Annotated in this window: 47 protein-coding genes and 1 tRNA gene (1 of these 48 running past the window's edge); 25 read left to right on the top strand and 23 right to left on the bottom strand. The window is 35.5% G+C overall.

The window, feature by feature from the left end:
* Positions 1-1063, bottom strand: partial view of a GTP cyclohydrolase gene (locus JET18_RS20845; RefSeq protein WP_202094451.1) — the 5' portion only. Its footprint begins 71 nt before the window's first position; the window shows 1063 of its 1134 coding nt (coding positions 1-1063); its start codon is at positions 1061-1063; its stop codon lies off the left edge, out of view.
* A 105-nt stretch (positions 1064-1168) separates the two neighbouring features.
* On the opposite strand from JET18_RS20845, the gene JET18_RS20840 reads away from it, so the two are divergent.
* A complete protein-coding gene (locus tag JET18_RS20840; protein WP_202094449.1) occupies positions 1169-1879 on the top strand; it encodes a zinc metallopeptidase in 711 nt (236 codons plus the stop codon).
* On the opposite strand, the gene JET18_RS20835 is transcribed toward JET18_RS20840, so the two are convergent.
* The 9 genes from JET18_RS20835 to rbfA all read right to left on the bottom strand — a co-directional run bounded on the left by JET18_RS20835 (position 1876) and on the right by rbfA (position 11299).
* Positions 1876-2478 (bottom strand): IMPACT family protein, encoded by a 603-nt coding sequence (locus JET18_RS20835; RefSeq protein WP_202094447.1) that lies wholly within the window; start codon positions 2476-2478, stop codon positions 1876-1878. The genes JET18_RS20840 and JET18_RS20835 overlap by 4 nt on opposite strands.
* Positions 2479-2489: 11 nt before the next feature.
* On the bottom strand, positions 2490-3344 hold the full coding sequence (locus tag JET18_RS20830) for a hypothetical protein (RefSeq protein ID WP_202094445.1): 855 nt from the start codon (positions 3342-3344) through the stop codon (positions 2490-2492).
* Positions 3345-3558: 214 nt separating this feature from the next.
* Complete coding sequence (locus tag JET18_RS20825) at positions 3559-3735, bottom strand: bacteriocin-like protein (RefSeq protein WP_202094443.1); 177 nt, start codon at positions 3733-3735, stop codon at positions 3559-3561.
* A gap of 377 nt (positions 3736-4112) precedes the next feature.
* Positions 4113-5141 (bottom strand): bifunctional diaminohydroxyphosphoribosylaminopyrimidine deaminase/5-amino-6-(5-phosphoribosylamino)uracil reductase RibD, encoded by a 1029-nt coding sequence (ribD, locus tag JET18_RS20820; RefSeq protein WP_202094442.1) that lies wholly within the window; start codon positions 5139-5141, stop codon positions 4113-4115.
* Positions 5142-5204: 63 nt separating this feature from the next.
* Positions 5205-7010, bottom strand: a complete 1806-nt coding sequence (locus tag JET18_RS20815; RefSeq protein WP_202094441.1) for a DUF349 domain-containing protein — start codon at positions 7008-7010, stop codon at positions 5205-5207.
* 75 nt (positions 7011-7085) lie between these two features.
* Positions 7086-7823, bottom strand: coding sequence for a shikimate dehydrogenase family protein (locus JET18_RS20810; protein ID WP_202094440.1), 738 nt, complete (start codon positions 7821-7823; stop codon positions 7086-7088).
* A 61-nt stretch (positions 7824-7884) separates the two neighbouring features.
* Positions 7885-9660 carry an endonuclease gene (locus tag JET18_RS20805; protein WP_202094439.1) on the bottom strand — a complete coding sequence of 592 codons (1776 nt, stop codon included), beginning with the start codon at positions 9658-9660 and terminating at the stop codon, positions 7885-7887.
* A 69-nt stretch (positions 9661-9729) separates the two neighbouring features.
* On the bottom strand, positions 9730-10935 hold the full coding sequence (locus JET18_RS20800; protein ID WP_202094436.1) for an ABC transporter permease: 1206 nt from the start codon (positions 10933-10935) through the stop codon (positions 9730-9732).
* A gap of 4 nt (positions 10936-10939) precedes the next feature.
* The gene (gene rbfA / locus JET18_RS20795) at positions 10940-11299 is read right to left on the bottom strand and encodes a 30S ribosome-binding factor RbfA (RefSeq protein WP_202094435.1); all 360 of its coding nucleotides are present in this window, start codon (positions 11297-11299) and stop codon (positions 10940-10942) included.
* A gap of 94 nt (positions 11300-11393) precedes the next feature.
* Between rbfA and mce the strand changes: the two genes are divergently transcribed.
* From mce to JET18_RS20780, 3 genes are all read left to right on the top strand, one after another.
* Entirely contained in the window at positions 11394-11792 is a 399-nt protein-coding gene (gene mce, locus JET18_RS20790) for a methylmalonyl-CoA epimerase (protein WP_034730671.1), read from the top strand.
* A 62-nt stretch (positions 11793-11854) separates the two neighbouring features.
* Positions 11855-11928 (top strand) — tRNA-Ile (locus JET18_RS20785).
* Between the two features lie 187 nt (positions 11929-12115).
* Positions 12116-13315, top strand: a complete 1200-nt coding sequence (locus JET18_RS20780) for a site-specific integrase (RefSeq protein ID WP_202094434.1) — start codon at positions 12116-12118, stop codon at positions 13313-13315.
* A gap of 14 nt (positions 13316-13329) precedes the next feature.
* Here the strand turns inward: JET18_RS20780 and JET18_RS20775 are convergent, their stop codons facing one another.
* On the bottom strand, positions 13330-14754 hold the full coding sequence (locus tag JET18_RS20775) for a hypothetical protein (protein ID WP_202094433.1): 1425 nt from the start codon (positions 14752-14754) through the stop codon (positions 13330-13332).
* 192 nt (positions 14755-14946) lie between these two features.
* On the opposite strand from JET18_RS20775, the gene JET18_RS20770 reads away from it, so the two are divergent.
* Positions 14947-15927: an AAA family ATPase gene (locus JET18_RS20770; protein ID WP_202094431.1), complete on the top strand. Its 981-nt coding sequence runs from the start codon at positions 14947-14949 to the stop codon at positions 15925-15927.
* Positions 15905-17179: a DUF3871 family protein gene (locus tag JET18_RS20765; RefSeq protein WP_202094430.1), complete on the top strand. Its 1275-nt coding sequence runs from the start codon at positions 15905-15907 to the stop codon at positions 17177-17179. Before JET18_RS20770 ends, JET18_RS20765 begins: the two co-directional genes overlap by 23 nt.
* Before the next feature lie 54 nt (positions 17180-17233).
* Here the strand turns inward: JET18_RS20765 and JET18_RS20760 are convergent, their stop codons facing one another.
* Positions 17234-18094 carry a hypothetical protein gene (locus JET18_RS20760; protein WP_202094428.1) on the bottom strand — a complete coding sequence of 287 codons (861 nt, stop codon included), beginning with the start codon at positions 18092-18094 and terminating at the stop codon, positions 17234-17236.
* A 73-nt stretch (positions 18095-18167) separates the two neighbouring features.
* On the opposite strand from JET18_RS20760, the gene JET18_RS20755 reads away from it, so the two are divergent.
* Positions 18168-19862, top strand: a complete 1695-nt coding sequence (locus JET18_RS20755) for an NERD domain-containing protein (RefSeq protein ID WP_202094427.1) — start codon at positions 18168-18170, stop codon at positions 19860-19862.
* A gap of 101 nt (positions 19863-19963) precedes the next feature.
* Here the strand turns inward: JET18_RS20755 and JET18_RS20750 are convergent, their stop codons facing one another.
* The 3 genes from JET18_RS20750 to JET18_RS20740 form a co-directional block, all read right to left on the bottom strand.
* Entirely contained in the window at positions 19964-21931 is a 1968-nt protein-coding gene (locus tag JET18_RS20750; protein WP_202094425.1) for a DUF262 domain-containing protein, read from the bottom strand.
* Position 21932: 1 nt separating this feature from the next.
* Positions 21933-23612: a DUF262 domain-containing protein gene (locus JET18_RS20745; RefSeq protein ID WP_202094423.1), complete on the bottom strand. Its 1680-nt coding sequence runs from the start codon at positions 23610-23612 to the stop codon at positions 21933-21935.
* 102 nt (positions 23613-23714) lie between these two features.
* Positions 23715-25553, bottom strand: coding sequence for a UvrD-helicase domain-containing protein (locus tag JET18_RS20740; RefSeq protein ID WP_202094421.1), 1839 nt, complete (start codon positions 25551-25553; stop codon positions 23715-23717).
* A 351-nt stretch (positions 25554-25904) separates the two neighbouring features.
* Between JET18_RS20740 and JET18_RS20735 the strand changes: the two genes are divergently transcribed.
* Positions 25905-26255 (top strand): hypothetical protein, encoded by a 351-nt coding sequence (locus JET18_RS20735; protein WP_202094419.1) that lies wholly within the window; start codon positions 25905-25907, stop codon positions 26253-26255.
* A 190-nt stretch (positions 26256-26445) separates the two neighbouring features.
* Positions 26446-26892 (top strand): JAB domain-containing protein, encoded by a 447-nt coding sequence (locus tag JET18_RS20730; protein ID WP_202094417.1) that lies wholly within the window; start codon positions 26446-26448, stop codon positions 26890-26892.
* Positions 26893-27182: 290 nt separating this feature from the next.
* Here the strand turns inward: JET18_RS20730 and JET18_RS20725 are convergent, their stop codons facing one another.
* Positions 27183-27419 carry a helix-turn-helix domain-containing protein gene (locus JET18_RS20725; protein WP_202094415.1) on the bottom strand — a complete coding sequence of 79 codons (237 nt, stop codon included), beginning with the start codon at positions 27417-27419 and terminating at the stop codon, positions 27183-27185.
* Between the two features lie 149 nt (positions 27420-27568).
* Between JET18_RS20725 and JET18_RS20720 the strand changes: the two genes are divergently transcribed.
* The 9 genes from JET18_RS20720 to JET18_RS20680 all read left to right on the top strand — a co-directional run bounded on the left by JET18_RS20720 (position 27569) and on the right by JET18_RS20680 (position 41371).
* Positions 27569-28033 carry a hypothetical protein gene (locus JET18_RS20720; RefSeq protein WP_202094413.1) on the top strand — a complete coding sequence of 155 codons (465 nt, stop codon included), beginning with the start codon at positions 27569-27571 and terminating at the stop codon, positions 28031-28033.
* 6 nt (positions 28034-28039) lie between these two features.
* Complete coding sequence (locus tag JET18_RS20715; protein WP_202094411.1) at positions 28040-28453, top strand: hypothetical protein; 414 nt, start codon at positions 28040-28042, stop codon at positions 28451-28453.
* A gap of 65 nt (positions 28454-28518) precedes the next feature.
* On the top strand, positions 28519-28941 hold the full coding sequence (locus JET18_RS20710) for a hypothetical protein (RefSeq protein WP_202094409.1): 423 nt from the start codon (positions 28519-28521) through the stop codon (positions 28939-28941).
* A gap of 40 nt (positions 28942-28981) precedes the next feature.
* On the top strand, positions 28982-29692 hold the full coding sequence (locus tag JET18_RS20705; RefSeq protein WP_202094406.1) for a metallophosphoesterase: 711 nt from the start codon (positions 28982-28984) through the stop codon (positions 29690-29692).
* 1002 nt (positions 29693-30694) lie between these two features.
* Complete coding sequence (locus tag JET18_RS20700) at positions 30695-32209, top strand: T9SS type A sorting domain-containing protein (protein ID WP_202094405.1); 1515 nt, start codon at positions 30695-30697, stop codon at positions 32207-32209.
* A gap of 114 nt (positions 32210-32323) precedes the next feature.
* Complete coding sequence (locus JET18_RS20695) at positions 32324-35833, top strand: DUF5977 domain-containing protein (RefSeq protein ID WP_202094403.1); 3510 nt, start codon at positions 32324-32326, stop codon at positions 35831-35833.
* 117 nt (positions 35834-35950) lie between these two features.
* Positions 35951-39670 (top strand): DUF6443 domain-containing protein, encoded by a 3720-nt coding sequence (locus JET18_RS20690; RefSeq protein ID WP_202094401.1) that lies wholly within the window; start codon positions 35951-35953, stop codon positions 39668-39670.
* A 9-nt stretch (positions 39671-39679) separates the two neighbouring features.
* A complete protein-coding gene (locus JET18_RS20685) occupies positions 39680-40264 on the top strand; it encodes a hypothetical protein (RefSeq protein WP_202094398.1) in 585 nt (194 codons plus the stop codon).
* Between the two features lie 513 nt (positions 40265-40777).
* Complete coding sequence (locus JET18_RS20680; RefSeq protein WP_317193284.1) at positions 40778-41371, top strand: hypothetical protein; 594 nt, start codon at positions 40778-40780, stop codon at positions 41369-41371.
* 107 nt (positions 41372-41478) lie between these two features.
* Here JET18_RS20680 and JET18_RS20675 read toward each other — a convergent pair whose 3' ends face one another.
* The 5 genes from JET18_RS20675 to JET18_RS20655 all read right to left on the bottom strand — a co-directional run bounded on the left by JET18_RS20675 (position 41479) and on the right by JET18_RS20655 (position 49636).
* Positions 41479-42945 (bottom strand): T9SS type A sorting domain-containing protein, encoded by a 1467-nt coding sequence (locus JET18_RS20675; protein ID WP_202094396.1) that lies wholly within the window; start codon positions 42943-42945, stop codon positions 41479-41481.
* Between the two features lie 168 nt (positions 42946-43113).
* Positions 43114-43260 carry a bacteriocin-like protein gene (locus JET18_RS20670; protein ID WP_157884435.1) on the bottom strand — a complete coding sequence of 49 codons (147 nt, stop codon included), beginning with the start codon at positions 43258-43260 and terminating at the stop codon, positions 43114-43116.
* A gap of 87 nt (positions 43261-43347) precedes the next feature.
* Entirely contained in the window at positions 43348-45618 is a 2271-nt protein-coding gene (gene ccoN / locus JET18_RS20665) for a cytochrome-c oxidase, cbb3-type subunit I (protein ID WP_202094395.1), read from the bottom strand.
* Between the two features lie 84 nt (positions 45619-45702).
* A complete protein-coding gene (locus JET18_RS20660) occupies positions 45703-47196 on the bottom strand; it encodes a catalase (RefSeq protein ID WP_202094394.1) in 1494 nt (497 codons plus the stop codon).
* Between the two features lie 298 nt (positions 47197-47494).
* Complete coding sequence (locus tag JET18_RS20655; protein ID WP_202094393.1) at positions 47495-49636, bottom strand: TonB-dependent receptor domain-containing protein; 2142 nt, start codon at positions 49634-49636, stop codon at positions 47495-47497.
* 541 nt (positions 49637-50177) lie between these two features.
* Between JET18_RS20655 and JET18_RS20650 the strand changes: the two genes are divergently transcribed.
* From JET18_RS20650 to JET18_RS20640, 3 genes are all read left to right on the top strand, one after another.
* The gene (locus JET18_RS20650; protein WP_202094391.1) at positions 50178-50468 is read left to right on the top strand and encodes a hypothetical protein; all 291 of its coding nucleotides are present in this window, start codon (positions 50178-50180) and stop codon (positions 50466-50468) included.
* 1 nt (position 50469) lies between these two features.
* Complete coding sequence (locus JET18_RS20645) at positions 50470-51285, top strand: hypothetical protein (RefSeq protein ID WP_202094389.1); 816 nt, start codon at positions 50470-50472, stop codon at positions 51283-51285.
* A gap of 736 nt (positions 51286-52021) precedes the next feature.
* Positions 52022-53068, top strand: coding sequence for an MBL fold metallo-hydrolase (locus tag JET18_RS20640; protein ID WP_202094387.1), 1047 nt, complete (start codon positions 52022-52024; stop codon positions 53066-53068).
* Between the two features lie 111 nt (positions 53069-53179).
* Here the strand turns inward: JET18_RS20640 and JET18_RS21920 are convergent, their stop codons facing one another.
* A complete protein-coding gene (locus JET18_RS21920) occupies positions 53180-54031 on the bottom strand; it encodes a DUF4822 domain-containing protein (protein WP_228728613.1) in 852 nt (283 codons plus the stop codon).
* A gap of 420 nt (positions 54032-54451) precedes the next feature.
* Between JET18_RS21920 and JET18_RS20630 the strand changes: the two genes are divergently transcribed.
* The 3 genes from JET18_RS20630 to JET18_RS20620 all read left to right on the top strand — a co-directional run bounded on the left by JET18_RS20630 (position 54452) and on the right by JET18_RS20620 (position 56098).
* Positions 54452-54595, top strand: a complete 144-nt coding sequence (locus JET18_RS20630; RefSeq protein ID WP_202094607.1) for a hypothetical protein — start codon at positions 54452-54454, stop codon at positions 54593-54595.
* The gene (locus JET18_RS20625; RefSeq protein WP_202094385.1) at positions 54582-55232 is read left to right on the top strand and encodes a hypothetical protein; all 651 of its coding nucleotides are present in this window, start codon (positions 54582-54584) and stop codon (positions 55230-55232) included. Before JET18_RS20630 ends, JET18_RS20625 begins: the two co-directional genes overlap by 14 nt.
* A gap of 80 nt (positions 55233-55312) precedes the next feature.
* Positions 55313-56098, top strand: coding sequence for a TatD family hydrolase (locus JET18_RS20620; protein ID WP_202094383.1), 786 nt, complete (start codon positions 55313-55315; stop codon positions 56096-56098).
* 57 nt (positions 56099-56155) lie between these two features.
* On the opposite strand, the gene deoD is transcribed toward JET18_RS20620, so the two are convergent.
* The gene (gene deoD / locus JET18_RS20615; protein ID WP_202094381.1) at positions 56156-56866 is read right to left on the bottom strand and encodes a purine-nucleoside phosphorylase; all 711 of its coding nucleotides are present in this window, start codon (positions 56864-56866) and stop codon (positions 56156-56158) included.
* A 279-nt stretch (positions 56867-57145) separates the two neighbouring features.
* Here deoD and JET18_RS20610 point away from each other — a divergent pair, with 279 nt between their 5' ends.
* On the top strand, positions 57146-57535 hold the full coding sequence (locus tag JET18_RS20610; protein WP_202094380.1) for a VOC family protein: 390 nt from the start codon (positions 57146-57148) through the stop codon (positions 57533-57535).
* Positions 57536-57671: the final 136 nt, after the last annotated feature.

Below are 57671 nucleotides of genomic sequence, written 5' to 3'. Positions count from 1 at the left end.
GAACCTGAACGCTTTTGTTTTCTTCCAGTTCCGGATTGGTTTCGGCAAACTCAATTCCCATGCTGGTAAATCGTACAAAAATTTCTTTGAATATAATGGCTGTCACCCCTCGTCTCTGATATTCAGGGTGAATTCCGATCAGATAGAAATTGGCGCGGTCGTTTTTCTTTCCGGCCTGTAAGAAATGCCACCATCCGAACGGAAACAGTTTTCCTTTGGATTTCTGTAAAGCTTTTGAATAAGAAGGCATCGTAATGGCAAATGAAACCAGTTCGTTATTTTCATCTACGACACAGATGACGTAGTTTTTGTCTATAAAAGGGAAATATTTTTCTCTGTACGTCTGGATCTGTTCGTCTGAGATAGGTGTATACGTTGAAAGATGCTTATAAGTTTCATCAAGCAGTTTAAACATAGGCTCTACGAAAGGCAGAATTTCCTGTTTCGACTTAAAATTAAGAACTCTAAGTTTGTATTTCTGCGCAATAAGCCCGCTGAATTTTTCTACTTTTTCAGGCAGAACTTTCGGGAAATTCATTTCATATTCCACCCATTCTTTTTCCTTGGTCAGTCCCAGGGCTTCCATATGTTTAGGGTAGTACTCATAATTATAAATTCCGATCATGGTGGCCAGCTTTTCAAATCCCATCGTCAGCATTCCTGCTTTGTCGAGGTTCGTGAAACCCATTGGGCCTTCAATTTTATCGATCTTATTTTCTCTGGCGTAATCTATTGCTTTTTGAATTAAAGCTTTGGAAACTTCCTGGTCATCAATAAAATCAATCCAGCCAAACCGTACTTTTTTAATGCCTAATTCCTTTTCTTCCTTGTGATTAATCATCACAGCGATTCTTCCTGCAACCTTGTTGTTTTTATAGGCCAGAAACTGCTTGGATTCTGAATAATTCAGTGCCGGATTTTCTTTGGCATCCCAGATTTTAATTTCGTCTTTTATAAAAGAGGGAACATAATAGGGATTGTTTTTATAGAGATCCATCGGAAACCTTACGAATTGTTTTAATTCATTCGGGTTTTTTACTTCAATTATGGAAATTTCAGACATATTTTAGAGGGTAATTATAGGACAAATATAAATAATAAAATGTAATACTTTGGCACAGTTTTTACATCATTATGGTTAAAATTAAACACAAAAAATCTATATAAAATGACGGGTTATTATATCATTATCGGTATTTCAATGCTGGTGAGCTGGTGGGTTTCATCAAGGTTGAAATCGAAATTTGAATATTATTCCAATGTACATCTCAGAAACGGTTTATCAGGGAAAGAAGTGGCAGAAAAAATGCTTAGAGATAACGGGATCAATGATGTGCAGGTAATTTCAGTTCCCGGCCAGCTTACGGACCACTATAATCCGGCAGACAAAACAGTTAATCTTTCTGAAGGAGTCTATATGCAGAGAAACGCAGCGGCAGCAGCCGTGGCAGCTCATGAATGCGGACATGCCGTACAGCATGCTGTAGGGTATTCCATGCTGAATCTGCGTTCAAAACTGGTTCCTGTTGTCAATATAACGTCTAATCTGATGCAGTTTGTCCTGCTTGCAGGTATCGGGATCATGGCGGCTACAAGGTCTATTCAAGACCCGAACGGAAATACAGCTGTTCTGGCGATTGGAGTAGCGATGTTTGCCATGACGACACTTTTCGCTTTTGTAACGCTTCCGGTTGAATACGATGCGAGTAACAGAGCGATGAAGTGGCTTAAGGATACAGGCACAGTGACTCAGGAAGAATTTGTAGGCGTACAGGACAGTCTGAAATGGGCAGCCAGAACCTATGTTGTTGCAGCGATCGGATCGCTGGCACAGCTTCTTTACTGGGGTTCTCTACTGCTTGGCGGAAGAAGAAATTAATCTTTAAATTCAAATGTAACATACTGCATCTCGGATAGTTTATCTGAGATGCTTTCTTTTTGGGCCAATTTTAAAGAAGCAGTCAGAATGCAGTTTTCGTTCGCATCGAAATTCAAAACCTTAGCATCATATTTTGAAAGCAGGGTAAAAATAGTATTCTGCTGGTTGAAATTAAACTGAATCTCAATTTCCGCTTCCAGTTCCCTGGTGATGATATTGGCTTCTTCAAGCGTGATTTTAGCACATTCTTTATAAGCTTTTACCAATCCGGAAACTCCAAGTTTCGTTCCTCCATAATACCGTACGGAAATCACTAAAACATTCGTGATTTCATGAGCCAGAAGCTGATTGTATATTGGAAGACCCGCACTTCCGGAAGGTTCACCATCGTCATTGGCGCGGTAATTTTCACCTTCCAGACCCATTCTGAACGCATAGCAGTGATGGGTAGCCTTTGGATGTTCTGTTCTTACTTTTTCCAATGCGTCCTTCAATTCCTTTTCATTATTCACAGGAAAGGCAAATCCTATGAACTTGCTTCCTTTTTCTTTTAGTAAAGTGTTTTCTATGGGTTTTTCTATCGTTTTGTACTCGAACATTTCAGGTTACATTAATTATTATTCTGCTTCATTAAGTTGGCTTTCCATTGGTCGTATTCCAAAGTGGGAAGTCCGATATTGCGGCGTCTTATATTAAAGGTATCTTTTGGGTAGTGCGTTGTAATTCCTCTTGAACGGATGGTATCTCTGGTCGTTTGTTCAAAATACTTCTGCTGATAAACAAGTTCATATTTTCCAAGCATAAGCATTTTCATTTCAAAAGGGGCGGCTTTTCCTTTTTTGATGTTTTCAAGTAATAATGTCCGGAATTCTTTGTATTCATCTGCTCTGGCAAAGTGATGATAGATAACGGGAAGTATAATATTTTCATTGCCTGTTCTTCCCACAGTTGGAATATCCGGATAGCCTTTGGTTCTGATAAGGTGAATTAATTTCCTGATATTATCTTCATCTACCTGTGGCTCCTCTTGCTTTCTTCTGCTGCTTTGGTCAATGATGGACATTTCTTTCAGTAATTTCCGGTATTCCCAGTCAATATTTTCATTGTGCTGCTGCTCTAGAGCAAGAAGTTCAGTATCAGAGAAATTATTTTTTAAAATTTGAGTTAAAGCACTTTCTTTTTTAAGTTCTTTTACGGTAAGCCCCCAATCTTTGATGAGACTTTCGAGGTAAGGTTTAGTGTCAATGGTTTTCTTCAGTTTTTCAGAAAGCAGTACATAATTCAAGAGTTCAGAATATGCCTCCTGATTGATAGGATGATAAATTTTGAACAGACTGTCCAGTTTCTGAAAGGCCTCTTCATCTTTTTTAATCACCATTAAACTATCTGCTTTATAAATTTCCAGATAATAGGGGATATAGTTGAGCTCCTGTGTAGCCTGTTTTTCCGGGTTGCCGGCTGCCATATTTTTCTTTGAACTGCATGAGATCAAGACTATAATAGCTGTTATTGAGAAAAGGAAAGTTTTCATGTATTGTGTAGGTTATTAATCGTTATGGATTATTAACGTACTTATTCAATGCAAAAGTATACAATGTGGGCTAAACTACACTATGATCAATAAAGAAGCCGTCAAAATTTTTGACGGCATCCTGGATATTTTTTTATATTGATTCTTATTATGATCCGCAATAATCCAGCGGAAGCAGGCACATGTAGTTGGTAGGACCACAAAAATCCACAGGACACTTATCTCTACATCTTGTAGATTCTCCGGTAGGAAGTGTGCAGTTCACAAATGCGCCACCGCTAATGCTTTTTAAGCCGATTCTTGAAATTTTCTTTAGATTTTTCATTTTAATTATAGTTTTAATTCACCGTTAAGTTACTTATTTATTTTAAAATCAAAAGGTTCTTTTCTATGAATTTTATTATGTTAAATTGAATCGCTGATAAACCTGTTCAAAAGTTAAATACATTGCAGGCTTTAAGCTCTTGTATTCCGGAAATAAGTGAAACGCCTTTGTTTATCTTAATTTAAAGAAAATTCAAATGAATCTTCGTCTTTCCTTGCGTTTAAAAACCACAAGGCTAAACAAAGTTTTTCAAAAAAATGTTTTTAATACAGATAAACAAAAGCATTTCATTTAAAAAAGTAAAACGAAGAATGAATAGTATCAACGGATTAAGATTGATTTTCAAAATGCACAATGGGAAAACTAAAAAGTCCGGCTTACTTATTGAACAGATAAAATGAAACGGTATTATCCCTGAAAGTTTTAATCTCATAAGGTTTTGAATTTAGATGCGGGGCCCTCGTTCCGTTTTCCAGTTTTAATCCTTCGTTTCTGATGACAATAGCTTGATCCCAAAGCTGCTCTTTAATAAACTGCTGCAGGGTATAGCTTCCACCTTCAATAATCACGGACTGGATCTGTTCTTGATAAAGGGCATTCATCAGATCCTGCAGGAAGTTTTCTTTTCTGGCTTTAATGAATCTGATATTGTTTTCCGTTCCTTCTTTTTTATTATTGATGATGAAAGTAGGGGCTTCATTGTTGTAAATTTTAAAATTTCCCGGTACCTTCAGATCAAAGTCGATAAGGATTCTCACAGGATTTGTTCCTTCTGCATTTCTTACGGTAAGGCCTGGATTATCAGTTAAAGCAGTTTGCGTTCCTACCAATATGGCATGCTCATCAGCTCTTAACTGGTGAACAAACTGATTGACCAAAGAATTTGAAATGGCTGTTGGCTGGAAGTCCTTATCTAAGAATCCGTCCCCCGATTCTGCCCATTTTAAGATAATATAAGGTCTTTTCTTTTCATGGTAGGTGAAAAACCTTTTGTTCAACTGAATGCATTCCTTTTCAAGAATTCCTGAAACCGCTTCAATGCCTGCATCCTGAATAATTTTCTTGCCTTTTCCATTCACTTTATCATGGGAATCCATCGCACCGATGACTACTTTTTTGAAACCAAGTTCTTTAATTTTTAAAGCACAGGGCGGTGTTTTTCCGTAATGCGCACAAGGCTCCAGGGAAACGTAGATCGTAGATTCAGGAATCAGACTTTTATCTTCTACAGAATTGATGGCATTGATCTCAGCATGATTTTCTCCTGCTTTATGATGGTACCCTTCACCAATGATCTTTCCGTTGTGAACAATCACGCTGCCCACAAGAGGGTTGGGGTAGGTTTTACCAATGGCTTTTTGGGCCAGTTCGATGCATCTTTTAATATATAATTCGTCGTTGTTCATAGGGTAAAAAGAAAAAAGCGAAGACAAATTGCTTTGCTCCGCCTTTTTATATTGTTTAATAGATTATTCTCCGGCAATGATTTTGTGAAGATTCTGTTTCAATGTTTCCAGATGAGCCTTCTTCTCGTCAATCGTATTGAAAGTATCTCTCAGAAGAGGATTTTCTTTTGTAGGATTTTTGAAGAATGCCAGGTTGTTTTCCAGTTTTACAATTTCACCTTCAAGGTCAGAGATCTGGCTCTTGATTTTTCTTGCTTTGTCTGTAAGCTGGTTCTCCGTTAATCCTTCTTCTTTCAGCTCAAGTTCATTGATCTTGTTCAGCTTCAGTTTTTCTCTTAACGTTCTGTTGAATTCGGTATTAATTGAGATTTTGTCTCTCGGTACTTTCCCGATATTGTTCCAGGCGGTTTTTATGGCTTCTATTCTTTCGATGCTGCCTTCGTCATTGGAAACGGTTTTCAGATCTTCAAGAATTTCTTTTTTCTGCTTGTAATTTTCTTTCCAGTTGTCGTTGGAAGCATTATTCTTCTCTCTGTAATTATTGAAGAATGTGTTGCAGGCATCACGGAATTCATCCCAGATCTTATTGGTCATGCTCTTTGGAACGTGCCCTATTTTTTTCCAGTCTTCCTGAAGCTTTTTGAATAAAGGAACAGCAATATCCCATTCTTCATTGTTCATATTGTCCTGAGCGGTCTGGATCAGTTTTAATTTTTCTTCCAGATTGGCCTGCTGTGAACCTTTCAGAGATTTGTAATAATTATTTTTAGTGGTATTGAAACCCCTCAGAATCGTTTTAAAATCATTCCAGTTCTGGTTAGACAGTTTTCTTGGAACGCTTCCTGTTTTTAAGAATTCAGTACGGAGATCTTCCACTCTTTTAATGGAATTCTGCCAGTAGCTATGGTTAGGCGTTTCAGCAGGTTCAGAAAGTTTTTTGATTTCTGCAATGATCTGGTTTTTCTTTTCCAGGTTGTCGCTTTGTTCGCCTTCAATAGCTGCCGAAAGTTCAGATTTTCTCTCGTGGATTTTGTTGGAGATTTCTTTGAACTCTTCCCATGTTTTTTCACGGAATTCTTCTGCTACCGGCTCTGCTTCTTCTTTCCAAAGCTTATGAAGATACTGAAGCTCGTTCAATGCTTTCTGAATGACAGGCTCGTTTTCCAGTTCCTTGGCACGGGCAATGATGTGTTGTCTTTTCTCCAGATTATGGCTGAATTCCTGCTCCAGAAATTCTTTATTCAGATCCAGCATCTGATAAAACTGATTCAGATGGTGGAAATAATTATTGTTAAGAATCTTAAATTCTGATTTGGCAACCTGACCGGCCTTTGACCACTCTTCCTTGATCTCACGGATGGATTTGAAAAGATTGACTCCCGGCTCAGAATTAGTGTAAAGGTTTTTAAGTCTTTCTATGATATTCTGGCGGTGTTCAAGGTTTTTCTTCTGCTCCTCATCCTGCGATTTCTGGTAAGTATCGTGCTTTTCTCTGAAAATGTTGATCAAAGCAGAAAGTCTCGATTGGGAAGGGTGTTCATAGCTGAAGTTTTCAGGAGCGTTTCCGGCTTCTGTGTACTCATGCTTTTTGTCTTCCACTTCATCGTGGATGTAATGACTTGCTTTTTCTTTTAACTGATTGAATCTTTTGAAATTCTCACCAGCATTAGCCGTGTTGATGATAGATTCCATTTCTTTCAAAGCATCAGCCAGAGAAATATCATCGGCATGGTCCTCTTCTGCATGTTCTGCCTCATCATCATGAGCAATTTCATCATGAGCAACGGGGGTTCCTGAGGTTTCTTCCTGAGATACTTCTTCAGAATTTTTGTTTTCTTCGTTTTCAGAAAGATTGTTTTCTGTAGTCATAGCAAATCTTTTATGTGAGTGGCGTTAAAATCCTTTTGTATATAGCTGTAAAGCCAATTAAGGTACTAATTTAGGTTATTTTTTTTGAAAATTCCAAATTTCCCAGGCTTTTTCTGCTTGCTGTTCAAGCATATAATAACCATTGACTGTTTTAGCTCCTTTTTCTGATGCTTTAATGATGAATTTCGTATAGTTTGGGTTGTAAATAAGATCAATGATCAGATGCTCCGAAGTGATTCCGTCAAATGGAAACTCCAGACAATCCTCAACATTGGGGAATGTACCCACCGGCGTACACTGGATAATGATTTTATGATCACGAACCGTGACGCTGTCCAGGTTATTGAAATTAATTTCTGAATTTCTGGAAACAACGATGGATGGAATTCCGTGCTTGTCCATAACGTATTTCACAGCTTTTGCAGCGCCTCCGTTTCCTAAAATCAAAGCTTTGTCCTGATGCGCTTTCCTGTGGAGAAGAAAGGTCTTTTCAAAACCGAAAGCATCCGTATTATACCCTGTCTTTTTTCCGTCTTTGATTAAAACGCAGTTCACCGCCCCGATTTTTTCTGCTTCATCACTAAGCCCGTCAAGATAATCAACAATCTTCTCCTTGTAAGGAATGGTAACATTGAAACCCAGAAGTTCAGGATCGGTAAGGAGTTTTTCTACTTCGTTAATTTCACTCAGATCAAAAATATCGTAGGTGAAGTCTTTCAGCATCAGTTTCTGGAACTTGTCTTCAAAGAATTTTTTAGAAAAGGAATAGGAAATATTCTTTCCTATCAGGCCTAATTTTTTATTGGAATCCATACATCAAAAATAAAAAAAAGACCGGATAAACCGGCCTTCGTTATTAAATATTTTTTACAGTTTAATCTACGATGAATTTGGTAGAAAAACGGTCTGTTTTTAGGATATAATTTCCTTTGGAAAGTCCTTTAAGATTGATCTTATCAGAGTTTTTAAAAGGATTGGCAATCACTTCGATCAGCTTCCCGGAAAGGTCATAGATCTCAGCTTTTGAGATTTTATTCAGATTTTCACCTTTTACAGACAATTCGTTGTTTCTTACCGGGTTAGGGTAGATGGTGAATTCAGAAGCATCTTTCTTCACGTCTGAGGTTCCCAGAGTTCCGGCGCAGGTCCAGGTAAGATCATCCAAAGCAACTCTATTGGTTGTTGATGAATTTGTAAGTTGAATAACGACATTTCCACTGACATTAATATTACTGATCGTTGTGGTGGCTTGTGTTGCACTGTAAGGAATGGTTCCTACATTCACATTATTGACAAGAACATTGAAAGAACCGGCGCTTCCTCCAAATTTTAACTGAGTTGTTAGCGTCAGGCTTTGAATTCCTCCTGAAATAGTTGAGCTGGTTAAGTCACCGTTTCTGATGGTAATGGCTTTTCCTGCAATGGTCTGATCTGTTCTGGCATCAGTAGCGGTCCATGTAATTCCTGCATTCGTCCATGTTCTGGTTCCGTAACCGTTTCCGCCGTTAGGAATACTTTCAAAGTTTTCTGTTCCACAGCTTGATCCTCCAGGCTGTCCTGCCAGGGTTGTTCCATCTGCGTTGTTACTTTGCGGAGACGAGTTTCCAGCCGCATCTCTTGCAATAACGTAGAATGTATAAGTGGTAGACGGTGCCAGTCCCTGAACGGTTGCTGTAGTTCCCGAAACGGTAGTTTTTAATGTTCCGTTGGCGTATACATCATAATTGGCAACTCCTATATTATCAGTACCGGCAGTCCAGCTTAAAGATATCGTGCTGGAAGTCGGGTTTTGTGTGATCAGGTTGGTAGCCGCAGTAGGTGCTTCCGTATCTACTACAGGTGTTCCCCAGATCTGGTTGGCATATGCCGGATTATCAATGAATGGGTTTCTGTTTCCCTGATAAGTATAGGATGCGTTGTTTCTGGCTACTTCCTCAGCAGATACGGGATCTGCAGCATGCCATGCCAGAAGCTGGTTCAGTTCCCATGACTGAAGTCCCGGGAAAGCAGATCCGCCAAGCATATTTCCTGTACTGAAAGAAGAAAGTTCAGCTTCATATCTGGTCACAAAATAGAAGATCATTCTGGCTACATCACCTTTAAAAGCATCGATCGGCTCAAATACGGTTCCTCCATATCCCGGAGACATAGAGTTTCCAAGTCTGGAACCATTATCTGACGTAAAAGTGGCAGTTCCTACTTTTCCAAAGGGGTAATTAGATCTCATTCCGTTTACTTTTCCATCTGTAGGGCGGATGAAGTGGATGTCGGATACCATTGGACTGTTCTCACTGAAAAGACTCTGAGGAACAATATGCTCTCTGTTGTAGCAGTCTCCTTCCGATGAATACTGTCCGCATTGGTCGGTTGATAAAGTATAGGTGTACGGATCCGGTCCGTTTGGGTTTTCAGAATAGATATCTAAAATCTTTCCGTCATTTTCGTAAAAATAATCACGGTCTGTTGTGGCATAGCCGATCCATAGACCGCCATAGCCATGGTCCTGATGACCCAGCTTAATAATGCCTTTAAGAGCTGTTTTTAATGGAGCTCCCGTAAGGCCTGCAGCAGGATCATAATAACCGGCTGGTGCCTGTGCTGATGCGAAAATCGCATAAGTCAGTAAAAAAAAGGATAAAATTCGTTTCATTTCAAAAAAATTGGGCCGTAAAGGTACATAAAATTGAATATGGAGCGAATTTTATTTTAAGATAGTGTGTTAATTTTTAGTAATATAGTCTTTACCGATTTTGGAAAAGAACCATGAAATAATGATTCCGAAGAGGGAAGCGGTGAATGCTACGATAAGATAATTTTTTCCAACAATTTTTACAGGGAAAGGAAGTATTTCATTCGCCCTGAAGAATTCCGTATAAAGCTGGAAATAGCAAAGTAAGGTTCCCATGATCAATCCTGAGATGACTCCCGAAATCACAATAAGAAGTCCGGTATAGAAATACGTCATTCTTAAGTGGCTGATCGGGAAGCCCAGTGAAACAAGAGATCTCGACTGTTCTTTTTTATCCAGCTGGAGAATAATGATGGCTCCCGCCAGATTGAAGGTGGTAATGAAGATCACCAGCGCAAAAATCAGATAGATGAACATTTTTTCAGTATTGATCATCTTCCAGAAGGCCGCATTCTCTTCTTCTTTGGTCTTAATTTCAATATTTTTCCCCAGCGAATTCAGAAGACTCTGCTTTACAGCATCTGCATTTTCCGGATTTTTTAATTTAATGACAATCTGATAAGCCGATTTTTTGGGAAGGCTGAGAAGTTCCTCAGTAAGTTCAATTGGAGCAATGATATAGCTGTCCAGCTGTTCTTTTCCGGGAAAAACTCCCGTTACCAGAAAATCTCTTTTATTGTAGATATCTTCCTCTTTATTGATGATTCCGGTTCCTGGCTTGGGCATGAAGATCGTTGCATAGCTGCTGCTGGAATCTATAGGAATTGATAATCTGTTGTGCAGATTGGTTTCCATCAGAACTTCATTGGAATATTTGAAACTCGGATAGGTTCCGTAGAATACATCTTTATCTATGGGATTAACCTTAATATATGCGGAATCTACTCCTCTTAAATAAGCAATATCACCCTTGCCTTTATAATTGACGTATACTTTTTCTTCAATGACACGGGAAAAATGACTGATGGCTTTATCATTGTTCAAAACAGCCGTCACCTTATCCAGATTTTTCACTGTTTTTCCTGAAACACTTTTCAGGGTAAGGTCTGCATGAAGATTGGAGATCAGGTCTTTGTTCAGCGTTTCAAGGCCTGAAAATACGGAGATAATGACGAACATTGCAGTCACAGCAACCATCATGGCACCTACCGAAAGCCACGTAATAAACGTCACGGCGGTACTGCCTTTTTTAGCCAAAAGGTATCTGGATGCTATGTAAAATGCAATATTCTTCAAGATCTTATAAAACCGGATTGTCGCCTTCGCCTCTTAATTCTCTTTCCAGTCTTTCAACGTCGTCCAGAGCGGTATCCAGATAAAAATTAAGCTGAGGAATGATACGTACCTGTTTTGCCATTTTCTGGCCGATAAAATTTCTGTACTGCGCTTTGTTTTCTTCAATTTCCTTCATCACCGCAGAACGGAATTCCTGCGGGAAAATGCTTAAATAAATCTTAGCAATTCCCAGATCTGCCGATACTTTTACGTCTGAAACGGATACCAAAATACTCTGCTTGCTTTCTGAAGCCTGTTTGCGAAAAAGCTCTGCGAAGTCTTCCTGGATGATCTGTGCTACTTTTCTTTGTCTGTTACTTTCCATAAGTTATGCAAATTTAGTACTTTTGTTTGAATTGATCCCTTTGAAATTCAGCTCAGGGAATAAATTTACGATTTAATTATATTTATTAGTATTTATGAAGCTAGAACATATCGGTATTGCCGTAAAATCTTTAGGCGTTTCGGATGAACTTTTTGCTAAATTATTAGGGAAAGAATCCTATAAAAAAGAAAGTGTGGAAAGAGAAGGCGTGGTCACCTCTTTTTATGGTACGGGAGAAAGTAAAATTGAACTTCTGGAAGCCAGTAATCCCGAAAGCCCCATCTCCAAATTCATTGATAAAAAGGGCGAAGGCATCCATCATCTGGCATTTGGCGTAGAAAATATTCTGGAAGAAGTAGAAAGATTAAAAAAAGAAGGATTTCAGTTTATCTCCGAAGAGCCGAAAGAAGGTGCTGATAACAAATTAGTTGTCTTCCTGCACCCAAAATCCACCAATGGAGTGCTGGTAGAACTTTGTCAAGAAAAGCAATAAAAAGTTTTGTAGTGAAAGAAATTTTGCTATTTTTGCAATCACAAAATTTAACCAAGTTTTGAGGTCCTATAGCTCAGTTGGTTAGAGCACCTGACTCATAATCAGGTGGTCCCTGGTTCGAGCCCAGGTGGGACCACTTTTAAAGCCTAAGCAAATCATTCAGATTACTTAGGCTTTTTTTATGCCTTAAAATAAAGGTTTTATATTCTTCTTTTTTCTAGAACACTCTCATTATCTTTTAAATCTACACTAAAAAAGATCCCCAAAAGGAACCCCATTCTGAGAAATTGGAACCCCATTATAACCCTCATTAATACTAGAAAATGACAATTAAAATATTATTTGTATTAGATAAATCAAAATCTAATAGTAAAGGTCTAGCTCCCTTAAAGTGTAGGATTACTTACATGGGAGAAAGAAAACCTTTTGCTACAGGGATATTTATTAATCCTCAAAACTGGGATAACAAACAGCAGAAAGTTAAACCACCTAATTCTGAGAATGAAACTATCAATACCCAATTGAGCCTGATTAAGAATAAAATTAATCAGGCTTTTTTGTTTTTACAGGTAAACGAAGAAGAGTTTGATGTGGAAGATATTTTCTTGCAGTATAAAGGAAATCCTCCTAAAAAGAACAAAACTATATTACAGCTCTTTCAAGAACATAATGATAGAATTGAAAAGCTGATAGGTAAGGAGTATTCTATAGCAACTTTATGGAAGTTTAAACAGGCAAAAGAACTATTAAAGGACTTTATTAAGTATTCTTTTAATAAGGGAGACTATCATTTCAAAGATTTGGACTTAAAGTTTATTCAAGATTATGAATTCTTTCTGAAGGTAGAGAAATCTTTAGCTCTTGCAACTACTAATAAGATGATACAAAGGTTCAGGAAGATAGTTAAGCTTGCTATATCCCAAGATATTATACAAAAAGAACCATTTACAAGCTACAAAGTAAAGCATATCAAAAAAGAAATTACTTATTTGACTAGGGAAGAGTTAGCTAAAATAGAAGAGTATCAATTTAAAGCAGAGAGATTACAAATAGTAGCAGATATGTTTATATTCTGTTGCTATACTGGATTAGCTTATAATGAGATGGCTAATCTTGAGAAATCTCATATTATAACTGGTTTTGATGGGAATGAATGGATTAATATGAAAAGAGCCAAAACTCAGCAAACCTTATCAATTCCTCTACTTAATAAGAGTAAGATAATAATTGCGAAATATAGGAATACAAATGAAGTAAAAGTATTACCAAGTTTAAGTAATCAAAAGTTCAATGTCTACTTGAAAGAAATAGCAGATATAGTAGGGTTAGATAAAAGACTTACCCATCACTTAGCTAGAAGAACCTTTGCAACAACTGTTTTACTTTATAATGATGTACCTATGGAGATTGTAAGTGAGCTTTTGGGACATTCTAAAATCACTATTACTCAAGAGCACTATGCTAAAGTTGTTAAGAGTAAGGTTGCTGAGCAGATGAATAAGCTAAATTCAAAATTGATGTAAAATAAAAGAGGTGGTTATTCCCACCTCTCTATTTTTAAATTAGGTTTAACTCCAATATTCTCTTTCATTACATGAACTAAGACAGACTTTACATATTCAACATTTTCCTCTGTGGTAATTATAGAGTCATGTAATGTAAATAAAGGGATATGGTCTTTATCCATATCAATTCTTTTACAAGCTTTATGTAAAACTAAATCAGCCTCAAGGCTCTGTAGTACAATAGCTAATGTGTTATGTTGTCCTTTTTTTACATACTTAAGAACTTTATATACATTTGGAAAGATTGCTTGGAATATCCTAATGTAGTTTGAATAGCTAATAGCTTTGTTGTTACTGAACAAGGTGCTGAAAGTTATATTCTTGACTTCTTTTCTTAAGTTATCATTTGAAATATCTTCAAACTCTCCATTATCTTTTAAGATTTTTCCAAACTCTTCATAAAACTTTCCAGAAGAAACTATTTTTTTGAATAAAAGAACATCTTCTTCTTTAGATATGCTATTGATTAAAACTCCTAACATAATAGTATCTAGTTTAGGATTAATTCTCTCTAGCTTTTCTTTCATCTTACATTCTTCATAAACATTATGATTAAGTAATGACTGTAAGAGAAATGGTTGCGAATTTGAAATATCTATACTGCATAAAAGTTTGCCTTTCCATTTTAAAAACTTTCTTAATTCTGATTTAAGCTGAGTTATATAAGTATGTAATCTTCCAGCAGTCTTATCCACAAAAAATAGTGGATTTTCTTTTGTACATAGTTGTTCGATAGGAAGCAATCTACTATTATATTTTAAGATTGCATTTTGGGAGTTTTCAGATTTAAAATCTTCTTTCCATTGCCTTTTTAAATACTTTTTGCCAGCTTTAATATCTACATCAATATCTTTAAACCATTTTTTCAGAAAAATTAAATCATTTGTTAGTTCTGAGTTATAGTTCTTTCTGAGATAAACTATGTTTTTTATTAAAGTCCATGATGTAATCTCAACAGGTTTTAAATGTTGCCTATATACATGAGTAAATCTCAAACCACCACATTTTTTATCAGGAATATAATTATCTTCCTCTACAATACCTTGCTCTTTAAGATAATTGATATGATCCCTATAATCTTTAATAGTACTGCCAAGTATTGTTTTACTGACAGGTGTAAAACCATTATAGTTCTCAATAGATTTCTTTTTCCTAGCAGGAAGAGCATAGATTAGATTAAGAATATAAACAAGTTTATCCCTGCCATAATTGAATTGAGGAGGATTATCTTGTAAAACTTTGTCTATATCTAAATTTTGAGGTAAATAGAAAGTAAGCTTGTCTATTACGGGATAGCCACCCTTTGTTTTTATCTCAAGTGTTGCCTTTTCACTTGGGCTATTATTCTTTTTAGAGTTGGTTGCAAAGGCAAAACCAACTTTTTGATTTTGTGCCATTACCCCCTCTCCTGAGGGAGCTGTGCCTTTGGAGTGTTAAATCCAAGAGGTGCTTAGCAGTAAAGCAAGTGGCCTACAATTATTTTACAAAATTACAACTTTAAAACCATAAATAGTTTATTTCACTTCGTAATTAAAAATGTTTAACATTTACTTTTATATACGTTCATATTAATATTAAGGTTACAAATTATGCAATTAAAACAATCACAAAGACAGCAAGTCAAGCTCAGATTAGGATTATCAGGAGCTTCTGGATTTGGAAAGACCAAATCAGCTTTATTATTAGCCTATGGAATGACACAGGACTGGAGTAAAATAGCTGTAATAGATACAGAGAATTCTTCTGCTTCCTTATATTCAGACTTAGGAAACTACAATGTACTGGATTTACAAGCTCCTTACTCTCCTGAAAGGTATATACAAGCTATTGAACTGTGTGAGAAATCAGGAATTGAAATCATTATCATAGATTCAGCCAGCCATGAATGGAATGGTATAGGAGGTTGCCTAGAAATCCATGAAAAGTTAGGAGGAAGATTTCAAGATTGGTCTAATGTAACTCCAAGACACCAAGCTTTTATTAATAAGATTCTACAATCTACCTGTCATATCATTACTACCACTAGAAGAAAGATTGATTATTCTTTAGATGTTGGGAGTAATGGAAAAACCCAAGTTGTGAAGCATGGAACTAAAGAAATCACAAGGGATGGGTTTGAGTATGAACTAACTATAAACTTCGAGCTTATTAATGAGAATCACCTTGCTAAAGCCTCAAAGGACAGAACAGGATTATTTATGAATAAACCTGAATTTCTTATTACTTCTGATACTGGTAAAATGATATTAGAGTGGTGTAATTCAGGCTCAGAAACTAATCCATCTCAAATCTTTATTCCAAGTTCTACAGGAAGAGACTCTATACCTAAAATAGATCCAAGTGATGCTTTTGAATGTTCTCCTAGTCAGAATCTAATGGATGCTACAGAACAGGAAGTATATGAGGCTATTCAGAACAGCAGGTCTGTTACTGAATTATTAGCTTTATACAGACAGTTTCCACAGTATCAGGAAAGTCTACAGCCTGATTTTGAAGCTAAAAAATCTTTACTTATTAACCTCAATAACTCTAATAATTTCAGTAAAAATGGACACACAAAGCTTCAGTAAAACTCCCAACATAATAGAAGTAAGTTTAAGAGCAGAAGAGCCCCTAATTAATCTACAGCTAAGAAATGTAAATAATACTACTGTTGTAGAAAAGAAAACAATTAGAGATATTTTCCTAGATGTCAATGAGGGCTTTAAAGATGCAGAAGTATTTTATCCAAGCAAGATGAATGATATTGAAAAGAAAATTGACACTCCTATACAAGCTGTAAGAGTTGATGTTCCCAATAAAGAGCCTGAGCATAAAGAAATGTTTCAGGCTTTTTTAATGCCTGTTTCTAAAGTTCAGACAGTAATTAATAATTCTGAGGTACTAGATGAAAATGGGGATAATCAGCATAAGCCTTTTATTGTTGCTAATACCTCAGAAGCTACATTACATCATTTACAGAATGATTGTATTATCCCTGTATTTAGTAAGGATAATGAGAAAACTATTGCACATCAAGAGTTTATTGAAGTAGTTTTAAGTGCTGTACAGAAAGTATTTCCACATCAATGTATTAAAAAACCTGAAATTAGGGTTTCTCACCAAATTAAGGGTAGAACACCAAATGCTATATATAAGCCTGTAAAAGAGCTATTGGAGCATGAAAAAACTATTTATTATGAGAGAATGGCTTTCATTATTAAAGTTCCCACTATTACTGATATTGTGAATGGTAATGAGCTTTCTCTTACTATTGGTGGGGTGAGAAGCTACAATTTGGAAAACCTTTACAATAAGAAGTCTTTGGAAAAGTTTAAGTTCTTTATTGGATTTCAGAATCAGGTTTGTATGAATCTCTGCGTGAGTAGTGATGGCTTTGTTGAAGATATGAGGGTTGGGAGTGTAAATGATTCGTATTCAAAGGTTTTAGAAACAATACAGAATTATAATGCAGAGCTACATCTAATGGAAATGAAAGAACTTACGCATGACTATCTTTCAGAACATCAATTTGCTCAACTGATTGGTAGAAGTAGATTGTATCAACATTTACCCAAGTCAGAGAAACAAAATATGCCTCTACTTAATTTTAATGACAGCCATATGAATACTATGGCTAAGGATTATTATGAGGATAAGAATTTCTGTAGATTAGAGAATGGTAGGATCAACCTTTGGGATGTATATAATCTCTTTACACAGGCTAACAAGTCTTCATACATAGATACTTTCCTAGACAGGAATTTGAATGCCTTTGAGTTTTCAAAGGGTATTCAGAAAGCACTTAATGGTAGTTCAGATTATCATTGGTTTTTGAGTTAGTTTTTTTTCCACCCTACAATACAGGGTGGAATTTTTTTAGCTCTAAAATTATTTTTAAATAGATAATTTAAAGCTTTGCAGTTCAGAAAGCTTAATCCATTTAATATCAATATCTGATATTAAATCTATGGATTTTAAATCTATTTTATCAATTTTAATTTTACTGATATTTTTATCATCATATACTAGGAATAAAATACCTTTAGCATCACGGACATTATTAGAGTAATATTGAATGCGGTAATCAAATTTTTTGATATTATCATACAAAAGATTTGGTATAATCCTATTCTTGTAAAACCTAATTTCAACTAATTCATCAATATATTCATTTGAATTAGATTTTAGAAGTATATCATATTCAGTATGCTTAAGTCTCACATTTGGATAAATTATAAATTTATTTTGGTTAATTTTATTATACTTATTTAGAATTGTGTCTTCTACTAACCTATATTCATTCCGTATATTATCTAAAATTAGACCTGATTGAGTTAGCTCTTCTGAATTCACTATTTCTTGTATTTCAGAATTAATTTTCTCTTCTTTCTCTGCTGGAGACATTTGGGTGATTTCTATTTTAAGTTTTTCTAGTTCCTTATCAAATTTTTCATCAATTTTCATTTGTCTTTTATTCCAACGTCTTATTCCAATTATAGTTAATGAAAGACCTATAATAAATAGTCCTCCAGATATATAAACAATTATGTTTTGAAAAAATAAAATGTTAGATTGTTTATCAGAAATAATTTCTTGGCTTATTTTTGTGTATGATTTGTAATCATTTTCTGAAACAATTATTCCAAAGCTTTCTTTTAAATAAAAATAAGGAAGTAAAAAAGCCAAGGCTATTAAAATTGTCCCAATAGAAGCGAAATATCTATTAATATCACTAAACTCAATTTTATTAAACATTTATTTAATTTTTGTTAAAAAAGGTTATTGTCAAATATAATACTTTTGATATATTTATGAAAATAGTAAATCAATGGTGTTTGATATAGAAAGTAAATCTAAAGAAATACAATCAATAATTTCAAGATATACAAAAGAAAGTTTTGTGGCTTTTTTAGCTGATTTTATTCGCAATAATAACTTTAGGGGCAATACTGGGTTTTCTGAAATAATGAAATCTAAACTTAAAGATTCGTTATATCTTATTGCTCTGAGATTAAGTAGTAAAGAAGAAGGAAAAGAGAAGTTCAAATATAGCGTTCCTAATGAAATTATATTAACAGATGTAGTTAGAAGATTAAATAATATTATAAGTAATTATCTTAGCTCAAACTATACCCCCTCTTACTTAAATGGAGATGTTGATGAACAAAAGAAAATAATTATACATGAAGGTACATTTAACAGTTATTTTTTAAATGGTGTTTTAAATTATAGACAACAAGAAATAAATCATGTTGTTAGTATGTTTTCGCCTTATAAAGATAAAATTAGAGAGAAATTAGGAATAGAATTAAATACTTTAATTGATATGTGTAATCATTCTGAAAACTTATATAGTAAAAAAGTCAAGAATGGCTATGCCAAAATAATCAAATCACCAGAACTCTTAAATTTATTTGATCAGGCTAATAAAATAGGATCTACAGAATTTAATCAACTATTGTCAGGGTTACCAGCTAGTGAATTTAACCTGTTTATGGATTTTTATGAAAAACCTCATTCTGCATTAATCTTTACAAAACAAGATTTTTATAGTAAGTTTAATGAAAAAGAAACAAATATTTTCTGTGAATTATTTTCTATTGATATTAATAACGAAATAGACTATTTGTTTTATACAGATACTAATCCTCTCGAATTGAAGCCAATAATTAAATTGAATGATAATGAATATTTAAATATATATCAAAAGCAATTACCAACATCTTTATATAGAATACTGTATGATACTTTAGGTACTACTCAAAAAGAAAAAACACATCTTAATCACAGAAGAGGAAAAGTTGTTTTTGAAAAAAAGGTTATATCCTTATTTAAGAAAATCTTTTCAGATTCAAAAGACTTTAGACTTTATGATAACTATTATGTAAATGGTAATGAACAAGATTTATTAATTATTTGTAATAATTACGCATTTGTAATAGAATGTAAGTCTTCAAAAATTAGAGAACCCTTAAGAAATACAGAGAAAGCCTACAAGAAAATAAAATCTGAGTTTAAAGATTGTATTCAAGCTGGGTACAATCAATGTTATAGAGTGGAGAAATGTTTCTGTAATGAACAAGAAGTGATAATAAAAGATAAAGTTGGCAATGTTTTAGAAATAATTAAAACAGAAAATATTAAAGACATTTTTTCTTTGGTCATAACTTTAGAGAGATTTGGTCCTATACAAATAGATTTAAGTTTGCTATTGGAAAGAGAATCTGATGATTTAGTCTATCCTTGGTCAGTAGGAATAGATGATTTAGAAACATTTTTGTTAACTCTAAAGAAAAAAACAAAAGATCCACTGACTAAATTCATAGACTATTTAACATTACGTGAGCCTTTAAATGAAAAGGTTATATCAAGTGATGAGCTAGATATATGTGCATTATATATGAGAAATCATAAAAAATTTAAAGAACTTGCAAATAGTAATCATGATTTTATATTGATAGAGCCAACTTTACAGAACTATTTTGATAATTTATATCACGAAAATGTTCTTAATTTTAATTAGTTACTTATATCCCAATAAAAAAGGCTGTCTAAAAACAGCCTTTTTAAATTTTATATATTTTAATAATATGAATTAGTCACGATTTAATCTGACAGTTGATATTATTCAACCTTATAACATCCTGCGATGTCTCTAGGTCTTTTACTTTTTAAAAGATAACAGAATGAATTATCTATTGATATAGCAATATAATTTGATTTACTTTCTTTATCTAACAATTCTTTTTCCTTTATTAATCTGATTTTCCAATTAGGCATTCCAGAAGGAGGAGTGAAATTATCAATGATTTCTTCAACAGTATTATTAAATAGATGTTGTATTAATTTTTTCAAATAGACATCATGGTCTGTATAATACACATAATATTCCAATTCTCTAAAGTTCTCTAATAGACATCTTTTGTTAGCGTCACCAACATACCAGTATGAGGACCAATAATCATAAAATAAGTATTCATTATTTATTTCTATTGTTAATAAGGCTCTTCTTATATCATTTGAAATCTTATCACTTTCAGCACTATTAAAATGCTCATTAATAATATTTAGTACCTTTTCAAAATTACTTTGTTCAAAATTTTCAATATTCCCATCATAGTCAATACAATCAAATGCAAATTCTATCCTACCTTTAAAGAAGCTTTGATCTTCCATTCTATTGATTAAGTCTTTGTATGAATCAGATTCTAAAATTAATTTAGCCTTTTTAATTTCTTCATCTGATTGATACCTTGCAAATGAAGAATTAATTTTTTCTACTTCAGAAAGATGTTTATAGATGTCTGCACATCCTGCTGATAATTCATTAACCAAATTAATAATTCCATCAAAGGTTTCAGGACTTCGTATTATGTCAGGTCTAGAACCCCCTTTCTCAACACTTCCTCTAGCAATTATATTTCTTACAACTCGTAGCCAATCTTCAAATTTAGTTTTATCAAAAACAGGATTTCTTAATAGATACTCTGTTTGAGCAAAAAATAGAACTTTTTGTGTGTAGGATGCATTTCGATCTGTTGCTACAACTTCATTTAAGAAGTCAATTGTTGGGGTATGCCTCCAAAAAGGAAAATTTAATTTTAAGCAATCAAAATTCTCTAGATTAGAGTAGATTTCAAAACTTTTATATATGTACTCAAAAGTATCTTTGCTAATTAGATTTGCTTTAATATTATTAAAATTATCTTGGATTTGAGAAATTAAGGTAACCCTATTTGTATTTCTTTCTAATGATATTCTTATCATTAATAAAGTTGAAATGAACTTCATTAATGGTACATCTATACTATTGTTTTTTTTAAAATTTTTCCAAAAAAAATCAGTCCAGTTAGTATCAATCTGAAATGCAAAAGTTTTACTTTTTTCAATACCCTCTTCCCAATTATTATCTTCAATGTACTTTTCAAAACTTGCCTTAAAGTTTTCATATGATGATAATAACTTACCTCTAGCATTCATTTTTATATACAAATCATCAGTAAGTCCAATGTCTTCTAATAAAACATAATAAAAAGATAATAATTTCTCCTCAATTAACTTATTTAAAAGGTCTTCTACTGGGAAAAATATATCATGAATATCATCCAAAGTTCTTAACATTGAATTGATTGTAGGATCATTATCCCAAGAAAGAAAATACCATTTAGAATCTCTAATTCTATCACTTATTTTTTCTCCTTCAACAATAGCAATATCATTTTTAATTAGTGCTTCACAAAACTCTCTCGATGATATTCTTGTTTCGTAAGTAAATTTTAATAATTCTTTTTTTAACTCATCTGAATTGGTATTTCTATTAGCACCATACCAATGAAGTAAATATAATGTTGTTAGCCTCTGCTGACCATCAAGAGGTTGAAAATTATCATCAACTTTACTCCCATAAATAAAATCTAATTGTATAGGTTTGCTCGAAACTAAACTATCATATATAGCATTTAAAAAATTTTGTCTTAGGTCCTTTTTGTCAACTCTTCCTTGTGCATAGTCTCTTTGGATGATAGGAATTTCTATTTTAGTCTCATTATTTAATAAATCAATAAAACTAATTATATTATTTTGTGTTGTCATTTTAAGCTAGATAATTTGATAATATTTTCTTTAAATCATTTTCATAATTCACTCTGTCTTCTTGTGTCCAAAATGAAATCTTAGGAGGATAATCACTAAAATATTTTAAAAAAACATTTTTTGTACAAAGTGGAATAAATATCCCATTTTTATCTCGATCTATAATAGTTTTTCTTTTTAGGGGAAAGACTGCATTTTTATAACTTCTATTAGTTTCTGAATCTAATAAAGTTAAATTAGATATATCATTTAAATCATCATCAATTATTTTACTGTTAAAATGAGCAATAATATCTTCATACAATATTTTAAATATTTCGTCATTTTTTGAATCTTGTTCAGAAAGTGCTTCTGCTCTTTCCCTCAGTTGTCTACCTTCCTCATTTTCTAAATCAATAAATATTTTTGCATCTGAAATCCATTCAAACCTGTTTTTATCTGGCATGTTATTTTTTATTGATGTGATATGCTCAATATCCCATTGCCCATTTTTAAAATACTCAAAGGGAAAATATGAGTTATCTTTATCATTATTTAACATGGTAACAATGTTATATAGCAATAATACTTTTCTCACATTATCTTTGTCAAAATACTGTAATTCATCAATAAAAATATCTTCAACACTTCTTTTAATTAGTGAATCTAAATAATCTAAAAATTCACTCTTTGACATTTCTGAAGATTTTTCATAAAGTTCTTTAATATCTATGAAATCAACAGATATAAGATACCCTATCTTATGAAACAATGTTCTATTGTCAAACCATTCATTAAATCTTTGAAAACGCTTTTTAATATCTCCCCAAACCTCTTCTATTTCTTTTTTTGAATGCCTTTGAAATTTATTACTAAAAAATCTAAAAGTTGAATATTTATCATCCCTGTCAATTTCTGTATTCATCAATTCAAATATGAATTCTATTCTATTGATCGCTTTTTTATTTGCAGTAAGAAAATACCAGAATTTGTCTCTTTGTAATGCTTGTTCAATAGCATCCCATTCAGAAGCTATTTCTAATTGCCTTAATTTTAATTTTTCATCATGAAAGGAGAAATTTGAGCTATTTAAGAATAATGCTTTAATTAGTTCAGAGTTTGTAAGGGGAATCTTACCAATATTAATCCTTGTAAATAAGGCTACAGAATCTTCTTCTTGACTCTCGTACCAGATAACTTTAGTGTTAAACTTAAAATTTGATTCAAAGTCATTTCTATTAAAATCATTTCCTTTGCTCATAAACCAACTTTTGATTGCTTCATAAGCTCTTTTCATATAAAAGTAATCTATGTTATCATAGTTTTCTTCTTGATGTATTGTTTTTAGAAAATCTGTTGATGTTGGTCTGGTTTCATAATCCAATTCATAAAGCTTCATTCTAAAATCTTCAGCATAATATTGATTTAAGTAAAAAAGTAATATGTAAATTGAAGTAAGTCTTTGTTGCCCATCTATAACTTCATAATTATTGTCACTAATTTTTTTTACAACAATAGGTTGTAGACAGTACCAAGTCTTATTATCAGAATTTTGAACTTCTTTAGGCTTAAAGTCAGCAATATCTTTTAATAGATCTTCTATTTCATTTACTGACCATCTATAGCCTCGCTGATATTTTGGAATAAAAAAATTAAATTCTTGAAGTTCATTAATAGTTTTAAGTGATAGACTATTTTCCATTTATTCTATTTCGTGTTTAATTAAATAGGTTATTATTTTTTTAAGATTATAAAGTTAATAAAACAAATTTATTAATTCCTATCAATCAAATATTTTGTGTATCTAATCCCAATTGTTTAGTACATTTTTAGAGAAGTCAAAATATCTTTCATGTGAATTTATTACTACAAGATTTTGTTTAGTTCTAGTCATTGCAGTGTAAACAATCTTATCCAGAACTTCATCAGCTACTATGTCATTCCTGTTAATATACAAAATAACATTTTTTACTTCCCAACCTTTAAAACTGTGAATTGTTGATAACTTTAGTTTTCCATCTCCCATCCAAAATGCTCTTTTGTGGGTGTGTAGCTTTTTTTCATTTTCTTTTTCAAAGACGTGATTTACATATAAATTCTTTCTTGAATAAAAATATTCTACACATTGATATCCTAATAAAGAATCAGGTAATAATATTGCTATATCTGAATTATGCTTATAGTCAGCTTTATGTTTTATCAAATCAAAAGCTTCAAAGATTTTATCCATCCATTTCATTGGTTCAATATTCCACCATAAAAAATGTTCTTCCTCGAAGTTTAATTGCCCAGTATTGTATTTATTATTAAGCTTAACATCCTGATTAAGATTGAATGTTTCACTAAACTTATTTGTTAGTTCAAATATTTTTACAGGTAATCTTAGATTATTTTTCAGTTCATACCAATCTCCAAATTTTTTAACTTCAGTTTTCCTTCTATCTAGCCACTCCATATTTCTAGAATAAATATTTTGTCTTTTATCACACAAAACCAGTATTTCATCATTATGAGTAAGGAAATTACAAAGCATTAAATACCATTCCATAAAATAATCTTGACCCTCATCTATTAAAATAGCATCATACTTATCTTGTTCACTAATCTGATGAATATAATTATTTACAATACTAGGAATAGTAGTTTTGAAATACTCTTGTAAATTTTTACTATGTTGAGGCAAGCTTACTCCTAAATTATTCAAGTAAGTTTTGCAAAAGCCATGAAAATGGTCAAAAGTAATTTGGCTCCAAGAAAACTCAAATGGGCTTCTTTGAATCATATCTCTTATATAATGCCATAAGGTTATATTGAAAGTAAGAATTAAAACTCTCTTACCTTCTGATGCTAACTTTCCTGCTCTATAAGCCATTACTAAAGTTTTTCCACTACCTGCAATACCTCTAACTCTATGATGCCCCTTTTGAGGATTAGAAGCAACTTTCTGTTCAGGAGTTAAATCAATTCGTATTGTTTGTTCAAGAGAATGAAAAGGAGGAATTAACCAAAATAATACTTCCTTGTTAAAACTTTTATCCCATTTTGAATATTTATATCTAAGTTCAGGTATAATTTCTGATAGTTTGTTTTCTTTTAAACTATCAAAACCAAATACAGGATGATATTTATATATACTCTCACTGGATTTAATAAAGCTTTTTGCTTCCTCAGTAGTTGCATTATGAAAATAAACAGAGTAACAGACTAAAACTTGTTCAATTTTATCCAAATATTCACCTATTTGTGGAACTAACTCTCCAATTAGCTTTGTCCTATAAAATTTAGCTTGTAATAAAGGTGATTTTATTGGGTATTCTCCTCTTATATCATGTACATAAAATTGTACTTTGTTACCATTAATTTTTTGGGATGAATAATTTTTAAGGTTCCAATCTTTCACTTCTATAATCTGAACTCCTTTATGTGGGTGGAACAATATTATATCTGGTCTATTGCCATTTAAATATGGTTGTACAAAAATTAGCCACCCATTATAACTGATTAAATCACTATTGGAATCATGCAATTCATCTTTTGGCAGATTTATATCTAAATAATTAATAATATATTTTTCGCCTAAAGTTAAAGGTTGTTTAAAATTATTTAATACTTCCCATCCTGGAATTATCCTTGAAAATGCCATGTGTGATATAATTATAATTTTAAAAATACATTTTTTCAACTATCTATGTAACAATTTATTAAAGATTTATAAAAAAAATAGTTTATTCTCATATTACGCTTACCCAACCTTCAGCTTATCTCTTGCACTCTGGAAAAATTTATAAAAAATAAAATTTTTGTAGAGCTTATTTTCATGTGAATGCCCCTGAGAGAACACCCCCACCTATGTTGGAATGGGGAAACTCCCCCATACCTTTTTTCTGGGAAAACAAGTTTTGCAGGCAGATTGAGCTTTAGTTGAAAGTAAGGTTTGGTTTACTGTAAGCTTGCTTCCCAGAGAGGTCATTCTTTAACTCAAAAATCAAAAACAATGGTAAGAATTATCAGTTACACAACAAGACAAAAAGAGGATGGAACAAACTTTTATCTTCTAGAGGTACAAGGTGGAATTGAAATGGTATTAAGCAAGACTACAGGTCAATACTATGCCACAGCTAAAAGAGCAACTCTATCAACCACATTTGATGAACAGACCTGTATAGGCTTAATAGGCTTTGAGATGTCAGGTAAGATTGTTAAGGTTACTACAGAGCCTTATCAGTATACTATCAAAGAATCTGGAGAGGAAGTTACCCTTAATCACAAATACATCTATCTTCCTGAAGGTGTAGAAAGTTCTGAGGAGAAACTAGCAAAACAACTTGAAGAAGCCTTTGCATAGTCATTCTAAAGCATAAAGACTTAATACGTCCATTTTTCCTGAGTCCATATATAAGGGTTAAGAATTTTGGATGTATTTTTTCTTTTCCATAATAAAAATGTCCATTTTGTGCAGAAGTATATAGTATTACCACACAGAATGGACATTTCAATTCTCATCCCATTTACTAACTAACAACCTTAATCCTTACATGAAAACAAATGCAAAAGTTGTAGAATTACTTGTTTCTTATTCTAACAATATAAGTCCAGAACAAAAAATAAGCAACAGTGATGACAGTTATGATATTGTTATGAATCTATGGAATCTTAATACTATTCAAATACAAGAAGAAGTGAAAGTAATATTTCTCAATGATGCCCTTATGGTGATAGGCTTTTATTCTTTATCTAGAGGAGGTATATCATCTAGCATAGTTGATATTAGATTAATATTATCAGTGACTTTAAAAGCTATAGCAACAGGTATTATTTTAGTTCACAATCATCCTACTGGAAATCTTAAACCTAGTAAAGCGGATCTAGATATTACAAAGAAATTAAAGTCTGCATGTGATGTTATGGGAATAAACCTTTTAGATCATTTAATTATCTCAAAGGAGAACTATTTTAGTTTTGCTGATGAGGGGTTATTGTAGTTAATGTGGAGTCCTCTCTATATGTAATCTAGGACCATTGATTTATTTTTTAATATTATTCACACTCGCACATAGGATCTAAATACTATCCTAAGCTAACTGAATTTAAAGATAATAGCCAAATCCTATCACATATATAATATAGCCAAATTATAATATTCTAGTGTATACTGGATTAACAAATAAAGCTCTTAAGTAATGAAATAGATACTCAGAGGTGCTAGATTAAAAGGGAGATAGATGGGGGGAAAGAAAAGTTCTAAAAGCCCAGAAATCATAATAGCCAAATCTTACCTTTCAGAAGCTTCAATATTTAATAGATCAATAAGCTTAATTTCTAAAGCTTCTGCTATTCTATATAGCGTTATAACTGTAGGATTAGTTCTGCCAGCTTCAATTCTTGATATATTAGTAGGATCAATATTTCCTTCCATTCTGCCCACTAAATCTGCTTGAGAAATACCTTTTTGTACTCTCAGCTCTTTAATTCTTTTACCAATTAATTTTAATATTTCAGATTTTTCCAACTTGTCATATTTGTCAAGTCAAAGGAACTTAATATATTTACAGTTTGTAATGCCATATATGACAACATCGCATTCTGTCACTTTATGGATTCCCATAAGGTACAACCAAGATTTACAAGTAATTTGCTAACTAAAATAAACTTAAAACAATGAAAAAAACTTTACTACTATTCATCTTGATATGTTCAACTTATTTATACTCTCAAACATCTCAATATGTAGAATTTCCAGACATAAACTCTGAGGTATCTCCTAGTAAAGCTAGAATCTATATTATAAGACCAACAGGGAAGTTAAGCCATTACTATATAACTCTATCATCTAATGGAGATATGATAGGCAGACTTGATTATAAGAACTACCTGTGTTGGGATGTAAATGCAGGTACATATAATTTAGAAGGAGCTTTTGAGGGTAATAAGATTAGAAAGGATCAGACTGAAAACAAAGATTTCTTTACTGTAAATGCTAAAGAAGGAAAGACCTATTACATAAGACTTAGCCCTGCTTATGGTCTGACAACAGGAAAAGCTTCTTTTGATATTATTGAGCCTGAAAAAGCAAAAGAATACATTAAAAAGTTCCCACAACCTAAAGTGAAATATGTAAACTAAAGTAATATGAGAAAGATTTTACTATTATTCATAATGACAATATCAGCTTGTCTTTATTCACAAGATGGGTTCCTGTATGTTACTACTAGCAAAGATGGTACTGATTATTACTACCAAATATCAAGTGACGTAGATAGTAATATGGGATTATACACTGACTTCTGGTTAAAAACAGGAACCCCATTAAAGAAAATAAAAACCAAGTCAGGGAAATATTCTACCACTGGAGGAGGATACTTTTTAACTCTGATGAGAATCTCATGTTTAGTAAAAACATATTTGTTCAAGAATACAATCAAGTATGATAGTGCTGGAAAAGTTATAGGGACACATGATTTTCCTATATCTGATGAACCCAAACCTGTTGTACCAAACTCAGTTATTGAAACCATTTATAAAACTGTATGTAGAAAAGAATAAGCTTTACAGGACAATAATACTTATAACCACCTCAAAGCAGGTGGTTTTTTAATCTCAAAACTAATATGAAACCCAAAATACCATTTCGTATAGGCTACCAATATGATAAGTGGGAACTAAACCTAATGAGCATATCAGACAGCATCCCTGATAATTCTTATTGTAGCTATATATGGGTAGGAAGTGAGATTAAGAAGTTCTTAAACTTCATACCTCACAGAACAGAGCTTATATTCTATTGGGATATACTGGAAGTTGTAATCCTTGAGTTTGATAAGAAATCTGAACACTATTACAAAAGGCTCAATAAAGCCTTATCAGAGAGAGCCATTAGAGTGAGCCCTGAAGTTCTTCCTGATGGTATGATTATTCACAAGTTTATAACTAGCAAAGTGACTTATTGGAATATCTACTTTCCTGTAAATAAAGAAATAAGGTTGATTTACTTTTCAAACTCCTTTGCTTACATCAAAACCTTACTGGAATAAAGCTTTGAAATCATTATTAACATTAATATAAAAATATAAAATGGGAAGAATACTTATCACAACTGACAACCATGGGGCTTTAAAAGCTGTAAAACAGGTCTTGGAAAGCTGTAAATTCAATCCAAATGAAGACTTATTAATAAACTTAGGAGATGTAGTTGATAGAGGTAAAGAAAGTGCTGAATTAGTTCAATTCTATATTGAGCTTTCAGAAGAATGTTTATACAAACCCTTATTTATTAAAGGTAATCATGATGATTACTGTCATAAATGGTTAAAATCAGGAGAAATCAGTATGGAGTGGTTAATGAATGGTGGTACAGAAACTATTGATTCTTATATCAAAACAGGTTATTTAGATAGTGAAGAGCATTTAAACTTCTTTAATGAAATGTTTGACTTCTATATTGACACTAAGAATAGGGGGTATGTTCATGCAGGATTCACTTCTCATAGTGGTCTAGGAAATGACAATCCTAACACATACTATTGGGACAGAACCCTATGGGAATTAGCTATGGATAATAAAACAGAACAGCTTCCAAAAGAATTCAGAATATTTGAAGCCCATAAAGAAATATTCATAGGTCATACTCCTACACTTAATTGGGATGAAACAAAACCTATGAATAAGTATAACATTTGGAATTTAGATACTGGAGCAGGTTATAGGGAAGGAAAGCTCAGCATCATGGATTCGAGTTCTAAGGAGATATGGCAAAGTGATACTATAAAGAATTATATAATCTAAAGAAGAATACTAATAACTAACTACTATTATGTTGGGAGTTTTTTTTTGGATGAAAAGGCATAGTTTTAGGCATAGCCCTAAAAAGAGAGTATTAGTAATTGAATCATATATACAGCATGCTCAGTAGATTAGAGATACTGGGGGTAACCCAGATGTACTTTGGTTCGAGCCCAGGTGGGACCACAGAAAATAAGCCACTTACAGTAATGTGAGTGGTTTTTTGTTTTACTGCAAAAACACTCGGATAATTTTATTCCTGTAGGTTTTTAGAATTGAAGAATTTTAGCTGACCGGAAAATCTTAAAAATATCTATTAATTTTTTTCTAAGTTTCCTTACCACATTCATTTTTGTTTTTGAAATCCGAAAATTTAAACAATGAGGCTTTTTTGGAATACTCAAAGCCAATAAATAATACTGAGATCATTTTTCAGTATTATTAAGTGATGAACAGATTGTAAAACTGAAGAAAATTATGAGTGCCTTTAATCCAGACCTGCAAAATCTCTTGGGGAAATAATTCATTTCCGAAATCAGAGAATTCAAATGGTGTAAGGAATTTTCTCTTAAAGTAAACAGTATTCATCCAAGCAATTATTAAGAAATATTGTTGAAGTGATTGCAGATTCTATAGAATTGACCGGTCTTTTTATAAGCCTTAGCTGTGTTACTTAGGTCTTATATATTGAAAGATATGAGATTGGAAATACATATCAATGTATTGTTTTTGAAAAAAGATATCTGTTCTTCAAAATATCAAAGAGAATGGAACTTAATAGTTTAATGACAAAAGTCTAAATGTTATTTAATATTAAATTAATAACAAGTCAAAAGATATTTTAAAACGACCGATATGTCGTTTTTATAGTAATAAGGCTTGTATCAATAAATCTGAAAATCTCCAATAGGTGATAAAACTCATATTGATTCTCTGTAGAGAGAAGTTAATAACTATTAAAAAATGTTAAATTTGCACATTTAATATAAATAAAACAAATAACAAATGAGAAAACTCTACATGAGTGCATTTTCCATATGTACGCTTTTTGGGCTGTCTGCCCAGGAAATATTGTGGCAGAAGGACATCAAATCTTCTACACAGGATTTTTTAAGTCAAGTTACCACGACAATAGACCAACAGTACTTAATTACAGGAAGCTCAATTCAGAGCACTAAGCTTCAGGTAGAAGGCGGCAGACAAAATAATGGCTACGATTTTCATGTTGTTAAATTAAATCAGGAAGGACAGGTGGTTTTTAACAGATATTTTTCTGGTAATGCTCATGATCATTTAATATCTACAATTCCTACAAAAGAAGGAGGTTTTCTTCTTTCAGGAACCTCTTATTCAGGCAAAGGGCTTGATAAAAAAGAGAGTTCAAGAGGAGGTTCTGATATCTGGATCATACGGATTAATGAATTTGGAGATGAGCTTTGGCAGAAAACATTGGGAACTTCAGCAGATGAGGAATCGAGTGCTGTTATTCAAACTACTGACGAAGGCTTTTTTGTAGTGGGAAATATCCAGAATACTTCTATCGGATATGGTAGTAAAGATATTGTTATCTATAAACTTGATAAAGATGGTAACGAAATTTCAAGACTTATTTTAGGTGGGAAAGGAAGCGATGAAGCAAAAAAAATGCTTCCTACACGTGATGGCGGTTCTTTAGTGGGAGTCTATTCCAGAAGCACTAAGGGAGGTAGTAAAAAGACTGGTAATAACGGAGATGGAGATTTTTGGCTTATAAAGCTATCGAAAGATAATAATGTAGAATGGGAGAAAAATTATGGTACACAAGCTGATGACCAGCTTAAAACACTGGCTTTAACCACTACCGGCTTTTTAGTAGCTGGAGAAACCCAAGTAAAAGAAGGTACCGACCTTTGGATTCTCTCTTTAAACGAAAAAGGCGACGAGATCTGGAATAAAACATACACAATGGGAGGTCGTGATGTTTTAATGGGAACGAATATAGTCCATTCGGGTGATGATAAAACGACAAACGGAATATTATTAGGTGGCTACACCCAAGCCGATGGCAAGATCGAGGAAAACGACGAAAGTTTTTGGCTTCTGTATCTTGACCAGAACGGGAACGAATCTTGGAGAAAACATGTCAAAGGCGAATCTCACCAGAGGGAAGAGCGGTTGTCTGATGTTAAACTCAACCGTGATGGCAGTATAATTTTAGCTGGCACCAGTTCACCACAATTAGGAAGCGAAAACTGGAAAATTGTGAAGCTAGGTGATAAACAGATCACGGAGCTTATCCCCAAATATGATATTAAAGTGTATCCAAATCCTGTGTCCGACTATACCTATATTGAAATCGGCTATGATTTTAAAGAAGCAGATATCATCCTGTACGATATGGGGGGAAGACAGCTTTACAACTTGAAGACAAAGAATAAAGTCACTAAAATTAATACCCAAACTCTGGTACAAGGTGCTTATCTGGTTTCTATTAAAACCGATACAGATAAGACCGCCAGTGCCAAATTAATAAAAAAATAACCAGTACTTATGAGAAAAATTTTTATTTCATGTCTTTTTTTAGGCATGGTGGAGAGGTTATATTCTCAAATCACTCCCCCAGCGCCAACCCCTAACGGGTTTCTTAACTCACTTATGGTTACTGATACTAAAGAGCCTTCAGTAGCAAGATTTCAGGAATATAGCTTTGTTCCGGTAGATTTATACTCTGGTAAAGCTAAAATAGAAATTCCTTTTTTTCAATTGGATTTAGATGGTTTAAAAATCCCTGTTTCTTTGGAGTATAATACTCAGGGTATCCAGGTGAATTCTGTAGCCTCCAGAGAAGGAACTGGGTGGATTCTAAATGCGGGTGGAAATATAGGGAGAAGCATAAAAGAAGTTAATGATTTTCATTTTGTAGCCCGTAAATTTAGTGGATCTCTTGGATCTGGAGGAATGCCACTGGATTGTAATGACACTTTAGGACATCCATTGCGGGTGGGTTGGAAATACCGAAATTCAAATGTATGTGTTTCCACTCTTCCAATGCCAAATCCAGGACCTAATAATATAGATATCTCACCAGATATTTTTACTGCAGCCGCACCTGGCTTACAGAGCCAGTTCTATTATCCGGATTCAGAAATGGCTGTGGCACCCAATACAGACCAGCCGGAGACTACTGCTCCTAAAGAAATTTTTCCAATTGGTGCATCTTACAGCAGCAGGATTAAAGATTTTACAGTTACCTACCCAAGTGATCCTAATCTTCCTTCCTTCTTTCAGAATATTCCTTTAAATAGACGAAGGGTAAGAGATTATTTCAATTTCGGTATTACTCATAGTGGATTTAAATATAGCTTTAATGACTATGACCTTTCTTATTTGAATTCACCTAACAGTTACTATGATTCTCCACCTTGGGGAGGTATTGATCATCAAGAGCTTAACTGGGATATTTCAGCATGGCATTTAAATACTATTGAGAATGTAAACACAGGTAAAAAAGTAGATTTTGTATATGAAAGTGTTCCTTTTTACACTACCTCTCAATTATTGTACAAATACTTTATTGACCAACCGAATTACGGAAATTATATGAGGCCCCCTGATTATAACAATGTAACAGAGACTAATGTTTTTCTTTCACCTAAGAGAATCAAAACCATTACTTCTGATGAAGTTACGATACAATTTAAATATGAGCACCCACGTAAAGATCTGATAGGTGATTATGCCCTTACAGGGGTTGAGGTATGGAGTACTATTCAAAATAAGCTTATCAAAACATACAAGCTCTACTATAGCTATATGAATGGTTCTGTTGCTGACGGTTTTGATAAAAGGTTATATCTGGATTATGTAGAAGAGCTCGGGCAGAATAATGGGGGAGTTGTTCAGAAGTATGTGCTTAACTATGTTAAAGGAAATCTTCCAGGCAGTAATTCTACCAGTGAAGGAGACTGGTACGGATATTATAAGAGAAATTATTCTGGAGAGGATCGGCGTCCCATCCTTTATATGAATACAGGATTGAAGAATTTTTCGATCCTTCCTATCCAATTACAGGGTACAGAAATTTATCCCTTAAGGGGAACCCGTAATATTTATCCGGATGTAAATGATATGAAAGTGGGAATGCTGTCAAAAATTACTTATCCAACCGGAGGATATACTAATCTCATTTATGAGGCTAATAAATTCAGGCTTAAAAATCAGGAAGTATTAGGAGGGGGGCTAAGAATTGCCAGCCAGGAAATCTCCGATGGCACTAGTGTGAGAAAACTTAAGTATAGCTATCAGGAATCTGACGGTCTAACTTCAGGATATGTAAATAATGTACCTTCTTATGGATATCCAACTTCTGAGCTTGGGGAAGGGGTTTTTGGTTCTGGAGGATTTAATAATTTGACATGGCAGGAAAAGCAGGATTTTATTGGAGGAACTTTCCTAACCATGATCCGAAGCCTGATCAGTGTGGATAAGACACAGAACACGTATGTTGGCTATTCCAGCATAAAAGAGGAAGAAGAAGGAAAAGGGTTTACCCTGCATAAGTATACCTCGCCTAAAGAATACCCGAGTATTCCTCCCTTAATTTCTATGGGAACAGGAGTGAACGATACCTTTTTTATAAATAATACAGGCTTTCCCAATCTGGATGTCCAGACAAGTCTGGATGTAAGAACCGGTAAGCGGACCTCTCAGGAAGTTTACAGTGCTTCAGGTGAACTTTTACGAAAAGAAACATATAATTACAATTATAAGGTTTTGGGTGAGACTGTGATTGAAAGAGGGAGGGAAATTCCTTTTGTTTCGGGATACTCCAATGGTTATGGTATGACTGTAAAACTGCTGTCTCATAGGGATATGCTTGCCGAAAAACATACTTTTGATTATGCAGAAGGAGGTGTAGTGGAAAACGTGGAAACTTTTGAGTATGATCCGGATCTGCCTCTTTTAAAAACTCAGACTGCTACTTTGGGAGGAGATGTAATGAGCGGGAAACTATATTATCCAAAAGATATGCTTGGAACGCAGCCTTCAGAAATGCAGCAGCTATTGAACCAAAAAAAATATGGTGAGGTAATTAAAACCGAATCCTTTAAAAATGGTATCAAGCTGGGAGAAAAGCAGGTGAAATATGGACTGAGTACAGCAACGGCAGGAAAACTTCAGCCTGTAGCTTCCTATCAGTCTATGGATGCTGTCAACACGGCTGGTGAAGAGAATAAAGTGATGAGCATAGATCTGTATGATGAAAAAGGACATCTATTACAGACTACAGATCAGTCAAAAATCCCGACCACTATTGTTTATGGATACAATAAGACCCTGCCTATAGCTAAAATAGTCGGAGCGAAATATGACCAGATCTCTGGAAGCATTTCAGATATTGTAGATAAATCGAATCTGGATGTGGATGCAGCTTCTGAAAAAGAGCTGGTTAAGGCACTAGATCTTTTTAGCCAGAACCTACCAGCTTCTTTCCTTGCTACCACTTATACTCATGATCCTCTTATAGGGGTTACCAGTGTAGCTGAAACGAATGGAATCAGGAAATATTTTACCTATGATTTTGCAGGAAGATTGCAAAGCACTAAAGATTCTGAGGAAAAAACGACAGCTTCTTTTAAGTATAATACAGCATTAAAGTTTTATAATGCCGCTCAAAATCCAGTCTTTACACGTAATAACTGTCAACCCGGCTATGTTGGGGGATCCTATACTTATAATGTACCCTATGGAACCTACACCTCTACCGTAAGCCAGGCAGACGCTGAAAGTCAGGCGCAGAATGAAATTAACTCTTCGGGGCAAATTTTAACTAATATGATTGCTTCTTGTGATCCTAAAAGCTGTCTAATTCAGGGAGTTGCCAGTCCCGGAGATATATACTACATTTTAACTTTAGGTTCGGCAACAACATTTATGTCAGGAATTTTAAAAGTCAAAGTGAAATTTTATCATAATGGAGGTGCTACGAATGCTCAAATAGTGGGTGATTGCATTACTTCTTCCTCGCCTGTTATGCAGACCATTGATTCAGGAAATTGGCGTATTCTGGTGATTAATAATGGAGGCTTGATAATAAGACCTAGGCCATTTGTAACAGTACCTAATGGCTTTACAGAAGCAGAATTTTATATCCCTGTAAATTAAAGCATGATGAAAGAAATAACACAACAAACAAAAGAAAAGCAACTACCGAAGTTCCGGAAACTTCAAAATATAAGATGCGGCAAAACTAAAATGCTTCAAAGAATATCAATTTTGCTTATGGTTCTTATCTCCGTCTTATCATTTGGACAGCTAACCCCAACGGAGAATTATGTTGACACAAAAGACTGCTTAAATAGTGACTGTACTAAGTACAGTGAAACGGTCAACTATTTTGACGGGCTGGGCAGGCCTAGGCAAGTAGTAGGAGTCAAAACTTCCCCTGATGGAAAAGATGTGGTTTCACATGTCGAATATGATGCTTTTGGAAGACCTGTAAAAAACTACCTTCCCATTCCTCAAAGCTCAACCCAGAATGGAGCTATTTATACCAATCCTTTATCAGGTGCTTCTGCCATATATGGAACAGAGAAAATTTATTCTGAAAAGGTATTGGAAAATTCTCCTTTAGGAAGGATTCAAAAAGAGATTCAACGTGGGAATGATTGGAGCACAAAGCCTATTAACTTCGGTTATGCTCTAAATACTACGGCAGATAAGATAAGAAAGTTTACCACCACCACGACTTGGGAGAATGGAGCTACAAAATCTAAGCTTAATGAAAATGGGTTTTACTCTGCTTCCCAACTTTATAAGAATACCATTACCGATGAAGATGGAAATACAGCAATAGAATTTAAAAATGCCAAAGGACAGATCATTTTATCCCGCAAGGTAAAGGAAAGTACAGAGAATGCTGATAAATATTATGTATACAATGAATATGATCAGCTTGCTTTTGTGCTTTCTCCGCTTGCTGGAAACTCGCCGGATATTACATCTAATACGGTAAAACAGGACCAGCTTCTATATCAATACCGTTACGATAAGAAATACCGGGTTGTGGAAAAGAAAATGCCGGGCAAGGGCTGGGAATATATGGTATATGATAAAGGAGATAGGCTGGTATTATCGCAGGATGCCTTATTGGGCAGTACTGCTAATAATTTTGGTAAAAAAGGCTGGCTGTTCACCAAGTATGATCAACTTGGAAGAGTTGCCTATATAGGATTCTTTGCCAACGCTTCTACCAGAGCTATTATGCAAAATGCTATAAATAGCATGGCTGCTAACCCAGGAAATAGTGAACTAAGGGTGTCTACGCCTTTTAGCTTAAACGGGATGGATATTTATTATACCAAAACAGCTTTCCCAACCGGAAGTATGACGGTGCTAGGGATTAATTACTATGACTCCTATCCTCCTGATACCCCTCCAGTTCCTACCCAGGTTTTCGGGCAGAATGTATTGCAGCAACCAGGAACAGGAAGTTTTATCCCGGGAAGTACAAGGGGGCTTCCTGTAGCATCCTATATAAAGAATCTGGATGACGACCGCTGGACAAAAAATTACAGCTATTATAGTACTAAAGGAAGAGAGGTTTCTACAGTATCGGTCAATTATTTGGGAGGATATACAAAAACGGAAATGGAATTGGATTTTACAGGAATGCCTTTAAGAACCTATACCTATCATAAAAGGAAATCCGATGAAACAGGGGTCGTTGTAAAAGAAAGATTTGTATATGATCTTCAGAACAGGCTGAAACAACATTATCATCAGGTGGATGATAATGCTGAAGTATTGCTCTCTGACAATACCTATAATGAGCTTTCTCAGCTTACAAATAAAAAACTGGGTGATAACCTGCAAAGTATAGATTATACTTACAATATAAGAGGCTGGCTTACCGGAATCAACAAAGACCAGATGGGCCTATCTGATATGGGTGGGAAATTATTTTCTTACAAGCTAAAATATACCCAGAGTGAAGGAATCACTAATCCGGACGGAGTACTGTTTCCTGGAAAAAATGTTGTTCCAAAATATAACGGGAATATTGCTGAAGTAGATTGGAGAACGGTAGAGATTCCAGGGGTTTTTCCATCTATTACTCCAAAAAGATATGGCTATGCATATGATTCTTTAAACAGGCTTACAGCAGGGTTTTACCAGAACCCCGTTAATCCTTATTCCAAAGAGAATATAGAGTCAATGGCTTATGATTTAAATGGTAATATCACAGAACTATACAGGACTTCCGTTATGGAAAACGGAAGCGGTACAGCAACTAAAATTGATGATTTAGCATATTCTTATAATGGAAATATAGCCATTAAGATCAAAGATAACAGTAATAATAGTACAGGATATGAGGGTACAGCAGGATTCCCGATAGAATATGATGCAAATGGGAATATCACTTCCATGTTGGATAAGCAAATTACTGGAATCACTTACAATCATCTGAACCTTCCTTCTACTATTAAAATAGGATTTGACCAGATAAACTCACAAATAAAAACCAATTATGGTGCTGATGGTGTGAAGTTAAGAAAAGAGAATATTAAAACATCAATAGGTTTTGCCGGAACGGATACTACAATACAGGTAACAGATTATTTGGATGAATTCCAGTATTTTAAGACTACTTCTACAAGTTCATCAGGAGGAGGGGATTCTGAGTTGTCTTTGATGTCCCGTGCATTTGAGCCACAGGCTTTTACTCCTATTGAAATTGTGGAGCCGGGTCCTATTTTTGGTGGTGGAACACTGGGTCCTATTACCGTTATTACTGAAAAAACTCCTGACCTGCAGTTTTTTCCTACTTCGGAAGGATTTTATGATTACTTAAATTCTCGATATATTTACAGCTATACAGATCATTTAGGGAATGTAAGGGTGAGTTTTACTAAAGATAAAGTAGGTGCTCTTGAAATTGTCGACAGTAATGATTACTATCCTTATGGAATGAATCACTTAAAAACCGGAACAGCTTATTTTGGACAGAATACATATAAAAAATATAAATTCTTAGGAAATGAGCTTCAGGAAACAGGAATGTACGATATGAATGCCCGTTTCTATATGCCGGATTTGGGAAGATTTGGGCAGCATGACCCCTTGAGTGAAACTTCTTTTGATCCTTATGGGTATTCATTTGGAAACCCTGTCTTCTTTAAAGATCCTACAGGATTAATTGGAATGTCTATTGGTTTTGGCGAGCAGGGAGGAGCGAGCCCAACTGATTGGGTATATAACTTCTTGACCAATTCAGTATATTGGAATTCTAGTGCTACGAGCCAGTCTACAGCAGGGGAAAATGAAACATATCTTGGAAAGTCTGGAACGTTTACTGCCTATGACAATACTACAACTCAATTAAATTCAGATGGTAGTCACAAAAACAATTCTTTATTGGGTGGATTGGGGATAATGACTAATTTAGATCCCTTAATAAAAGCAGGACAAAACGGACCCGCGATGAGTGTAGCGGCTTTTGGTACTCCCGGAGATGGTTCTTATATAAGGGCTACCCCAGATAATCCTTTTGCCAATCCTTCTTCTCAGTTGGCATATAATGGTTTAGTTGCTATGCAAATGGCAGCATCAGGAGTTGCGGCAGAATTTGTTGCAGCAAAAACTGGTCTTACATTTTTATCTTCATTTGGAGGTCAAGGTATTTCTTTGTCTCGAAATGGTATTGGAGGAACCTATTCAGTAATTACTGAAGCTGAAATATCGGTTGGACCAGCTTTGTTTGGGAAGAAATTTGGAAAACACGGAGTAGAAGACTTTGGTCTCACAAACGATGCAGCCGGAAGAAGTATGTATTTAGATGGAATAGAAAATACATTTCTCAATGGAACTATAAAGCAAATTCCAGCAGGTTCTAAAGTTCACAGTGGAGAAACTCATTTCTTACAGAATGGTAATTTGCTGAGAGTAAATCAAGGACAGTTCCGAAGCTATTATCCTTTGGACCAAACAAAACTATAAAAGATGGGTATGAATTTAAAGGATTTACATTTAGGAAATTTAGAAGCTGTTTTATTTTTTAATAAAAAAGAGGTAGAAATATTAGAAATTATTCAAAAAATAGAAGAATATAAATACGAAAAAAAGCATTATACAGGAATAGATTCTTTCAATTATGAGATGTCTTTTTTTGATAACCAAAATGAATTAATGAGCTTGAGTAGTGTATTTATGAAAAAAATTACATATCATAAATCTACAGAGAGTATCATGCTTGAATATAAAGATGATAATGTTTTATTGAGTCATTTTTTCAGATATGATTGGTATAATCTTCAAATAGATGAATTTTTAAATATTATGAATTTTTATTTTTCAAAATTGGAAGATGTTATACTTGTAATTGGATTTGAATTGTCTTTTGACGCTATAGATTTTGAAGAAGTTTTAAAAGAAACTATTATAGATACCAGTCAACACCCTTTATATATTGTAACGAAGAAAGGTGGAAATATAAAAGCAGACAAATATATTTCTGATATATTGAAAAAAGAATATGACTGGTCAATCATGGACAATTATCTAAAAAATATCATCAACAAGGGCACTTATTAAGTGGATTGGTTATTTTATGGTACTACCACTGCAGTATATTACTTAGAATACCTTTTAAACAATATAAATACAACTTTACATAGTTTGTAATATTGATTAGTATTATTTAAGCCAGAACAGAAGTTTTTTTGTTCTGGTTTAATTCTAGATTTTTAATAGGCTTTAGATATTTTCCCATAGAGTTAATATTGAAAGATATAATGAACAATCAGAAGGGTAAAAACAAATGTCATGATACTATCAGTGGTAACAAGGTGATAGCAATGTTTAAGTTTAAATCTAACTAATTGAAAATGTTAGTAAATTCAATATCTCCAATTCCAAAATTATTACAAGATTTGCTGTTGGAAGTTCTGATTTTTCATTAATGGCTCATAATCAGCTAGTCTCTCGTTCGAACCTAGGAAGTCCTATAATAAATAAACCACTTACAGTAATGTGAGTGGTTTTTTGTTTATTGCGGACTGCATTTTTAAATAACTGAATATATAATAAAAATTAAATAATATTTTTGTGGGAAATCGTGCCTTTAATATGCAAAAATGCTTTTGTTTCTTATTAGTTATAAACGTTTTTCTAAATAGTTGTTCTGCTTATAAGGACAAAACTGTTAAGGTTGAAAAAGAAATTAATTTAGATTTTCCAAAAATTTCAGAAATAAAGAAGGAAGAAATTTCCCAAAAATCGAAAGATGTATCATTAGGCTATTTTTGGGGAGTAAGTGAAGAAATTTATCCCTATTTCAGGAACCATACATTTGAAAATCCTATTTCTTACGAAAGACCTGCTAATAATTTTGTTTTGAGAGTTGATTATTTCTTCGATAAAAAAGAAGAGGTAAAACTTAAATTCTATGAGTGGAATGATAACGAGAAAATTGAAACTCCAAGAGATGTTTTTACGGATAAATTTGAAGAAATTAAGAAATTTCTATCAGAAAAAATAGATAATCCGGCCTTTGTGAATTACGAAGATTTAGAGAAATCTAAGGAGGAAACGCTAAGAGATGATGTAAAATGGAGAAGCAAAAACTTAAATGCTTACCTTTTTTGTTTTAAAGGAAAAGGTGGTTTTGACCAGATAAGACTTGTTTTATATAAAGATTAAATCCAGCTGATATAAACCACTCACCGAATGTAAGTAGTTCCTATATAATCACTATCCCACAAAAAAAGAGAGCTTAAAAAGCTCTCTTCGTTTTAAGTTATATCAACCTATTTTTTTATAAACTTCATCACAATCACTTCCTTCGGAGTTTCCAGCTTCAGAATATAATTTCCAGGAAGTAAATCATTAACATTGATACTATTATTTTTTACAGGACCTGCAGAATGCATCATTCTTTTTCCATTCATATCATAAATTTCATAGCCGTTGACCGGATCCTTCGATGTGAATTGCAGATTGCTTCCGACAGGATTTGGATAAATTTTCACCCTGTCGCTGGTTCTTTCAGCCTCTGCAGCAGATAGATTATTCTGAGAGAAGAAATATTTTCGTACAGTGCCCACATATCTCGTCTGAGCTCCGTACCAGATAGAGTAGATGCCGACCAGTACAATGGAATTTCCATACAATTCAAAACCTTTGTTAATGACATAAGAACTCCCGGTGCCAATGATCGGGGTAATAATCTTCCCGTCCACACCGAAAGAGGGATCCAGATTTCCATCAGCCTTCATTCTTAGAGCAAACATCGTGTGATGGCCGGTTCCTCCAATGATGAAAGAATTGTCAGCCATGCGTTTTACTTTTACAGGATCAGAATTTGACTGTATCGGCAGTACAAACGCTCCTCCGTTTTTATACGAAGGATCTAAAGTTCCGTTGGGAAGAAGCCGGTAGGCAATCAGGCCAAAGCAATTGTTCCCGTTGCAGAAGGTTCCGGAAGTAAAGCCCTGGATTTTTCCGTCTTCAAGGAGCTCTAAGCGGGTGTAATCGCCAACATACTCACCGGCGGGGCGCAGGAAATGTCCGTTGGCTCCGAAGCTGGTCACCAGATTTCCGGAGGCATCAAACTTTGAAACCAGGATCTGGCGGTTGGTTTGACCGATCTGGTATTTTCCTCCGATAAAGATTTCATTGTTGGCATTTACCTTCACTTGTCTGTATGCGTAAGTTGAACCTAAAGCGATCTCCCCGTTATTTGCAAAGGTAGTATCCACAAGACCATTGGGAAGCAGACGGACCAATCGGTGGTCATTACTCATTTTTCTTATCACGTAGATTCTTCCGTCAGCATCAATATGCATATCCATATAATCCCCGGGTTGGCTATAAGTGGTAAAACTGCTTACAGAATTTCCGTTCTCGTCTATTTTTAAAATCTGCCCGCCTGTACTGCCATCCAGCACGATATAGTTACCGTCTCCGGCAGGTTTTACCATATTATAGGAATGGGCAGGATATATCAGTTTATAGCCCAATCCATTGTTGAACGTCGTGTCCAAAAGACCGTTTGCTGTAAAACGGGCAAAAAAACTGACACCCACTGCCAGAATTTTTCCGTCCGGAAGCTGGGTCGTGTCATGGATCTGGAGACCGCCGCTGGGCTGCCCGTTGGTATAAAATGCAAAATCAGAAGTACCATTGTTTTGGCCGTAAGTGGTATCCAGAAGGTTTTCCTGAGCGGAAAAAGTAGATAAACAGGATAATCCTAAAAATAAGAGAGTTTTTTTCATGTTTTTTAGTTAAAGGGCCAAATATAATATTTTATAGCGGCCATTGTCTTATTTTTTTTCGATTGATTACAGATAGAATGTTTTCTGCAACAAAAAAAGCCTCTGATGATTCAGAAGCTTTGTATACGGATATAATGATTGAATTTCAACACATAGATTATTCTCTGTTTATTGGCAGTAAGCAGAGTCGATATGTCTGCAGATTCCGTCGGCACAGCAGAATTTGATATTACAATATTGCTCTTCATTACAATATCTGAGGCCTCCTTTGATGGTTTTTAGATTTTCTCTTGAAACTTTCTTTAAATTTTTCATAATATTTTAGTTTAATTGACTACTAATATATGAATAATTCCAATATAAGGGATATAAATGTAGAGCGTTGATTATTAATGATTTTTATTACTCATTACTCGCCGTTTTCACATCTGTTGTCTTGATATCTGTTCCGAGTCTCTGCAGATAAGCGATCATCGCCACAATTTCCCGCTGCTCCAGAGGAACAAACTGATTTCCTTTAGTGGCTTTTTCCTTTTCAATCTGTTCTTTAATATCAGTAGCTTCCGCATAAATTCTCTTTACAATACCCGCAGCTTGGCCGTCTGCCCAAACATTGGCCGAATCGATCTGAGCTTTAGTATAAGGAACCTCAAATGATTTTTTCATCAGTTCCATTTTGCTGAGCATCTGGGAACGGTCCAGTTTATTCGTGATCAGCCATGGAAAACGGGGCATGATGGAACCGGGAGACGTAGACCGCGGATTATACATATGTTTCAGGTGCCATGAATCCGGATTCCGGGCTCCTTCCCGGTGCAGATCCGGTCCGGTTCTCTTGGAACCCCAGAGAAAAGGATGATCATAAACGAATTCTCCTGCTTTGGAATACTGCCCGTTCTTCCCTTCAAACCTTACAATTTCATCCCGGAAAGGCCTGATCATCTGCGAATGGCAGGCATTACAGCCTTCACGGATATACAGATCGCGGCCCTCAAGTTCCAGAGGCGAATAAGGTTTAACCGCTGAAATAGTCGGAACATTTTTCTTGATGGTCATGGTGGGAATAATTTCCGCAGCTCCTCCCACAGATAATGTGAAAAATGCACCTATCGTAAGGATGACAGGTTTTCTTTCAATCCATAAGTGAATGCCTTCTCCTGCTTTTCTTCCGCTTATTCTGGCCAATGCCGGAGCTTCTGCAGAAACCTCTCTCTGAAAAGAGCCCTGTCTGATGGTTTTAAAAATATTGACGACCATCAGCAATCCGCCGCTGAGATAAAAAATACCTCCGAGAAAACGCATTTTATAATAAGGAATCACTGCAGTTACTGTATCCAGCCAGTTTTTATACATTAAAGTGCCGTCAGGATTAAACTGTTTCCACATTAATCCCTGGGTAAATCCAGAAATATACATCGGAACCACATAGAATAAAACCCCAAGGGTGCCCAGCCAGAAATGCCAGTTGGCGAGTTTTACAGACCATAAATTCGTCCGCCACATAATAGGAACCAGATAATACACAATACCGAATGCCATAAACCCGTTCCAGCCCAAAGCTCCCAGATGTACGTGCCCGATCACCCAATCGGTATAATGACCTATTTTATTTAAGGTTTTAGTGGCTAAAAGCGGTCCTTCGAAAGTCGCCATACCGTAACAGGTGACGGCAACCACAAAAAATTTCAGTACAGGATTGTCTCTAACCTTTTCCCACGCACCTCTTAATGTTAATAATCCATTCAGCATGCCTCCCCATGACGGAGCAATAAGCATAATGGAGAAACCTGTTGCCAGAGCCTGGGTCCATCCCGGAATAGCCGTATAATGTAAGTGATGCGGTCCGGCCCAGAGATACACGAAAATGAGTGACCAGAAATGAATGATGGACAGCTTATAAGAAAAAACTGGTCTGTTGGCCGCTTTCGGAAGGAAGTAATACATCATACCGAGAATTGGAGTGGTCAAAATAAATGCTACCGCATTATGCCCGTACCACCATTGAATCAAAGCATCCTTAACCCCGGAATATAATGAATACGATTTCCAGAAATCAAGCGGAACCTCAAGATTGTTAACAATGTACAGTAATGCCACTCCAAGCCATGTGGCAATATAAAACCAAATTGCAACATACAAATGCCGTACTCTTCTTTTGGCTATGGTCCCGAACATATTGATCCCGAAAACAATCCATGAAAAGGTAAGCAGAATATCCAAAGGCCATTCATGTTCCGCATACTCCTTGGACGTATTGAAACCCATAGCAAAAGTAATCCAGCTTGCAACGACCATCAGCTGCCATGTCCAGAAATGAATCCAGGAAAGAGTGGCATTGTACATCGGTGCTTTTAACAGCCTTGGAAGACTGTAATACGTGGCGCAGAAAAAAGAATTACACACGAAAGCAAAGATCACGGTGTTCGTATGCATCATCCTGATCCTCCCAAATCCCAGTATTCCCTGTGAATTCACCAATCCCTGAATACCGCTTTGCTTCAGGCTCCGGATCGTCATATCATCCGTTCCAAACAGAAATTCCGGCAGTTCAGGATAAAAAAGCATCAGGGCAGTGGTAAGCCCCAAGACAAATCCTGCAATCCCAAACGCAACAGTGGCGTACAGAAAAGCACGCACGATATTATTGTCATAACTAAATTTTTGTATCTCCATTGTATAATATCAATTTTTAATGTGCTGGTTAATTTTCAGAGTGATGATCCGGGAGGAAAGAATAAAGGAATAAGGCCTTTGACCTTATTCCATATCGGGTTGTTTTTTCATTTCATAACCTTCAAAACTGCAAACGGTCTCCCACGGCAGGTTTAAAGCTCTCGCAACTCCTTTTCCATAGTGAGGATCTGCTTTGTAACAGTTTCTGATATGACGGATCTGGATAAACTGCTGTGCACCGCCCACGGCATCGGCAGTATTCTGGAATAACAGCTCTTTCTGTGCATCGGACATCAGTCTGAACAGGTTTCCGGGCTGGCTGAAATAGTCATCGTCTTCACGGTGATCCCAATGGGCCGCATTTCCGGATAAAGCCAGAGGCGGTTCCTCAAAAGAGCGCTGCTCCTGCCATTGGCTGAAACTGTTGGGCTCGTAAGCAATTTTACTTCCGTAATTTCCATCGGTTCGCATCGCTCCATCGCGGTGATAGGCCATATACGGACATTTTGGAGCATTCACCGGGATCTGGTGGTGATTGACACCTAAACGGTAACGCTGCGTATCTCCGTATGAAAACAAACGGCCCTGCAGCATTTTATCAGGGGAAAAACCAATTCCGGGAATGATCGTGGCAGGATTGAAGGCAGCCTGTTCCACCTCAGCAAAATAATTGTCAGGATTCCGGTTAAGCGTAAATTCTCCCACGGGAATCATCGGATAATCTCCGTGAGGCCATACTTTCGTTAAATCAAAAGGATTGATAGGATAAGTGTCCGCATCAGCTTCTTCCATGATTTGAACATACATTTTCCATGACGGGAAATTACCTTCTTCAATGTTCCGGTATAAATCCCTCTGGTGGCTTTCCCTGTCTTCAGCGATAATTTGTTTAGCTTCGGTATTCGTAAGATTTTCTATTCCCTGCTGGGTCTTGAAATGGAATTTAACCCAGAACCGTTTTTGTTCTGCATTAATAAAACTGTAGGTATGACTTCCAAAACCGTCCATATGGCGGTAAGACTTTGGCAGACCTCGGTCGCTCATGGTGATGGTGACCTGGTGAAGGGATTCGGGGAGAAGCGTCCAGAAATCCCAGTTATTGTCCGCACTTCTCATATTGGTGCGGGGATCTCTTTTTACGGCATGATTCAGATCAGGAAATTTTAGAGGGTCGCGCAGGAAAAAAACCGGGGTGTTATTTCCTACGAGATCCCAGTTTCCTTCCTCGGTGTAAAATTTCAGGGCAAAACCTCTGATATCTCTTTCCGCATCGGCAGCTCCTCTTTCCCCTGCGACTGTTGAAAAGCGGATAAATAAAGGGGTTTCTTTACCTATCTCTGCAAAAATTCCTGCTTTTGTGTATTGGGTAATATCATGAGTCACTTTAAAGACTCCGTAAGCTCCGGAACCTTTCGCATGCATCCTGCGTTCCGGGATAACTTCACGGTCAAAGTGGGCCATTTTCTCTAAAAACCATATGTCCTGCAGCAATGCCGGCCCGCGGCTTCCGGCTGTTAAAATATTTTGATTATCAGACACCGGGGCTCCGGTTCTGTTAGTGAGCTTGTTTTTTTCCATCTGAAAAGCTTTTTAATTTGATGTAAAGCTAGCCACTTCAGGATTTTTTACTCTCATCCAGATTCATCAAAAAAGTGTGGTCCAATAACCTCTGAGAATATAGAAAGGATTAGATTAAAAGGCAGGAAGCTGGAAGCTAGAGGCTGGAAGTTACTATCGGACAATAATATTAAACAATTGCTTTTAAATTTATTGAAGCGGATTCGATAAAACAAAAAACAGCAGAAATATTAAAATTTCTACTGCTTCTTTTATTGTTTCTACTACTGTACTGTTTTTTCAGTATTTATAGTAAACTTTATTTTCCGCCGCCGCTGTTTTTCTCAACATCGGTTTTGGTGTTTGCTTTTACTTTCTGGTTTCCGAAACGCTTTACGAACGAAAGTGAAAATCCGTACCAGTCCGACCTCATCGAAGATCTTACGGTACCCGCTTCGCTATAGGTTGTATTGTCGAAAATAGGTCTGCTGAAAATATTCATCAGCTGCAGACTCACTTCCATCTGTGTTTTCGGGAATATTTTGGTAGCAGAGAGGTTATGGAAGACGTTTGTTTTATTGGCCAGTGAGTTTCCGTTGTTCTGGTTAGAGACTTCCACCCATGCGCTCAGATTAATGTTTTTGTTAAAAAGATTCGTATAGGAGAGATTGGCTGAAGCTCCCATATAGCTGATGTAGTTTTGACTCTTAATCTTGTTCACTTCGTTGAAGTCATGGTTATCGATATAATACCATCCGACTCCTACATTCACGTTCAGTTTGTTTTTAAGGAAAGTCTGATTGGTATTGGCAAAAAGGTAATATTTCTGCACTTTTCCATTCAGGTTGGCAGGGAGGGTAACCATTTTATTGCCTTCTTCCACAAAAGAAGTCCAGTAATCCCTGTCCGTATACATATACCTTGCAGAAAGGAAATACTTTTTCTTGAATCCGAATTTCATATAAAGTCTGTGGCTCGGGTTCGGGTCCAGTTCCATATTTCCGCGGGAGAAGGTTCCGTCGTTGGTAGGGACAAGGAAAGGATTGAATTCCGCATACCAAGGACGCCATAGATTACGGTTATACGTAAAACTCAGGTCATACTTTTCCGAGAAAGAATATTTCAGCAATAAATTGGGAAGCAAAGTTCCGTAAGAATCTTTTCTTTCCGTTCCGGCCACATCTTCCCTCATTTTGTAATCGATATGTTCATAACGCACCCCGATCCTTGTTTCCAGTTTCCCGAAGAAGGTTTTGCTGTAGTTGGCATACAGGGAATTGATATTGTCTTCATAATGAAAAACATCGTGAGGACGCAGGTTATCAGCATTATTTCCGGAAAGTGTATTCGGGATCACGTTATTGTTGAAATCCATTTTTCCGCCCACTTCGAAACTTCCGCCTTTTCCAAGCGGCTGGGTGTAATCTACTTTTATATAATAGTTCCGGGTCTGCTCGTGGGAATCTATTCCCAATTGATTGATTATCCCTGTGTTGGGATAGGTTTTTAAAAATAAATTCTGATTGTTCTGGGAATTGTAATTGGAGCCCAGGTTGATATCCAGAATCCTGTTTTTCTCCTTGTCATAATACTTGTAAAAAGCATTCGTTCCCAGTGTACGGTAACGGCCGTTGATATCCTGATCCTGATGATAGGCATCGAAGTATTCCCCATTTTTGGTTCTGCTGAAATCGGCATCAGAATAGGAATTGTTTTTACTCTGATAATATTCCAGGATAAGACCTATCGTGTTTTTATCATTCAGCTCATATTCGGAAGTGGAAGACAGGGAAGGGCTTTTACCATAGCCGAGCGTTTCATTGCTGGCATTGGTGACATCATTATCTTTATACAGACTGTTTACACTGGTATTTCTCTGGAAATAGGTATTGTCACTGTAGCTTCCGATCAGGGTCTGTGTGAAATTCTTCTTATGATAATTAAGGTTGAGGTTGGTATACTGCGAGTTTTTGGTATTCTGTCTGTTATTAAAGGTGACACTGCCTTTAATTCCCTCATCGTCTCTCTTTTTCAGCACGATATTGATCACGGATCCGGCCGTTTCATAACGGGATGACGGGCTGGTGATGACCTCAATTTTCATCAGGTTGTCCGCAGGAATCGTTTTCAGATATTCCTTTAATTCCTTACCGGTGAATACAGATTTTCTGTCATTAATATAAACCGTCACCGATTCTCCTTCAGCTTTTATGGCATCATTGTTATCAATGCTCACCAGAGGCGTCATTCTTAAAACATCCCAGGTGGTATTTCCGGCGAGGATAGAGCTGTTGGATACATTAAAAACGGTTCGGTCAACCTTTGATTCTACCGTGGGTTTCCTTGCTGTAATAGTAACCCCTTCTATTTGGTTTTCTTTCTGCTTAATCGTGTCGTTTTTAGCCTGTGCGAGGACTAAAGACCCTAATAATAAAGCAATTGAAGATATAATTATTTTCATTCAAAATGATATTTCACTAATAAGACACTTATTCTTGCAACTTTGTTACATCAAATTCAAAAAATAAATAAAACTTAATAAAGAGCTATATGTATAAATCTTGTTGGCAACCCACAAAATGATGGAAATCCACTATTTTTCGATGTAGATAATCCCACTAATTTTGCTGGCATATTGAGTCAGAAGATCTGCTGTAAATCAATAATTTATAATGCCAGTTCTTTTCCTCTAAAAAAAAAACACAGCTAAAAAAGAACAGATTGGATAGCCAAGTCTGTTTTCTTGATAGAAAAAAAATTATGAAAAAAAATATATTTTCTGTACTCATCATAAACTACAGTGGTTTAGGATGTTCACAAATAGGGATTGGATTGATGCATCCTAATATTTCAGAAATTCAGAAAACGATCAGCTGATGTAAAAAGCAACGGATCACATTCAATAAAACTACTGTTTCTAATTATAAAAAAATAACCTTGACCTTATTATTTCATGAGTTTCGACAAGTACATTATTAATTAAAAAATCAAATTTAACAACGATGGAAAAAATGGCTTATGTAATGTTGCTATTCAGTTCTTTTTGTTTTTCGCAGGTAGGTGTTAACACAAAAAGTCCGGATCTTTCAAGCAATTTAACGGTTTCAGCGACCAATCAGGATAACCGTTTTAAAGGGACTTTGCTGAGTCCCATGACTACTAATCAAATCAATTCTATTCAACAGCCTGCAAAAGGACTGCTGACGTACGATATAGAAAGAAAATGTCTGAAGGTAAATGTAGGAAAACCGGAAATTCCCGACTGGAAATGTTTAAAAACTAAAATGAACTGAAATGATGAAGATAACTTTTAATTTAACGATACTTTTTCTAATTATTTGTGGAACTGTACAAGGACAAGTCGGTATTGGGATTGATACCCCTGATCCATCCTCCAACCTACATGTTGCCCCCACAAACTCTGCTAAAGAATATAAAGGAACATTGCTGGGAACCATGACGTCATCCGAAAGGGACATGATATCACAACCTGCCTCAGGACTGATTATTTTTAATATTACGGATAACTGTTTACAGATTAATGAAGGAACACCTGATCTTCCTAAATGGAAATGTCTGCTGAATGAAGATGACTCTGTTTTCTCTGAAATGACTACCGCATTGTATAAACCCATTTATCCGGGATTACCCGGAGCTTCTTCTCTGGCGTCGAATGGAAGCCCTCCGACCTATTCAAATTCTGATGCCAAATTATATGGAAAGCTTACCCAAAACGGATCGTTTGCTCAAAATGACCTTTTCAGAATAGAAGTAGGCTACAGAACTGGAGATACATTCACATCTATTCTGTATAATAAGTCAGGGGGGAGTTTAAGCTTTTCATTCAATACCAATGCTTATCATAATCCGGAAACATCGTCAAAAACCCTCGCAAATAACCAGGGATTCTATATAGACGGAGATTATATTACGTATTACAGAGAAGCGCAGAACATCTATGTAACTGTGACAAGCGGTGTTCATGCAGGAAGAAAATTTCTGGTCGGGTTGAATATATTTAAACTGGATAGTACAGATATAGCAATGGGGGGGAATGGTTCCGGAAAGCAAAACCAAGCTATGCTGACATATATTTATGAATTTAAATAATAATTCTGAACATTGATATAGTATAGAAAGATACAGAACCCCAAAACAACCAAATGGTTGAGAAAATATAAAAGTAAAGTTAGTCGTACCAACATTAGAGAATAAAGTATATTCAACTTAACACATGAAGAAAGCAGGGCCTGACTACAAAAATATATAACGATATACTTATACAGAAATATCCAGATAAGAGGAAAGAATGTGGAAGTATTCTGAAAAAAAATCATTGTCTATATTATTGAACTATTTGTAGTGAAAATGCTGCTGAAAATCAACAGTTCCGGTCTTACAATGAATATGTTGTTGCTTATATTGGATGATCAGAAAAAACACAAAATTAATAATACCCAGCTGGCAGTTCACTTTAAAATGAACCGGAATACGATATCAAAATGGAAGAAAGATTTTTGTTGTTAATAATATTACTTCTGTTTCAGGCATGTTTTTGTATAATGATTTATATAGAAAAAATAAGATGGATATGTATTTCAGGCAGAAATGATAGAGATGTTAATGATGTTTCTACGATTTCAGAGTTTTTCCTGGATATACAGCTTACTTATATGTAAGTAGAATAGGTCTTATCTTTAGTGGTTTGTGGCGAAGAGGTTGTCTTTATAGACAGCCTCTTTTTTGTCAGCTAGCTATTATTTTATATCTGGAAGATAAATCTAATCCTTATATTTATTCTTATAATCCGGTTTTTATCATTAAGACATGGAATAAAAACAACAGAATGAATTTAAAGAAACAGATGGGACAGTTTCCCAATGAAAAAAGAAAAACCTATTTCAGTACGCTGGACAATTATACCAACGGGAAATTTCAGAATATACTTCCTACACCGGCTCTTCTGGAAGGAGAAAGTATGACCAAACTGCTTTTTCAGACCTTATGCAAAATAGAAAATGTAAGCCCGAAGCAGCCGCTTCCATTTGTCACAACAGATCTGAAAAAGCTTGCATCTGATGAAAATGTATTGGTGTGGTTTGGGCATAGCTCGTATTTTATTCAGATTGAGGGTAAAAAGTTTCTGGTAGATCCTGTTTTCAGCGGGAATGCTTCTCCAATGCCGGGTTCCATAAAAGCATTTGCCGGGTCAGATCATTACAAGCCGGAAGATATGCCGGATATTGATTTTCTTCTCATCTCGCATGATCATTGGGATCATCTGGATTATTCTACCGTTCAGACTTTGAAGGATAAAGTGGGAAAAGTGATCTGCGGATTGGGTACCGGACAGCATTTTGAATATTGGGGCTGGGATCCGGAAAAAATTATAGAAAAAAACTGGTGGGAAAGCGTTGACTTAGCCGTTGGTTTTACAATTACTCTTACGCCGGCAAGACATTTTTCAGGACGGCTGCTCAACAGGAACATTTCATTGTGGACTTCCTTTGTATTGGAAACACCATCCAAAAAACTGTTTCTTGGCGGCGACAGCGGTTATGGAAACCATTTTACAGAGATTGGTGAAAAATACGGACCGTTTGATCTTGCTGTGATGGAATGCGGTCAGTACAATGAGAAATGGCCTTACATTCACAGCTTGCCGGAGCAGATTATTCAGGAAGTAAAAGAACTGAAAGCCAAAAACTTTATCCCGGTTCATAACTCAAAGTTCAAGCTGGCACAGCATCCGTGGTTTGAGCCGTTGGAGCTTGTTACAAAATATGCGGAAGAAAATGATATTCCCGCTACACTTCCTATGATTGGAGAAAAAGCAGATCTCGATCAGCTGGGAGCGGTCTCATGGAAAAAATGGTGGCAGGAACTGATGTGATTACGCTTTATTTAAGATCATTTGTTCAGCAGAATATCTCAAGAAAAATATTGTAAAAGCCAGCTCGATATGAGCTGGTTTTACATTCATCAACAACTAACTAAAAAACACCTATGGTTCCTGATGAGCCACTTTGGTATGTATAATATCGTAATAAAAAGAAGGGTTTCCTGCGTTAGGAATTATTCTGTAGGTAAATTCTGAACTATTTAAAGTAAGAATATCAACAACCCGTGTGAACAGTACATTTCCATTCGCATCCAGCGCAGTAATCGTTCTTTTCTTTCCGTCCGCAGAAATTGACCATGTTCCCTGTGATCTCAGAACATTATTCAGTCCATAAATCGTGTAAGTTCCGTTGGCTTTAAAATAGGAGTATCCCACAAATCCGGCTACACTGGCATCTGTTAAAGCTACCGGATTACCGTTCTGGTCTTTGGCTCCGGTTGTTTCCCAGGGCGTGGAAGCCAGGGTAATCTGTCCGTTGCCTGGTTCCGCATGAGCTGTTTTTTTATGGATAATATCATAGTAAATTGACGGGTCAGTGGGGTTGGTGCGGATTCTGTACGTGAATTCATTACCGTTCAGCACAAGAATGTCTACCACACGGCTGAAAATTGAAGTACCGTCGGGATTAAGTGCCGTGATGGTTCTTGTTTTTCCTTCAGGATCTACGGACCATGTTCCTCTGGATCTTAATGCATCATTGAGATTGTAGATCGCAAAATTTCCGTCAGCCTTGAAATAGGCAAAACCCACAAATCCTGCCACATTCGGATCTGTCAGAGCCATCGGATTTCCATTGTTATCCCTGGCTGCTGTAGTTTCCCATGGAGTAGAAGAAAGAATTTGTGAGGGAGTGGGCTGGTCCATTACGATATCATCATTATCGATGCATGATACAGCCGTTGTGAGCAGAAATACTGCTGCAAACAGATAACATAATTTTTTGAAGGTATTCATAATTGATATTTTTATTCACTGCAAACATATCCCTTATGAAAATCAAAACGTTGTATGAAATATCTCTTTTGTTGTAAAATGTATAACTCCTCATTTCAGATGTTGATAAATTAACCTGAATTCGGGGTAAGAAGTTAAGACTAAAAGGCAGGAGCTGGAAGAGAGAAGCTGGAAGTTACTAATAGACCATAATATTAAACAGCCACCTTTAAATTTATTGAAACGGATTAAAGAAACTAATAAAAACCATAGTGTATTTCTACCTTTGGACTTCAATAACTTCCCTCTTCCGGCTTCAAACTTCCCGACCTTATTATACAAACGAAAATGTCTTATCCCGAACTCAGATTAGATTACAAATAACGAAGCATTAAAAATCACTGCCGGTAATTATTTCCGCTTAAAAAACTATTTTTGAATATGAATAACAGAAACCGCGGAAAAAATACAGAAGATGACGGGTTGAATCACTGTGGAAAATGGTTTAATCTTATCGGTTATCTGATCCAGGAAGAAAAGTTGGACGTCAATCTTATAAAAATGTTTGAAAATGGACCTGTTTAAACTGTACATACCCCTATTCTCGGATTCATGGAAAGAAAAATATAAATCAATCCTTGCCGAAGAACATCTGCAGATCATTGAAAATAATTTCCTGAAATTCCAGAATAATAATCCGGATTGGGAACTTCCATATTTTAATGAAGAAATTAAAACAGACCGGAAAGAAAGTTTTCACCTGTTTATCAATATATTTCAAAGCATTGAACCCGATGAGGTGAAAGTATTACAGTTAGAAAGAATTCCTTTTGAGCACTGGCTAAATATTCTGGGACAGCGTCTCACTTCCGCCAGTATCCGGGATGAAAATGCTGTTCCTCCTTTGAAAAATAAACTGCTCGATGCCTGCTGTAAACCCTTTAACAGCGAAATAACCATGGCACAGAGAGCCTGGGAAAAACATAGCGGAAGGATGGATGATGCGTTCTGGGGCGAGATCAGAGGAAATAATCAGCAGAAGCAGGAAAAAGTCATGGAAAAAATCAACGATATTTTGGAGAACAGAACCTGGTGGAATGTTTTCTATCATTATAAACATGAGCTTGTTTTTGAAGTCAGAGAAAAGGAAGGACATGGTATTCGCTGGAGCCACGGCGGGGAAAATCTGATTGGTTTTCTTGAAAAATTTATTAATGAATAATGAGGAAATTTTTGATTGCGTAAAAAGATTGCGTACCAACCGGATACTTTTGCCAACTTAAATGACAAACCAAAAAACAAATGAATACATACATTGATATTGGCATTAATCTGACCAATAAACAGTTCTATAATGAACACGAAGAAATCATCAACCGCGCCCTGGATAATGGGGTAGAGCAAATGGTCCTCACCGGGACAAGTGTACGCGGAAGCAGGGAATCTGCCGGGATTGCAGAAGATTATCCTGAAATTTTATTTTCAACGGCGGGAATTCATCCGCACGATGCAAAATCTTTTAATCAACAAAGTATCCCGGAGCTCAGGAATCTTCTGAAACTGGATCATGTGATTTCAGTAGGTGAATGCGGCCTGGATTTCGACAGGGATTTTTCTCCAAGACCCATTCAGGAAAAATGTTACAAAGCTCAGCTGGAACTGGCTGTTGAGGTAGATAAACCTCTTTTCCTTCATGAAAGATCAGCATTCAAAAGATTTAATGAGATCACGGATGAATACCTGTCTGAATTACCGGAAGCGGTCGTACACTGCTTTACCGGAACACTGGATGAAGCCAGAATATATCTTGATAAGGGATTTTATCTGGGGTTTACGGGAGCAATCAGTGATCATAACAGGTTTAAACACCTGGAAGATGTTATCAGATACACTCCGCTGGACCGGATGATGATAGAAACAGATGCCCCTTTCATGCTGCCGAAGAATATGCCGAGAATGCAGAACCGCCGCAATGAACCGTCTTTCCTGCCTTATGTAGCCCAAACCATTGCCCATTTAAAGAGGATCAGTATTTCCGAGGTCGCAGATGAAACTACGGAAACCGCTAGAAAATTTTTCAGACTATAAAAAAGAGCTCTACTAATAAAGTAAAGCTCTTTTTTTTGCCTTTTTGTCCTTTTACTATTAAAGACTTTTCAACGCCGATTCCAAAGCCAGTTCCATCATGGGTTTAAGGGCTTTTTCTCTTTCGTCGGCAGAAATTTTTTCGTGAGTAGGAATAATATCGGTTACTGTAAGGATGGTAGCTGCATTTTTTCCTAAATGCTGGGCATTCGCGAATAATCCGAAAGCTTCCATTTCTACAGCCGGACAGTTGTATTTTGTAGCAATAGCAGGAATGTTCTGATCTTTTCTGTAGAAAATATCACTGCTGTGTACATTGATCGCTTTTGCAGCCAAAGAAAGCTCCTGAGCAGTTTCATTAATTGTTCCAAAGATATTTCCCTGATGAGAAAGGATCTCGTCTTCAATTTCCCACGCATATTTTGCGTACGTACTTTCACTTGCCGCATTTTCAATATTTAAAATATCAAAAAGCTTAAGATCTGTGGTATAAGCTCCACACGTTCCGATTCTGATGATGGTATCTACTTCATATTTTGTAAATAATTCAAAAGAATAGATCCCGATGCTCGGAAAGCCCATTCCGCTGGCGCCTACAGTAATTTCCTTACCTTTGTAAAGACCTGTATAATAAAAGATTCCTCTTGTTTTGCTTACCAGTTTAGCATTTTCCAAATAATTTTCAGCAATATATTGTGCACGAAGCGGATCCCCCGGCTGCAATACTACTTTAGCAATTTCTCCTTTTTTTGCACTGATGTGAATACTCATAATGTTATTTTGAAGGGACAAAGATAGCAACTTTTAGATTGAAATATTCAAAGCTTTGTGCCTCAATCTACTAAGTTAAATGATAAACCTCATAGGTTTCCAAAACCTATGAGGTTTAATATCCATAAGCAGAATAATAATCTGTGATATCTGCTCAATCTGCATGAGAATGTACATACGCTGCTCATTACTGCAAATACAGCATCAAAAAGGAACAACACAGAAGAAGTATTTCCGGTCTCTCCTTACTATTTTAGCAGGATTAAAAGAGATTCAACAATGAAAATTGAGCACATTGCGATCTGGGTAAAAGACCTGGAAAAGATCAGGGAATTCTATCAGAAATATTTTGGAGCTGTTTCCAATGAGAAATACCATAATCCGGTAAAAAACTTCCAGTCTTATTTTTTAAGTTTTGATAACGGCTGCCGTCTTGAGATCATGAATAAACCTGACATTCAGGAAAGCGGAAACTCTTACGACTCCCAGCAATTCGGGATTATCCATCTGGCTTTTTCCACGGGAAGCAAAGAAAAAGTGGATGAACTGACGGAAATTTTAAGAAAAGACGGCTACACCATTGCAGGAGAACCCCGAACAACCGGTGACGGATATTATGAAAGCGTCATTCTGGATCCTGAAAATAATATTATTGAAATAACGGATTGATTTTTATTTTGAAAAATTATTTGGGCAGGTTTTGGGTTTTTGGGGGGGGGGGGGGGGGGGGGGGGGGGGGGGGGGGGGGGGGGGGGGGGGGGGGGGGGGGGGGGGGGGGTGGGGGGGGGGGGGGGGGGCAGGAGGC

It is taken from the genome of Chryseobacterium endalhagicum, assembly GCF_016745235.1.
GTDB lineage: Bacteria > Bacteroidota > Bacteroidia > Flavobacteriales > Weeksellaceae > Chryseobacterium > Chryseobacterium endalhagicum.
The sequence above is the reverse complement of the archived record's forward strand: the minus strand, read 5'-3'. Positions and strand labels throughout refer to the sequence as shown.

Coding starts and splice junctions, on each gene's coding strand:
- JET18_RS20840 (WP_202094449.1), top strand. CDS start 1,169: ATGACGGGTTATTATATCATTATCGGTATTTCAATGCTGGTGAGCTGG.
- JET18_RS20835 (WP_202094447.1), bottom strand. CDS start 2,478: ATGTTCGAGTACAAAACGATAGAAAAACCCATAGAAAACACTTTACTA.
- JET18_RS20830 (WP_202094445.1), bottom strand. CDS start 3,344: ATGGCAGCCGGCAACCCGGAAAAACAGGCTACACAGGAGCTCAACTAT.
- JET18_RS20825 (WP_202094443.1), bottom strand. CDS start 3,735: ATGAAAAATCTAAAGAAAATTTCAAGAATCGGCTTAAAAAGCATTAGC.
- ribD (WP_202094442.1), bottom strand. CDS start 5,141: ATGAACAACGACGAATTATATATTAAAAGATGCATCGAACTGGCCCAA.
- JET18_RS20815 (WP_202094441.1), bottom strand. CDS start 7,010: ATGACTACAGAAAACAATCTTTCTGAAAACGAAGAAAACAAAAATTCT.
- JET18_RS20810 (WP_202094440.1), bottom strand. CDS start 7,823: ATGGATTCCAATAAAAAATTAGGCCTGATAGGAAAGAATATTTCCTAT.
- JET18_RS20805 (WP_202094439.1), bottom strand. CDS start 9,660: ATGAAACGAATTTTATCCTTTTTTTTACTGACTTATGCGATTTTCGCA.
- rbfA (WP_202094435.1), bottom strand. CDS start 11,299: ATGGAAAGTAACAGACAAAGAAAAGTAGCACAGATCATCCAGGAAGAC.
- mce (WP_034730671.1), top strand. CDS start 11,394: ATGAAGCTAGAACATATCGGTATTGCCGTAAAATCTTTAGGCGTTTCG.
- JET18_RS20780 (WP_202094434.1), top strand. CDS start 12,116: ATGACAATTAAAATATTATTTGTATTAGATAAATCAAAATCTAATAGT.
- JET18_RS20775 (WP_202094433.1), bottom strand. CDS start 14,754: ATGGCACAAAATCAAAAAGTTGGTTTTGCCTTTGCAACCAACTCTAAA.
- JET18_RS20770 (WP_202094431.1), top strand. CDS start 14,947: ATGCAATTAAAACAATCACAAAGACAGCAAGTCAAGCTCAGATTAGGA.
- JET18_RS20765 (WP_202094430.1), top strand. CDS start 15,905: ATGGACACACAAAGCTTCAGTAAAACTCCCAACATAATAGAAGTAAGT.
- JET18_RS20760 (WP_202094428.1), bottom strand. CDS start 18,094: ATGTTTAATAAAATTGAGTTTAGTGATATTAATAGATATTTCGCTTCT.
- JET18_RS20755 (WP_202094427.1), top strand. CDS start 18,168: ATGGTGTTTGATATAGAAAGTAAATCTAAAGAAATACAATCAATAATT.
- JET18_RS20750 (WP_202094425.1), bottom strand. CDS start 21,931: ATGACAACACAAAATAATATAATTAGTTTTATTGATTTATTAAATAAT.
- JET18_RS20745 (WP_202094423.1), bottom strand. CDS start 23,612: ATGGAAAATAGTCTATCACTTAAAACTATTAATGAACTTCAAGAATTT.
- JET18_RS20740 (WP_202094421.1), bottom strand. CDS start 25,553: ATGGCATTTTCAAGGATAATTCCAGGATGGGAAGTATTAAATAATTTT.
- JET18_RS20735 (WP_202094419.1), top strand. CDS start 25,905: ATGGTAAGAATTATCAGTTACACAACAAGACAAAAAGAGGATGGAACA.
- JET18_RS20730 (WP_202094417.1), top strand. CDS start 26,446: ATGAAAACAAATGCAAAAGTTGTAGAATTACTTGTTTCTTATTCTAAC.
- JET18_RS20720 (WP_202094413.1), top strand. CDS start 27,569: ATGAAAAAAACTTTACTACTATTCATCTTGATATGTTCAACTTATTTA.
- JET18_RS20715 (WP_202094411.1), top strand. CDS start 28,040: ATGAGAAAGATTTTACTATTATTCATAATGACAATATCAGCTTGTCTT.
- JET18_RS20710 (WP_202094409.1), top strand. CDS start 28,519: ATGAAACCCAAAATACCATTTCGTATAGGCTACCAATATGATAAGTGG.
- JET18_RS20705 (WP_202094406.1), top strand. CDS start 28,982: ATGGGAAGAATACTTATCACAACTGACAACCATGGGGCTTTAAAAGCT.
- JET18_RS20700 (WP_202094405.1), top strand. CDS start 30,695: ATGAGAAAACTCTACATGAGTGCATTTTCCATATGTACGCTTTTTGGG.
- JET18_RS20695 (WP_202094403.1), top strand. CDS start 32,324: ATGGTTACTGATACTAAAGAGCCTTCAGTAGCAAGATTTCAGGAATAT.
- JET18_RS20690 (WP_202094401.1), top strand. CDS start 35,951: ATGGTTCTTATCTCCGTCTTATCATTTGGACAGCTAACCCCAACGGAG.
- JET18_RS20685 (WP_202094398.1), top strand. CDS start 39,680: ATGAATTTAAAGGATTTACATTTAGGAAATTTAGAAGCTGTTTTATTT.
- JET18_RS20675 (WP_202094396.1), bottom strand. CDS start 42,945: ATGAAAAAAACTCTCTTATTTTTAGGATTATCCTGTTTATCTACTTTT.
- JET18_RS20670 (WP_157884435.1), bottom strand. CDS start 43,260: ATGAAAAATTTAAAGAAAGTTTCAAGAGAAAATCTAAAAACCATCAAA.
- ccoN (WP_202094395.1), bottom strand. CDS start 45,618: ATGGAGATACAAAAATTTAGTTATGACAATAATATCGTGCGTGCTTTT.
- JET18_RS20660 (WP_202094394.1), bottom strand. CDS start 47,196: ATGGAAAAAAACAAGCTCACTAACAGAACCGGAGCCCCGGTGTCTGAT.
- JET18_RS20655 (WP_202094393.1), bottom strand. CDS start 49,636: ATGAAAATAATTATATCTTCAATTGCTTTATTATTAGGGTCTTTAGTC.
- JET18_RS20650 (WP_202094391.1), top strand. CDS start 50,178: ATGGAAAAAATGGCTTATGTAATGTTGCTATTCAGTTCTTTTTGTTTT.
- JET18_RS20645 (WP_202094389.1), top strand. CDS start 50,470: ATGATGAAGATAACTTTTAATTTAACGATACTTTTTCTAATTATTTGT.
- JET18_RS20640 (WP_202094387.1), top strand. CDS start 52,022: ATGAATTTAAAGAAACAGATGGGACAGTTTCCCAATGAAAAAAGAAAA.
- JET18_RS21920 (WP_228728613.1), bottom strand. CDS start 54,031: ATGAATACCTTCAAAAAATTATGTTATCTGTTTGCAGCAGTATTTCTG.
- JET18_RS20630 (WP_202094607.1), top strand. CDS start 54,452: ATGAATAACAGAAACCGCGGAAAAAATACAGAAGATGACGGGTTGAAT.
- JET18_RS20625 (WP_202094385.1), top strand. CDS start 54,582: ATGGACCTGTTTAAACTGTACATACCCCTATTCTCGGATTCATGGAAA.
- JET18_RS20620 (WP_202094383.1), top strand. CDS start 55,313: ATGAATACATACATTGATATTGGCATTAATCTGACCAATAAACAGTTC.
- deoD (WP_202094381.1), bottom strand. CDS start 56,866: ATGAGTATTCACATCAGTGCAAAAAAAGGAGAAATTGCTAAAGTAGTA.
- JET18_RS20610 (WP_202094380.1), top strand. CDS start 57,146: ATGAAAATTGAGCACATTGCGATCTGGGTAAAAGACCTGGAAAAGATC.